The 57671-nt window shown below is 42.5% G+C and carries 59 protein-coding genes and 2 riboswitches (2 of these 61 only partly in view); of the genes, 14 read left to right on the top strand and 45 right to left on the bottom strand.

Annotated elements, in window-relative coordinates; all coding sequences use genetic code 11:
* The 13 genes from cydB to NSS92_RS15375 form a co-directional block, all read right to left on the bottom strand.
* A protein-coding gene (gene cydB, locus NSS92_RS15435) for a cytochrome d ubiquinol oxidase subunit II (RefSeq protein ID WP_340869067.1) crosses the window boundary here: on the bottom strand, positions 1-266 show its 5' portion. It extends 751 nt beyond the left edge of the window; only the first 266 of its 1017 coding nucleotides appear in the window; the start codon lies at positions 264-266; its stop codon lies off the left edge, out of view.
* Complete coding sequence (locus NSS92_RS15430; RefSeq protein WP_340869065.1) at positions 253-1668, bottom strand: cytochrome ubiquinol oxidase subunit I; 1416 nt, start codon at positions 1666-1668, stop codon at positions 253-255. Before NSS92_RS15430 ends, cydB begins: the two co-directional genes overlap by 14 nt.
* Before the next feature lie 323 nt (positions 1669-1991).
* Positions 1992-3107 carry a heme oxygenase gene (isdG, locus tag NSS92_RS15425; RefSeq protein ID WP_340870046.1) on the bottom strand — a complete coding sequence of 372 codons (1116 nt, stop codon included), beginning with the start codon at positions 3105-3107 and terminating at the stop codon, positions 1992-1994.
* 7 nt (positions 3108-3114) lie between these two features.
* Positions 3115-4128: a FecCD family ABC transporter permease gene (locus NSS92_RS15420; protein ID WP_340869063.1), complete on the bottom strand. Its 1014-nt coding sequence runs from the start codon at positions 4126-4128 to the stop codon at positions 3115-3117.
* On the bottom strand, positions 4125-5063 hold the full coding sequence (locus NSS92_RS15415; protein WP_340869061.1) for an ABC transporter substrate-binding protein: 939 nt from the start codon (positions 5061-5063) through the stop codon (positions 4125-4127). The genes NSS92_RS15420 and NSS92_RS15415 overlap by 4 nt, the downstream gene beginning before the upstream one ends.
* Positions 5064-5081: 18 nt before the next feature.
* Positions 5082-5831 (bottom strand): class B sortase, encoded by a 750-nt coding sequence (gene srtB, locus NSS92_RS15410; RefSeq protein WP_267586944.1) that lies wholly within the window; start codon positions 5829-5831, stop codon positions 5082-5084.
* Positions 5832-5857: 26 nt separating this feature from the next.
* Complete coding sequence (locus tag NSS92_RS15405) at positions 5858-6628, bottom strand: ABC transporter ATP-binding protein (RefSeq protein ID WP_340869058.1); 771 nt, start codon at positions 6626-6628, stop codon at positions 5858-5860.
* Positions 6615-7601, bottom strand: coding sequence for a FecCD family ABC transporter permease (locus tag NSS92_RS15400; protein WP_142946166.1), 987 nt, complete (start codon positions 7599-7601; stop codon positions 6615-6617). The genes NSS92_RS15405 and NSS92_RS15400 overlap by 14 nt, the downstream gene beginning before the upstream one ends.
* A 33-nt stretch (positions 7602-7634) precedes the next feature.
* On the bottom strand, positions 7635-8522 hold the full coding sequence (isdE, locus tag NSS92_RS15395) for a heme ABC transporter substrate-binding protein IsdE (protein WP_340869056.1): 888 nt from the start codon (positions 8520-8522) through the stop codon (positions 7635-7637).
* 75 nt (positions 8523-8597) lie between these two features.
* Positions 8598-10454, bottom strand: a complete 1857-nt coding sequence (locus NSS92_RS15390; protein WP_340869054.1) for an NEAT domain-containing protein — start codon at positions 10452-10454, stop codon at positions 8598-8600.
* Between the two features lie 19 nt (positions 10455-10473).
* Positions 10474-11127 carry a heme uptake protein IsdC gene (gene isdC / locus NSS92_RS15385; RefSeq protein ID WP_340869052.1) on the bottom strand — a complete coding sequence of 218 codons (654 nt, stop codon included), beginning with the start codon at positions 11125-11127 and terminating at the stop codon, positions 10474-10476.
* Between the two features lie 20 nt (positions 11128-11147).
* Positions 11148-11606 carry an NEAT domain-containing protein gene (locus NSS92_RS15380; protein ID WP_034281350.1) on the bottom strand — a complete coding sequence of 153 codons (459 nt, stop codon included), beginning with the start codon at positions 11604-11606 and terminating at the stop codon, positions 11148-11150.
* Positions 11607-11973: 367 nt separating this feature from the next.
* Positions 11974-12306 carry a winged helix-turn-helix transcriptional regulator gene (locus NSS92_RS15375; protein WP_087977956.1) on the bottom strand — a complete coding sequence of 111 codons (333 nt, stop codon included), beginning with the start codon at positions 12304-12306 and terminating at the stop codon, positions 11974-11976.
* Positions 12307-12485: 179 nt separating this feature from the next.
* On the opposite strand from NSS92_RS15375, the gene NSS92_RS15370 reads away from it, so the two are divergent.
* The 4 genes from NSS92_RS15370 to fosM are packed head-to-tail and all read left to right on the top strand — an operon-like array spanning position 12486 to position 15681.
* Positions 12486-13340 carry a VOC family protein gene (locus NSS92_RS15370; RefSeq protein WP_267586949.1) on the top strand — a complete coding sequence of 285 codons (855 nt, stop codon included), beginning with the start codon at positions 12486-12488 and terminating at the stop codon, positions 13338-13340.
* A gap of 16 nt (positions 13341-13356) precedes the next feature.
* Positions 13357-14118: a GTP cyclohydrolase II gene (locus NSS92_RS15365; protein ID WP_024427515.1), complete on the top strand. Its 762-nt coding sequence runs from the start codon at positions 13357-13359 to the stop codon at positions 14116-14118.
* Complete coding sequence (gene ribD, locus NSS92_RS15360; RefSeq protein ID WP_340869043.1) at positions 14105-15196, top strand: bifunctional diaminohydroxyphosphoribosylaminopyrimidine deaminase/5-amino-6-(5-phosphoribosylamino)uracil reductase RibD; 1092 nt, start codon at positions 14105-14107, stop codon at positions 15194-15196. The genes NSS92_RS15365 and ribD overlap by 14 nt, the downstream gene beginning before the upstream one ends.
* Before the next feature lie 59 nt (positions 15197-15255).
* Positions 15256-15681: a FosM family fosfomycin resistance protein gene (gene fosM / locus NSS92_RS15355; protein ID WP_267586951.1), complete on the top strand. Its 426-nt coding sequence runs from the start codon at positions 15256-15258 to the stop codon at positions 15679-15681.
* Between the two features lie 1002 nt (positions 15682-16683).
* On the opposite strand, the gene NSS92_RS15350 is transcribed toward fosM, so the two are convergent.
* The 6 genes from NSS92_RS15350 to NSS92_RS15325 all read right to left on the bottom strand — a co-directional run bounded on the left by NSS92_RS15350 (position 16684) and on the right by NSS92_RS15325 (position 23118).
* Positions 16684-17532 carry a polysaccharide deacetylase family protein gene (locus NSS92_RS15350; RefSeq protein WP_340869040.1) on the bottom strand — a complete coding sequence of 283 codons (849 nt, stop codon included), beginning with the start codon at positions 17530-17532 and terminating at the stop codon, positions 16684-16686.
* A gap of 65 nt (positions 17533-17597) precedes the next feature.
* On the bottom strand, positions 17598-17927 hold the full coding sequence (locus NSS92_RS15345; protein WP_340869038.1) for a PTS lactose/cellobiose transporter subunit IIA: 330 nt from the start codon (positions 17925-17927) through the stop codon (positions 17598-17600).
* Between the two features lie 19 nt (positions 17928-17946).
* The gene (locus tag NSS92_RS15340; protein ID WP_024423899.1) at positions 17947-18270 is read right to left on the bottom strand and encodes a PTS sugar transporter subunit IIB; all 324 of its coding nucleotides are present in this window, start codon (positions 18268-18270) and stop codon (positions 17947-17949) included.
* Between the two features lie 12 nt (positions 18271-18282).
* On the bottom strand, positions 18283-19716 hold the full coding sequence (locus tag NSS92_RS15335; protein ID WP_340869033.1) for a glycoside hydrolase family 1 protein: 1434 nt from the start codon (positions 19714-19716) through the stop codon (positions 18283-18285).
* 44 nt (positions 19717-19760) lie between these two features.
* Positions 19761-21071 carry a PTS sugar transporter subunit IIC gene (locus NSS92_RS15330; protein ID WP_142946157.1) on the bottom strand — a complete coding sequence of 437 codons (1311 nt, stop codon included), beginning with the start codon at positions 21069-21071 and terminating at the stop codon, positions 19761-19763.
* Positions 21072-21159: 88 nt separating this feature from the next.
* A complete protein-coding gene (locus tag NSS92_RS15325; RefSeq protein ID WP_340869029.1) occupies positions 21160-23118 on the bottom strand; it encodes a BglG family transcription antiterminator in 1959 nt (652 codons plus the stop codon).
* A 136-nt stretch (positions 23119-23254) separates the two neighbouring features.
* On the opposite strand from NSS92_RS15325, the gene NSS92_RS15320 reads away from it, so the two are divergent.
* A complete protein-coding gene (locus NSS92_RS15320) occupies positions 23255-23464 on the top strand; it encodes a hypothetical protein (RefSeq protein ID WP_267586956.1) in 210 nt (69 codons plus the stop codon).
* Positions 23465-23512: 48 nt separating this feature from the next.
* On the opposite strand, the gene NSS92_RS15315 is transcribed toward NSS92_RS15320, so the two are convergent.
* The 6 genes from NSS92_RS15315 to NSS92_RS15290 form a co-directional block, all read right to left on the bottom strand.
* Positions 23513-23938: a YwqH-like family protein gene (locus tag NSS92_RS15315; RefSeq protein WP_340869026.1), complete on the bottom strand. Its 426-nt coding sequence runs from the start codon at positions 23936-23938 to the stop codon at positions 23513-23515.
* A gap of 288 nt (positions 23939-24226) precedes the next feature.
* Positions 24227-24490 carry a YwqI/YxiC family protein gene (locus tag NSS92_RS15310; RefSeq protein WP_024423905.1) on the bottom strand — a complete coding sequence of 88 codons (264 nt, stop codon included), beginning with the start codon at positions 24488-24490 and terminating at the stop codon, positions 24227-24229.
* 35 nt (positions 24491-24525) lie between these two features.
* Positions 24526-24951, bottom strand: a complete 426-nt coding sequence (locus tag NSS92_RS15305; protein ID WP_267586958.1) for a YwqH-like family protein — start codon at positions 24949-24951, stop codon at positions 24526-24528.
* Between the two features lie 296 nt (positions 24952-25247).
* A complete protein-coding gene (gene nhaC / locus NSS92_RS15300) occupies positions 25248-26654 on the bottom strand; it encodes a Na+/H+ antiporter NhaC (protein ID WP_267586959.1) in 1407 nt (468 codons plus the stop codon).
* 144 nt (positions 26655-26798) lie between these two features.
* Positions 26799-28220, bottom strand: coding sequence for an aspartate ammonia-lyase (gene aspA / locus NSS92_RS15295; RefSeq protein WP_034624136.1), 1422 nt, complete (start codon positions 28218-28220; stop codon positions 26799-26801).
* A 28-nt stretch (positions 28221-28248) separates the two neighbouring features.
* Positions 28249-29238 (bottom strand): asparaginase, encoded by a 990-nt coding sequence (locus tag NSS92_RS15290; protein WP_024427527.1) that lies wholly within the window; start codon positions 29236-29238, stop codon positions 28249-28251.
* A gap of 205 nt (positions 29239-29443) precedes the next feature.
* Here NSS92_RS15290 and NSS92_RS15285 point away from each other — a divergent pair, with 205 nt between their 5' ends.
* Positions 29444-29791, top strand: coding sequence for a helix-turn-helix domain-containing protein (locus tag NSS92_RS15285; RefSeq protein ID WP_039182556.1), 348 nt, complete (start codon positions 29444-29446; stop codon positions 29789-29791).
* A gap of 63 nt (positions 29792-29854) precedes the next feature.
* On the opposite strand, the gene NSS92_RS15280 is transcribed toward NSS92_RS15285, so the two are convergent.
* The 5 genes from NSS92_RS15280 to NSS92_RS15260 all read right to left on the bottom strand — a co-directional run bounded on the left by NSS92_RS15280 (position 29855) and on the right by NSS92_RS15260 (position 33262).
* Positions 29855-30319: a helix-turn-helix domain-containing protein gene (locus NSS92_RS15280; protein WP_251219814.1), complete on the bottom strand. Its 465-nt coding sequence runs from the start codon at positions 30317-30319 to the stop codon at positions 29855-29857.
* A gap of 98 nt (positions 30320-30417) precedes the next feature.
* Complete coding sequence (locus NSS92_RS15275; protein ID WP_046312740.1) at positions 30418-30945, bottom strand: YfjD family protein; 528 nt, start codon at positions 30943-30945, stop codon at positions 30418-30420.
* 21 nt (positions 30946-30966) lie between these two features.
* Positions 30967-31725 carry a hypothetical protein gene (locus NSS92_RS15270; RefSeq protein WP_340869006.1) on the bottom strand — a complete coding sequence of 253 codons (759 nt, stop codon included), beginning with the start codon at positions 31723-31725 and terminating at the stop codon, positions 30967-30969.
* 12 nt (positions 31726-31737) lie between these two features.
* Entirely contained in the window at positions 31738-32934 is a 1197-nt protein-coding gene (locus NSS92_RS15265; protein ID WP_142946151.1) for a DUF6861 domain-containing protein, read from the bottom strand.
* Positions 32935-32938: 4 nt separating this feature from the next.
* A complete protein-coding gene (locus NSS92_RS15260; protein WP_034321782.1) occupies positions 32939-33262 on the bottom strand; it encodes a WXG100 family type VII secretion target in 324 nt (107 codons plus the stop codon).
* Between the two features lie 226 nt (positions 33263-33488).
* Between NSS92_RS15260 and pepT the strand changes: the two genes are divergently transcribed.
* Positions 33489-34721, top strand: a complete 1233-nt coding sequence (gene pepT / locus NSS92_RS15255) for a peptidase T (protein WP_267586962.1) — start codon at positions 33489-33491, stop codon at positions 34719-34721.
* A gap of 289 nt (positions 34722-35010) precedes the next feature.
* On the top strand, positions 35011-35190 hold the full coding sequence (locus NSS92_RS15250; RefSeq protein ID WP_008345664.1) for a hypothetical protein: 180 nt from the start codon (positions 35011-35013) through the stop codon (positions 35188-35190).
* An 84-nt stretch (positions 35191-35274) separates the two neighbouring features.
* Here NSS92_RS15250 and NSS92_RS15245 read toward each other — a convergent pair whose 3' ends face one another.
* Positions 35275-35952, bottom strand: a complete 678-nt coding sequence (locus NSS92_RS15245; protein ID WP_340869004.1) for a DUF3298 and DUF4163 domain-containing protein — start codon at positions 35950-35952, stop codon at positions 35275-35277.
* 161 nt (positions 35953-36113) lie between these two features.
* Here NSS92_RS15245 and NSS92_RS15240 point away from each other — a divergent pair, with 161 nt between their 5' ends.
* From NSS92_RS15240 to NSS92_RS15220, 5 genes are all read left to right on the top strand, one after another.
* The gene (locus NSS92_RS15240) at positions 36114-36971 is read left to right on the top strand and encodes a MurR/RpiR family transcriptional regulator (RefSeq protein WP_340869000.1); all 858 of its coding nucleotides are present in this window, start codon (positions 36114-36116) and stop codon (positions 36969-36971) included.
* A gap of 198 nt (positions 36972-37169) precedes the next feature.
* Positions 37170-38063: a 2-hydroxy-3-oxopropionate reductase gene (garR, locus tag NSS92_RS15235; RefSeq protein WP_340868998.1), complete on the top strand. Its 894-nt coding sequence runs from the start codon at positions 37170-37172 to the stop codon at positions 38061-38063.
* A gap of 7 nt (positions 38064-38070) precedes the next feature.
* Entirely contained in the window at positions 38071-39492 is a 1422-nt protein-coding gene (locus tag NSS92_RS15230) for a four-carbon acid sugar kinase family protein (RefSeq protein WP_340868996.1), read from the top strand.
* Positions 39493-39542: 50 nt separating this feature from the next.
* Positions 39543-40862, top strand: a complete 1320-nt coding sequence (locus NSS92_RS15225) for a gluconate:H+ symporter (RefSeq protein ID WP_024423918.1) — start codon at positions 39543-39545, stop codon at positions 40860-40862.
* An 82-nt stretch (positions 40863-40944) separates the two neighbouring features.
* Positions 40945-41057, top strand: a riboswitch (SAM riboswitch).
* Positions 41058-41145: 88 nt separating this feature from the next.
* Positions 41146-42270 carry a 5-methyltetrahydropteroyltriglutamate--homocysteine S-methyltransferase gene (locus tag NSS92_RS15220; protein WP_340868992.1) on the top strand — a complete coding sequence of 375 codons (1125 nt, stop codon included), beginning with the start codon at positions 41146-41148 and terminating at the stop codon, positions 42268-42270.
* A gap of 55 nt (positions 42271-42325) precedes the next feature.
* Here the strand turns inward: NSS92_RS15220 and NSS92_RS15215 are convergent, their stop codons facing one another.
* From NSS92_RS15215 to NSS92_RS15165, 11 genes are all read right to left on the bottom strand, one after another.
* On the bottom strand, positions 42326-43744 hold the full coding sequence (locus tag NSS92_RS15215) for a glycoside hydrolase family 1 protein (RefSeq protein WP_340868990.1): 1419 nt from the start codon (positions 43742-43744) through the stop codon (positions 42326-42328).
* Positions 43716-45623, bottom strand: a complete 1908-nt coding sequence (locus NSS92_RS15210) for a beta-glucoside-specific PTS transporter subunit IIABC (protein WP_340868988.1) — start codon at positions 45621-45623, stop codon at positions 43716-43718. The genes NSS92_RS15215 and NSS92_RS15210 overlap by 29 nt, the downstream gene beginning before the upstream one ends.
* A gap of 327 nt (positions 45624-45950) precedes the next feature.
* Positions 45951-46784, bottom strand: a complete 834-nt coding sequence (gene licT / locus NSS92_RS15205) for a BglG family transcription antiterminator LicT (RefSeq protein ID WP_340868986.1) — start codon at positions 46782-46784, stop codon at positions 45951-45953.
* A 235-nt stretch (positions 46785-47019) separates the two neighbouring features.
* The gene (locus NSS92_RS15200; RefSeq protein ID WP_340868984.1) at positions 47020-47835 is read right to left on the bottom strand and encodes a YwqG family protein; all 816 of its coding nucleotides are present in this window, start codon (positions 47833-47835) and stop codon (positions 47020-47022) included.
* Between the two features lie 166 nt (positions 47836-48001).
* A complete protein-coding gene (locus NSS92_RS19485; protein WP_404841210.1) occupies positions 48002-48457 on the bottom strand; it encodes a methyl-accepting chemotaxis protein in 456 nt (151 codons plus the stop codon).
* A gap of 534 nt (positions 48458-48991) precedes the next feature.
* Entirely contained in the window at positions 48992-49726 is a 735-nt protein-coding gene (locus NSS92_RS15190) for an energy-coupling factor transporter transmembrane component T family protein (protein WP_267586973.1), read from the bottom strand.
* The gene (locus tag NSS92_RS15185) at positions 49716-51314 is read right to left on the bottom strand and encodes an ABC transporter ATP-binding protein (RefSeq protein WP_340868980.1); all 1599 of its coding nucleotides are present in this window, start codon (positions 51312-51314) and stop codon (positions 49716-49718) included. The genes NSS92_RS15190 and NSS92_RS15185 overlap by 11 nt, the downstream gene beginning before the upstream one ends.
* Positions 51289-51888 carry an ECF transporter S component gene (locus NSS92_RS15180; protein WP_025093768.1) on the bottom strand — a complete coding sequence of 200 codons (600 nt, stop codon included), beginning with the start codon at positions 51886-51888 and terminating at the stop codon, positions 51289-51291. The genes NSS92_RS15185 and NSS92_RS15180 overlap by 26 nt, the downstream gene beginning before the upstream one ends.
* On the bottom strand, positions 51885-52571 hold the full coding sequence (gene tenA / locus NSS92_RS15175) for a thiaminase II (RefSeq protein WP_267586975.1): 687 nt from the start codon (positions 52569-52571) through the stop codon (positions 51885-51887). The genes NSS92_RS15180 and tenA overlap by 4 nt, the downstream gene beginning before the upstream one ends.
* Positions 52572-52658: 87 nt before the next feature.
* Positions 52659-52762, bottom strand: a riboswitch (TPP riboswitch).
* 56 nt (positions 52763-52818) lie between these two features.
* Entirely contained in the window at positions 52819-53946 is a 1128-nt protein-coding gene (locus NSS92_RS15170) for a hypothetical protein (protein ID WP_340868976.1), read from the bottom strand.
* 142 nt (positions 53947-54088) lie between these two features.
* The gene (locus NSS92_RS15165) at positions 54089-54745 is read right to left on the bottom strand and encodes a type 1 glutamine amidotransferase domain-containing protein (RefSeq protein WP_267586977.1); all 657 of its coding nucleotides are present in this window, start codon (positions 54743-54745) and stop codon (positions 54089-54091) included.
* Positions 54746-55000: 255 nt separating this feature from the next.
* Here NSS92_RS15165 and NSS92_RS15160 point away from each other — a divergent pair, with 255 nt between their 5' ends.
* Positions 55001-55165, top strand: coding sequence for a hypothetical protein (locus NSS92_RS15160; RefSeq protein WP_003214630.1), 165 nt, complete (start codon positions 55001-55003; stop codon positions 55163-55165).
* Between the two features lie 34 nt (positions 55166-55199).
* Here NSS92_RS15160 and NSS92_RS15155 read toward each other — a convergent pair whose 3' ends face one another.
* The 3 genes from NSS92_RS15155 to NSS92_RS15145 all read right to left on the bottom strand — a co-directional run.
* A complete protein-coding gene (locus NSS92_RS15155) occupies positions 55200-55571 on the bottom strand; it encodes a DUF1304 domain-containing protein (RefSeq protein WP_034281380.1) in 372 nt (123 codons plus the stop codon).
* Positions 55572-55576: 5 nt separating this feature from the next.
* The gene (locus NSS92_RS15150) at positions 55577-55831 is read right to left on the bottom strand and encodes a hypothetical protein (protein ID WP_267586978.1); all 255 of its coding nucleotides are present in this window, start codon (positions 55829-55831) and stop codon (positions 55577-55579) included.
* Positions 55832-56036: 205 nt separating this feature from the next.
* Positions 56037-57671: the 3' portion of an immune inhibitor A domain-containing protein gene (locus NSS92_RS15145; RefSeq protein ID WP_340868971.1), read on the bottom strand. 747 nt of this gene lie beyond the right edge of the window; the window shows 1635 of its 2382 coding nt (coding positions 748-2382); its start codon lies off the right edge, out of view; it ends in the stop codon at positions 56037-56039.

The raw sequence follows: 57671 nt of genomic DNA, 5'->3' as shown, positions 1-57671 counted from the left end.
ACCGCAAACGGAATATAGTATCCGCTGAACATCGTGGCATACCAGTGAGGAAATGCAGCGAAAATAGCGCCGCCGGCAGTAATCAGCCAGACCTCATTCGCATCCCAGAAAGGACCAATCGTATTGATTAAAATGCGGCGCTCGTGCGCATCCTTTCCAAGCAGCTGCATGGACATCCCGACACCAAAATCAAATCCTTCTAAGAAGAAAAATCCAACAAACAATACTGCGACAAGAATAAACCAAATCTCATTAAGATATGCCATGATATGCGCCTCCATCAAATGGATCTGTAGACAGGTCCGTTTCATCCTTTTGATCTGTATCCTCTTCAGAATGTGCACCTTTTTTAATTTCTCGAATGAATAAGTAGGCAAGCAAAACGGCAAGAATCAAATACATCGCCGTAAAGCTAATGACTGAGAATAACAGCATGCCATACGATACGTTCGGTGAAATCGATTGAGCCGTCGTCATCATACCAAAGACGGTCCACGGCTGACGCCCGATTTCAGTCATGATCCAGCCTGCTGAGTTCGCAATAAACGGGAACGCAATCATCCCTACCATGAAGCGTAAAAACCATTTGTTCGTTTCGAGTTTCTTTCTAAAGCTCAAGTACAAGCCAATCATACTAGCAAAAATCATCAGCATTCCGGCACCGACCATGATTCTAAAGCTCCAGAATGTTGTTTTCACTGGCGGAATATAGTCTCCAGGGCCAAACTTTGCTTCATATTCTTTTTGAAGTGTCAGCATGCCTGGAACATCTCCACTGAACTTCGAATATGCCAAATAACTTAAGGCAAACGGAATATTGATCTCCGCAGAGTTTTCTTTTTTATCTGTGTCAATGTTGGCAAATAGTGTCCAAGCTGCTGGATCTCCACTATCCTTCCAAAGGGCTTCACTTGCTGCCATCTTCATTGGCTGTGATTTCATTAAATGCTTCGCTTGATCATGTCCAGAGAACGCTACACCTAAGCCAGAAATTAAAGCGAGGACCATTGCAATCTGGAATGATTTTTTGAAAAAGGCGATTTCTTGTTTTTTGATCATTTTATAGGCACTAACTCCCGCAATAAAGAAAGCTCCTGTTGCCAGCGCACCAAACAGAACGTGCGGGAACTCAACCCAAAGCTGCGGGTTCGTCACAAGAGCGCCAAAATCATTCATTTCTGCACGGCCATTTTTAATGGCAAATCCAACTGGCTCCTGCATAAATGAGTTGGCGAGTAAAATCCAAAACGCCGAAAAGATCGTACCAAGGGAAACAAGCCAAATGCACAATAAATGAATCTTCTTCGGCAGACGATCCCAGCCGAATATCCAAAGTCCAATAAATGTAGATTCAAGGAAAAAGGCCAAAAGTGCTTCAATGGCAAGCGGTGCACCAAAGACATCACCGACAAACCTTGAATAATCTGACCAGTTCATCCCAAACTGGAATTCCTGCAGAATCCCTGTTACCACACCTACTGCAAAGTTAAGTAAGAACAGGTGACCCCAAAACTTCGCCATCTTTTTATAGATGTCTTTTTTCTTGACGACATAAAGGGTCTGCATCAATGCGACGATAAACACCAAACCTATTGACATAGGAACAAAAATAAAATGAAATAATGTCGTTGAAGCAAATTGAAATCTTGCTAAAAACAGCTCACTCACAGCCTTACATCCTCCCTTACTTTCACATGCCGAACGATTCATGCTCACCATTTCACAAAATATTCACTATTTGTTCAATGTTTCACAAATAAAAGTCCATTTGAAATGGTTCACTCGGTGAAATTTTACTCTTGATTTTCATTCGGTTAGTTATTTATACCTGTACTTTACACCCATACGCTTCAAAAATAAAGTAAATTTTACCTAAAAATTGGATGGTATTGTGTCAGTTGTTTGAATACTTTGTCAAAAATATGTGACGGAAAATAAAAAATCGCAAAAAAATAGCGCTGCATGTGGGCCGCAGCGCTGTGTTTCTTTTTTTAGGCTTTTTTCTGTAAAGCAGGTCTTGTCACTTGGACTTCATAGTACGTAATTTTGTTTTTTAATAGGCCTTCAGGTTTCGCTTTTCCGTGAGGGTGTGCATCTCCAAATGCCTGAGATTTTGTCCAGTTCACAAAGTCTTCTTTTCGATTCCAGCGGGTATGAATGGTCACCTCATCGTAATCGGTTGTCTGCTGTGTGACCCAGACTTCCATGCCTAAAAATCCTTCCATGAATTCTACTTGTCCCTGCTTGTTAAAACGCTTAACAAGGTGGTCTGCACTGCCTTTTTCTACTCTAACCTGGTTGTTTACAATGATCATGTTTGGTTCATCTCCCTTTTGTTGTTGGATCGAAGCGATTGGGATAATGAGCGGATGCTCTCCATCTAGGTGAACCTCTGCCTGAATCCCAAAGACCTCTTTGAAAAAGTTTTCTGTTAATACTTCGTTTGGTGTCCCTATTTGGTAAACCTGACCACGCTTCATTGCAATCAGGCGGTCACAATATTTTGCTGCCTGCTGCAGGTCATGGAGAACCATTAAAATGGTGATCCCATGCGTTTCATTCAGCTGTTTGAGCAGCTCTAGTAAATCAAGCTGGTGCGCAATATCTAAGTAAGTGGTAGGCTCATCCAGAATAATCGTCTCTGTCTTCTGAGCCAGTGCCATTGCAATATACGCTTTCTGCCTTTCTCCGCCTGACAATGTATGCAGCATCCTGTTTTCATTCACGCGGCTATTTGTCACATCAAGCGCCCACTCTATCGCTTCCTGATCTGTCTTCGAGCTCTTTTTCCAGATCGAACGATGCGGACTGCGTCCAAGAGCAACCAGCTCACGTACTGTCATCGATGGGATAGCAGTTCTCGTCTGCATCAGAACGGCGATTTCCTGTGCAATCTCCTGTGCTGTCATTTCTTTTTGCGGTATATCGTGAATATAAATCATGCCGCTTTCAATCGGCGTAAGACGTGCGGCCGCTTTAATAAACGTCGACTTCCCTGACCCATTCGGTCCAATAATTCCTGTTACACTTCCTTTAGGCACAGCTGCTGAAATAGACGACAGCCGAAAGCCTCCTTGACTGAGACTCACGTCATCCATCGCAATCACATCCAACTTAACCCCTCCCTTTCTTTTTTAATAAATAGAGGAAGAAAGGTGCACCGATACAGGCAAGCAGAATACCAACAGGCAGTTCAACCGGTGTAAACCATACCCGTGCTGCTGTATCAGCAAAGACCACAAGTACGCCGCCGCCAAGCATTGAGATCGGCAGCAGGTACCGGTAGTCATCTCCAATTAAAAGGCGGATAAAATGAGGGATGACAAGACCGACAAATCCAATTAAACCGCTCACGCTTACAGCTGCACCCGCTAAAAGCGCGGCCAGTGCAATTAAGAAAAATCGGGTTCGCTCGACTCTAAGTCCGAGCAGCTGCGCTGACTCATCACCAAGCAAAAGAAGATTTGCCGGCTTGATCGCAAAAAAACAAAGACACAATCCAGCAAGCGCATAGGGTGACACAAAGCTCAGGTGATGCCAGCTTCGTCCATTTAATCCTCCTGATAAAAAAGGCAGAACAGCCTGCACACGCTCACTATAAAGCACCATAAACCCATTCATGACTGCACCAAGCAGGGCATTGACTGCCACACCCGCCAGAATCAATTTCAGTGGTGAAACCCCTTGGTCAAACGACAAAATATACACAACAAGTGCCGCTAATAAAGCGCCAAGGAAGGCAGCTGCTGGAAGCAGATATGTGAATTGTGGAAACACAATCATGCTGAGTACAGCGGCTAACCCGCCGCCGGCAGTCACACCGATGATCCCGGGGTCAGCGAGTGGATTTCGGACAACTCCTTGTAAAATTGCCCCTGATGCTGCGAGACAGGCCCCAACGATGAAACCTATGAGAACGCGCGGCAGGCGTAAATCCATGACGATTTTTTCATGGACAGGCTGGCCAGATCCCGTCAAAGCAGCGATCAAATCTGGCAGCGATAATTGAACAGAACCTAATGCAAGCCCTAGACATATGCCCACACCTAGCGAGAAAAGCAGTCCCGGTATAAGCCATCTTCGTCTCGACTGTCTTTTTTGAAAATCTAACTCTGCATTCATGTTCATGATGACAATCGCTTCAATCTCTTCTCTAGTTCATCAATCGCCTTTATCACGTCTGCGCCTGGATTCGTCCCGAATAAATCACTAGGCAGAATCTCCACACGGCCATTTTTGACAGCTGATACATCGTGCCATGCTGCATTCTGTTTCATTTCACTCATAAAGCCCGCTTTCACATCTTCAGGATTGCTGTGTGTCATGAGTAGAATGAGATCGGGATCGGCTTCGATCACCTTTTCTGCATTGATTTGGGCGTATTGAGGAAATTTTTCGAGTGCCGGTTCATTCTCAGCGATGTTTGCACCCCCAGCGATATGCAGTAAATCTCCGCTTAAGGATTGAGGAAGCGCCGCCATATATGTCCCGGGTGCACCGTACACAACGAGTGTTTTCACTTTTTTCTTAGGCTGCTTGACCTGCTTTTTCCGCTCATCAATTTGATCATTGAGTGCTTTAGCCTTTTGCTGCTTCCCAAGCAACTCCCCAAATAACGAGATTTGACGCTGGATGTCCTTCACTGAATTGGCGCTTGTCAAAAGAAGCTGTGAACCAATTCCTTCTATTGTAGAGATGTCCTTGCTGTTTAATTGTTCATTTCCAAGCACCACATCAGGCTTTAAGCTTGTGATCAGCTCTACATCAAATTGATGCGTTGTGCCAATCGTTTGTACGGACTTTGCCTTTTGTAAGCTGTCTGGTAACTCGGCAGTTGGCCGGCCAACCGCCTCACCGCCTAAAGCATACACAATACTCATGTCCCCGGACGACAAAGCGATGATACGCTGAGGGGATTCATCAAACGACAGCGTTCTTCCGGTAAAATCTTTTATCTTCAGTGCTCCTTGCCCGCTCCCTTTCTCTACAGGTGCTGCCTGACTGCATCCGCCGAGGAGAAGCATCAAGACGAGTCCCGCCAAGATCACATGTGAAAATTTCAACCGCCTGTCTCTCCTTTTCTAGTAAACTTTCTTTAGCTTTGCCTGTACCACGAGACGCCCGTTTTTAGGTGCAAGCACATGATCACAGGTCGATAAGGTGAGGATGAGGTCATCTGTGGACACGTCTGTCTTCGTTTGATAGATTGATTTCTTCCGCACAGCTTGCAAGTAGTGCGCATATTCGCCAAGATCTTGAAAATCGGTTTGAATATAGTCGAAGTCCACCGTCGTTTCATACACAGCAAAAATCTCCGCTTCATAGCTTTGATACAGCGTATCGTACTGAAATGTCCGGTGCTCTTGGAAGAAATCTTTTTTTAGATAGTTTGTGAGTCCAGCGAACATGGATCCATCCCTCATCCGATGGCCGTACACCACTGTATTTGGGCTTTCATGCAGGACATCATTACGATAATCCATAAAGATACTGCCTGCCCGGGTGTCGTTTTTCAAATAATTGCGAGTTAAGTAGAACGCATTATCGCGAGATTGAACGATCGGATACTGAATCATCGTGTCCTTCATATTGATCCAGCCGACAATGTCCTCATTCACCTTCCGCAGCTCATCGAATGACGAACGGATCTTTCCCGGCTCCCGTTTTTCATTCATTTCTTCATGTCCATACATCGTCTGGGCCTTTGCAAGCACCTGGCGATTTTGATAATAACCGAAAAGTTCGAAGCCGATGGCTGTACCGCTATAAATAAACACTCCTAAACAAACAATCGTCAGCATCCGCTGCCAGAGCCGTTTTCCTCGTTTCACACTGTCTCACCTGCTTTTTGCACAGCTTATATACCAACAGGCACGATGTACATCCCTGTTTCTGCATCCTGTCTAATCGTGACAGACACATCATAAATGTGCCGCACGTTTTCCTCTGTTAACACATCGTTTGGCTGTCCTTCACTGATAATCTGTCCATCCTTCATCGCTATGATGATATCGCTGTAGCGGACAGCCTGATTCATGTCGTGCAGCACCATGACAATGGTTAATCCATGCATGGCATTCAGCTCACGGATCAGCTCAAGAATGTCAAATTGATAGTAAATATCCAAATAAGTTGTCGGTTCATCTAAGAAAAGGATTGGTGTTTTTTGCGCAAGTGCCATCGCAATCCATACACGCTGCCGCTCTCCACCTGACAGTGAGGCGAGCGGCACCTTTCGTTTTTCCGTTAGCTTTGTACTGGACAGCGCCCACTCTATTGCTCTCTCATCCTCTTCCTTGTCTCCTCCGCGCATCGTCTGGTACGGCGTTCTGCCGAATGCCACGACCCGTTCGATCGTTAAATCAAGCGGCGCTTCATTTTGCTGATGGACGACAGCGAGCTTTTTTGCCAGCTCCTTTGGCTTGAACGCATTCAGCGCTTGCCCGTCTAAGTGAATCTGCCCTTTATTTGGACAATGATTATTCGCCATTAAGGAAAGCAGTGTGGATTTTCCCGAGCCATTTGGACCGATAATGGTTGTGATTTTCCCCTTTTCAATCTGTGTAGTGACCGATTGAACGATGTCCTTCTGCTGGTCATATGAGAATGACACCTCACGAATGTCCATGGAGACGGTCCCCCCTTCTTAATAAAAAGATCAGAAACGGCCCGCCAATCACGGCCATGATCGTAGAAGCAGGAATCTCATTTGGCGCCACAAGCGTCCTGCCAAGCGTATCAGCCGTCAAAATAAGCAAAGCCCCGCTTAACGCAGAAAATGGAATCAGTACCCGGTGATCCGAGCCGACAAGCCTTCTTGAAATGTGCGGAATGAGCAAGCCGACAAAGGCTATCACGCCCGCTACTGCAGCTGTCACCGCCGCAAGTAAAACGGCTGTGATGGAAATCAAAAGGCGCATTCTGGTCACACGCAATCCTAAATTTTTCGCTGTCTTGTCCTGAAGAGCCAGAAGGTTGCACCACCTGCTGAAGAAGAGTGCAACGACAAGGCCGGCGACACCATAGACACCGATTAAACGGACATCTCCCCACGTTTTCATCGTAAGATTCGATTGTCCTGACTGATTAATCGTGATATTGAAATAGCTGCAAATGGTCACAAATGCTTCAGCCATCCCAGTAAACATGGCATTGATGGCGATCCCAACCAAGATCATGCGGATCGGGCTTAAACCACCCTTCCAAGACAGGACGTACACGAGGAAACACGCAATAGCCCCGCCTAATACCGAAAATAAAGGAGAGTAGAAATAAAATTGAGGAAGCGCTGTAATCGCCATTAATGAAAAGAAGCTGGCTCCTGATGAAATGCCAATGACGCCGGCATCAGCTAACGGATTCCTCATGACCGACTGCAGCAGTACACCGGAGACAGATAAGGCGGCCCCTGTAAACATCGCGATAAGCATGCGGGGAATTCTCAAATCTTTAATGATTTCTACCTGTGCATGTTGACCGGTGATGAGCCCTTCCAGTAATTCGATTGGGGTGACATGAATGCTCCCAGTAATAGCAGAATAAACAAACACGCAGATCAGTAATAGACTGACTACCAGAAATAAAATCCCTGTTTTTTTCATCTTGAACGTCCTTTTATCATTAAGATTCGCCGCTTATGACGGATACAACATACGAGTCAATTCATCTAATGCTTCTGCTGCCTTTAAATTGCCTGTTGTGCCGAATAAGCTTTCTTCGAGGTCATACACCCGGTCTTGTTTGACCGCATTGAAATGTTTCCAGATGTCATTTGTTTTGAATTCTTCATCAAACATGCGGACGACTTCGTCTGGCATCCCATGTGCGGCCCGAAGAATGATATCTGGATTGGCTTTTTGTAAATACTCCGTATTGGATGCCAAATACTCCATTTTCTCACCTCTCACAATGTTCTTTCCTCCTGCGATACGTACAAGATCACCAATATATGAATTCTCTGTCGCCACCAAATAACTGCCTGGCACACCAAGTAAAATTAGAACGGACGGCTTGCGTTTTCCTTTCGTCCTCTCTTGTATATCTTTCTTTTTTTGCTCAAAGTCAGACACAATGCGCTTGGCTTGTTTCTTTCTGTCATACTGTTCTCCGAGCTTCGTGATAGCCTTCTCCATGTTAGCCATGCTCTCGAGATTTAGGTATGTGGCAGGGACACCTGCTTGCTGAAAGGGTGTCTCTAAATCATATTGAAGGGTTGTGACAGACAGGACATCTGTCGGTTGAAGTGATTGGATGATTTCCATGTCCGGGCTCATTGGGTTGCCGACTTCCGGCAGTCCTTTGTAACGAGCTGGCAAGGATTTTTGACTTGTTGGCACCCCGACAAGATCCACCTCTAAAGCATCCATGATCTCCGCAGCAGCTACAGTCGTGGCTACAATGCGCTCACTTGATTCAGCGCTTTTTTTGCCTTTTGCTGAGCTTTCAGCTGACTGTGAGCAGCCCGATAAGATCATGCATACACTGAAGGCAGCGATCAAGGTACATAACATTCGATGCTTCAAAAACAGAAGCCTCCTTTCGAAAAAAGAGAGTGGATGCGCCGACATAAATGGCGCATCTCACTTAAAATAAACAGTCTATCTTGTCCGTGTTTGATATTTTCTGACGAGTACGAATAACGACCCGCCGAACAAAAGAATATACATCCAAAGAAGAGAGGTATCTCCCGTTTTCGGATTCAGCTGTCCAGACTCAGATTTGGTTTGATCATCTGATGGCGTAAATGTCATCTGCTCCGCACCCGTTTCCTCAGGTGCTGCATTCTCAAGTTGATTTGTTTGTGAATCTTGCTCATTTGGATTTTTGACAAAGCCGATATTCTCGTCGTCTCCAATGACTGTTGAAATTCCGCTTCCCTCACCGAGAGCGATTCCTTTTGTGTCATAGACAAGTTTGACATCGTACTGCTCATGATAATTCGCAGCTGGAATATCAATTTTTACGCGTGCAGCCTGAGCTCCGCTTAAACTTTTTGCTTCATATTGAATGACGCGTGTATCTGCTTTTTGATCTGTCTTCGCGACAAGTGTCTCTTCAAACTTTCCGCCTGTTCCTACTTGGAATGACGTGATCGCTGAGCTGTTCTTCACTGTATATGAAACGAAATGGCAGCCATTTTTCACAACCAGTGTCGCAGGACTCACGACGTAATCGTTCATGCGAGAAAGCTCATCCTTGTCTGCTTTCTTCATTAAGAAAGGAAGTTTGTATACACCATCTTTTAGCTGAGCCGTCTCTTGATCTGCTCCGCTGTTGTTTGTTTCTGGTGATGGTGTGTTTGGTTTTGGTGTTTCTGGTGCTGCTGGTTTTTCTTCCTCTACCACCTGCCCGTCCTTCACTGGAGAAATACTCTTTGGATCAAATTGAAAACGAATATCGTAGGTTTGATCATAGTTAGCGGCTGCTACTACAATGTGTACTTTTCCTTTGACCACTTTTTTCAAATCATCTACATCAAATGAAACCACTCTTGTGTTCTTTGCTTCATCCTTGCTGACTGTTTTGGCTTCTTGATAAGAACCGTCTTTCTCTGTTTTCAAAGAAGCGACAGACTTATGGTCCTTCACCGTAAAGGAAATGGTTTGCTTTCCATTTTTGACAGTTAAGGATGCAGGATGTGAGAAGTAATCACTCATTCGAGATGACTCATCCGTATCCCCTTTTAGCACACTGTAATTGATACGATATACGCCATCTTTTAGTTGATTTTGCGCGGAATCATCTGGTTTTGTGCCATTGTTATTGCCTGGTGTTGTCGGTTGATCGTCTGGCTTTGTACCATTTTGATCATCTGGTTTTGTTTCGTTATCGTCTGGCTTTGTACCATTTTGATCATCTGGTTTTGTTTCGTTATCGTCTGGCTTTGTACCATTTTGATCATCCGGCTTTGTTTCGTTATCGTCGGGCTTTGTACCGTTTTGATCATCTGGTTTTGTTTCGTTATCGTCTGGCTTTGCAGGTGTAACGAGTGTTAAGCTGCTTTGATCGAATGCAAACTGTACGTCATATGCTTCGTCATAAATAAAGCCGCCTAAATCCCAGTAAATTTTCACCCAGCCGTTTAATTTGTCTGATAAGTCGGCGACATCAAATTTGATCACACGTGTATTGGCTGTTTCGTCCTCACTGACCGTTTCAGTGGTAACGAGAGCACCATTTTGTTCGACCTTGAAATCTGTTATTTCTTTGCTTTGCTTCAGTGTGACATAGGCTGTTTTCTTGCCATTTTCCACAATCAGCTTAGCTGGCTTTTCTGTATAGGTATCCATCATGGACGCTTCTGTGCTGCCATTTTTTAAAATGGTGAATCCGACTGTGTATTCACCATCAACGAATGATGCCGCTTGAGCTGTTCCTTGAGGAATCTGAAACGCAGTCAACAAACTGAATAAAACGAGCAGAATGGCTGCCTTTAGATGAAAAAGACGTTTCAAATGGTGACACTTCCTTCCGTTAATGCTTGATGATCCACTTTCTTGCTAAAAACCCGCCTGAACATAAGACAAGCACAAGGAGCCACCCTGTCTGGCTTGTATCACCAGTTTGGGGATTTTCTTCTTGTTTCTTCGTGGATGAATCAGCTTTGTTCGTTGATTCTTTTGATGGCTGCTGACTTTCTGCTGCACCCGCTGATTGATCTGCACTGTTAGACAAAAGTGACTTGATGCTGCTTTCATCGAATTTCAGCTGAATGGTGTAATCATGATCATAATCAGCTGATTTGACAGTGACGTGAATTTTGGACTTGATTGGTTTAGACAAGCTTTGAGCTTGGAACTGAACGAGCCTTGTATTGGCTTTTTTATTTGTTGAGAGAACGGTTGTATCGACATAGCCGCCATTTCCCGGTACTTTAAATTCCGTTACCCAGCTGCTATTTTTAATTGTCATTTGTATTGTCAGGTTCCCATTTTCCGCTATCACTTTTGCTGGTTTTAGCCAGTAATCATTTGCCATTGAGACCGCATTTCCTTCAGCTTTTAGCACTGTATAATTGACGGAGTATGTACCATCCTTTAATGCGGCAGCCTGTGCGTTTGAAAAAGGCAGCATAAGTGCCAGTAAAAAAACGGCCATGAAGACTGACAGCCTCATCCTTTTTTTCATCAAGCGAATTTCCTCCCTTTCTATTGAACAGATGCCGCATCAAACTTGAGGCGAATATCGTAATTGCCTGTATATCCGATGGCCGGTACAGTCACACTCACTTTTGCTGGTACGGCCTCAGTCAGGCTGTTCACATTGAATTCGACTGTTCTCTTATTCGCAGCTGTATTTGTACTGATTACCTTGGCATCTTTGTAGACACCTTGATCGAGCGTTTTAAAGCTTGTGATCCAAGAGCTATTCGTTAACGTAACTTGCGCTTTGATTTTTCCATCCTTTACGACAAGCTTGGCTGGTTTTTCAAAATACGTATTCGCTGTTGAAGTCGAATCGCTATCAGCCTTCCAAACCACATATTGCGCTGAATATTGACCATCTGCTAAGCCAGCTGCTGAGGCTGAGCTAACAGGAGCTAGAGCAAATAATAGAACAAAACTAAGGAATAATAATACGGGTGATGTTGAACGAATGACTTTCATGTGAACCCTCCTAAATGATATTGATAATTATTCTCAATAGATAATAAAAAAAATAACCTTCATAAGTGTTGGAACACACTTATAGATGATTATGATAATCATTATCAATTGGGTCGAAAAAATAAATCTTTGCTTCCAAAAAGTCAAAGATGTCTGTTTCTAAATGATGGATTGATACATGTTTTAGGCAATCTGTCCCATTCATAATACCATGGCATAACCTCCATTCCATTACAGGGAAAAGAACCCTCTTCTCCTTGATATTATATAATGCATGAAATGATTGTCAACATTTTTCATACTATTGTCTTAGTTTTCTGGAAAATCACACAAAAAAATTTCGATCAGACACACTGATCGAAATGGATTAAGAAGGAACATGTTCCCCTATTTTGCTGTTTTTACGATCTAAAGACCAAGCATACATTTCACGAATAATCGGTTCAATTTTCTTCCCTTGCACTGTTAATTCGTATTCAATCCGCACTGGAATGTCAGGGTATACCTTTTTCTCAACAAGTCCCTCAGCTTCTAAATCCTTCAGCCTTTCTGATAGTAATCTTCCGCTGATGTTCATTTCATTTTCAAGCTGACAAAAACGCTTAGGTCCTGTCAGAAGCTGATTGATGATGAGAATGACCCACTTCTTGCCTAGAATCTCCATGGCATCTGTAATTGGGCAGCCATCTACTTGAGCCATATCTTACTCCCTCCTGCTATTTTTCTCTTTTTTTCATTATAACACAATTAATTACTTGAAATAAGTCACTAACTATTATATAGTTTAGTTACTAAAAGTAACAAGGTATTCATTTTTATCAATTTTCAATAAACCATTGAACATGCAGATGCATATAACATGAAGGAGATGACCGAGCTTTGAATACAATCGAGCAGGTAAGATTAGGTGTAACAGAATTACATGTGTCCAGCTTTGAGCGTTCTTTGCCTTTTTATACAGACATTTTAGGTTTTACTTTATTAGAACAGACGGATTCTACTGTCACGCTTGGCAGCAACGCAAAGGAACCAATCCTTGTGCTAAAAGAAGATGTGCAGCTGAAAGAGAAGCCTGATCATGAGCCAGGACTTTATCATTTTGCGGTTTTATTACCTACCAGAAAAAACCTGGGCACATGGCTGGCGCATGTGATCAAAAAAGGCTATCCTTTAATTGGAGCAAGCGATCACTTTTTCAGTGAAGCCATTTATTTAAGTGATCCTGACGGCATTGGCGTAGAAATTTATGCTGATCGCCCTGAGGACATTTGGGTAGGTGAGCATGGAGAACTGAAAGGTGGCGGAAATGCACCGCTTGATGGAGATGGTCTCCTGCAAGAAGCCGCTGATACCACATGGGAAGGACTCCCGGCTGGTACAGTCATGGGACACTTGCATTTCCATCTCAACCCAGAAGAAGCCGATTCCTTTTATGTGAACACGCTCGGTTTTCATATCCGAATGGCTCCCACAGCAAGCTTATTCATTGCTGGTGGCGTGTATCATCACCACCTTGCCTTTAATGCATGGGGACGCGGACGAAAAGGAGCCATTGATCCACGTTTTTCAGGAATTAGAAGCTATACACTGGTTTTCCCAGAAGAAGCAGACAGACAATCCGTCATCGAACGTCTGACAAAAGCAGGCACTCAAGTCAACACGACAGGAAAAAGCAGCGAATTTGTTGATCCATTTGGCGTTCTCGTTCGTTTACAGATTGAAGAAACAGACTAAAAAGAAGGTGCAGAATATGGACAAACACACAGAGCTTAAAACAGCCATATTAAAAGATAAAATCAAACGAGTACAGCAAGAAGACGGGTATATATATATCACTGGACCCATTAAACTGCCAGTGAATTTAGACGGCAGAACCGTCATGTTCAACTGGTATTCATGGTTAAAAGACGATGGAAAAGAGCCATTGTCAGATGAAGCTTTAATTGAAAGCCTCTCGTCCCGCCAGCTTGCTGATCATCAGCAGTCAAGCGTTCTTGTATATGGGGATTTTGAGCACGCTGACGAAGCCCTTATCCGCATGCATTCCATTTGCCACACTGGCGATATTTTCGGAAGCAAGCGCTGCGACTGCGGATTCCAATTGAAGCAGTCTATGCGAATGATTGAGGACAATGGAGCAGGAGCCCTGTTTTACTTAGCCAATCATGAAGGCCGCGGCATTGGTCTTTTCAGTAAAGCCATGGCTTATATTCTTCAAGAAAACGGCTACGATACAGTAGAAGCGAACGAAGCACTTGGTTTTGAAGATGACACACGTCAATACGAAGAAGCCATTGCCGTTCTTCAAACACTTCGTACAAAGCCGGTCAGACTCATTACCAATAACCCGAAAAAGACAGATGCGATCAGCCATGCAGGTTTATCTCTTTCTGGACGCATTCCGCTTTGGGGAGATGTCTCTGAATTTAACGAAAAATACTTGCAGACAAAAATCAACCGCTCAGGTCACATGAAGGCGGAGCAAGAGGTGCGTACGATTGCCACATCATGAGCGATATATGAAGCTAGCCCTTGATAATGCACGGGCAATGAAAGGTCAAACATCTCCGAATCCGCTCGTCGGGGCTGTGATTGTGCGAGAGAATGAAATTGTTGGAGTCGGTGCTCATATGAAAGCCGGTGAACCGCATGCTGAAATTCATGCACTCAACATGGCTGGAGACAAGGCAAAAGGAGCCACCATTTATGTGACCCTCGAGCCTTGTTCCCACCATGGCCGCACAGGCCCTTGTGCGGAAGCACTTGTGAAAGCCGGCGTCGAAACTGTTGTCGTGGCGGCACTTGATCCGAATCCGCTTGTCGCTGGCCGCGGGATTGCCATTTTACAAGACGCAGGCATACAAGTCATCACAGGCGTACTCGAACAGGAATCCATTCTGATGAATGAAGTATTTAATCACTTTATTACGAAAAAAACACCTTTCGTGACGCTCAAAGCGGGCATTACCTTAGATGGGAAAATCGCCTCTGCCACGTCTGACAGCAAGTGGATTACATCTGAGACATCCCGTTATGATGCTCACCATATCCGCAGTATCAATGATGCAATTTTGGTCGGTGCTCAAACCGTCATTCACGACGATCCTTCATTAACTGCACGGATTCCAAATGGAAACAATCCGATTCGAATTATCTTAGACTCAAAGCTGTCAACACCACTGACAGCAAAGATCGTCACCGATCAGATGGCACCTACATGGATCTTTACAACAAAGCAAGCCGATGAGGAAAAACGAGCGGCTTTAGAAGAAGCTGGCGTCCGTGTCTTTATGACAGACAGCGACACGCGGGTGCCACTGCAAGAAGTGCTTCAAGTGCTGGGAGAAAAAAATATCTCCTCTCTCATGATTGAAGGCGGCGGCCAGATTAACGCCTCGTTCTTAGAACAGCAGCTTGTAGATAAATTGATCATCTATATGGCGCCTAAGCTCATAGGCGGACGACTTTCTCCTTCCTTTTTCGGAGGCGAAGGCATACGCCTCATGAGTGATGCCATTGAACTGGATCAACTCACCGTGGAACCAATCGGAAAAGATATCAAAATGACGGGATATCCCGTTTATCAATAAAAAGCTTGTAGATCGGATCTGCAAGCTTTTTTCTCATCATTTATAATGGGGTGATTGATTTGAAAATAAAAGGAATAAACCATCTGTTATTTTCTGTTTCTGATTTAGAGGCATCTATTGATTTTTACACAAAGGTCTTTGACGCCACATTGTTAGCAAAGGGCCGAACGACAGCTTACTTCGATTTGAATGGGCTATGGCTTGCCCTCAATGTAGAAAAGGATATTCCTCGCCAAGATATCCATCACTCATACACACACATCGCTTTTTCAATTGATGAAGAGGATATAGATCACATGTACAACAAATTAAAAAATTTGAACGTCAACATCTTACCAAGCCGGCCGAGAGATAAAAAGGATCGTCAGTCCATCTACTTTACGGACCCTGATGGACATAAATTCGAGTTTCATACAGGAACCTTAAAAGACCGAATGGATTATTACAAGGAAGAAAAAGCTCATATGGAGTTTTTTGATAAATGATGAAAACGAAGAGGAAACAACAAAGCGCCATTCGTCATTTAATAGAAAGGATGGTAAAATATACATAGAAACGTGTAGCAAGCGATAGTCCCCCCCTTCTATACTAAAGGTGTTTTTATGCCGAGAACGGAGGGGTCAGTTTGAGAACAAAACTTGTGCGTTCACGCGTTGAGAGACGCAAGAACAAAAAGAAAGAAGCTTGTACCTGCAAGTACAAGCTTTGGCTACTTATCTTAAATTCAATCCGAACTCTAGTCCAGTTCATAGCATGGATGTTAGATAAGAGACCGTTCTGAATTAACCCTTAAAATGATAATGAAAAATAAAGTGGCACCTTCATTACCCCTAGTCAAGGTAATGCTGGTTCTATCTCGTTTCTGTTTTTTGGAGGGCTGCTTTATTTTTTCTATATTACTTCAGTATATTCATCACATGATAAATTTATACATAGAAAAAGCACACGGTAGTCAGCCGAGTGCTCAAATTAAATTTCTTTTCAGTTATATGGTGACGTTCAAGAAATTCACCTTGAAGCTCTCGTGCTTCAGTTTGAAAACTAGTTCAACTTAGTCCGAGTTGAACAAAAAACTTGTGCAATTACATGTTACCATAAGTATCAATTTGTTACCATAGATAAGCATACTTTTTTAACCTTCATGTGTAAAAAACTATAAGAGCTTTAGTTACAGTAATTTTAAATTAGAGTGAGCTAAATTTATTTTTTTATTCCTGCACAATGTTTAAAATAAATGATACAGCTTTTTTTGTTGTTCAATTGATCAAATAAACTGAACAACAATCTATATAACTTAAAAATCTGATGTACTTTATGCCCTCCTACTTTCTATTGGCAACTGTATGACCTTGTTTAGCTAAATAAAAAAGAATCAGTATATTAAAAAACTGATTCCTTATATTGCATGAATCTATCTAAATCCTAAACAAGTTTTATTCATGTCCCGCGAAACTTGTCGTAAAATGTTTCATGTGAAACATTGATCGTTACTTCCCTTCTACCAGCCTGCCAAAGCTTTCGGGTGAAAGTCCCGTTGAAATACGCAGGCGGTGTAAGGACATCATGCCTTGTTCCTTCTTCGCATGTCCTGGTTCAGTGGTGACAGCCATTTCATATCCGGCTTCCTTCGCCAGCTTTAGCGTGTCCTCATTGTAGCGTCCGACCGGATAACTGACCATGATCGTTTGCTGAGAAAACCGCTGATCAAAGAATGCCTTCGATCCTTTTAGTTCTTCTTCCTGCTGCTTCTGTGATAGACGATTGAGCTCTAAATGATGAATTGTGTGACTCTCTATTGAAATACCATTCGCCAACATATCATCCATTTGAGCGTCGGTTAAGTGATGCGGACGGCCAATGGATTGCTCAATCATGAAAATCGTCGCTTTCATTCCATATTGCTTTAAAATCGGAAATGCCTTCGTATAGTTATCGGTATATCCGTCATCAAATGTGATGAGAACACACTTTTCACTTGGTATCGAATTGGTCGTGAGAACTTGATATGCCTCTTTTGGCGACAGTGTGACATAGTCGTTGTCCTTCAGCCATTTCATATGAGATGCAAATTCGCTCTTTGGCACACGTAACGAGTTGCCGCTTGAGATACTGTGATACATCAAAATCGGAAGCTCGACCGGCTCCTTTTGCTTCATCCAGTTTTGTGTCTCTATCACTGCTGGTTCTTTTTTCTGCTGAATGTCTTTTGTTTGTAATGGACCCTTTTCCTCTTTGACGGCTTGCTGGCTTCCTTCCGCCTGCTCCTTCATTCCCATACAGCCCGAAATGAGCAGCATGACTAGACCAACTGCAAACCATATACATGTTTTCTTCATTCACCAATCCTGCTTTCTCTTTATCTACCGAATGATTATAACAGAAATTGGTTATTCATTGACATCTATTTTGACAGGGTATTCATTTTTTTACACATTTCGATCATTTCGATGGCGAGCAGATGAATGGTCTCTGTTGTGAGCATTTGATCTTCTGCGTGTATCAGCAGTAAAGAAAAAGGAAGCTGTTCACCTACTGCTTCTTTTTGAATCAGCGACAGATGCAGGTTGTGGATGCTTCGAAACGCTTCCTCCCCTTTTTCGATCAACTGCTGCGCTTTTTCAAAATCATCAGCTCTTGCTAGACGAATCGCTTCTACATAATGACTTCTTGCCTCGCCTGCATGGGCAATGATTTGAAAGGCTGCTCCCTGCATTTCCTCTAATACCGTCATCTGCTTCTCCTCCAATTATTCAAGATTCATTTGCTAGTTTCAGTGCATGCTCTAGAATTTTTTCTCCGTTTGCTGTTCCGTATAATCTTACATTGACGACATCGACAGGTATTTGATAGGGTGCCGCCGTTTTTTCAGCTGCTTTTTTCATAAAGCTTACTTGCGGTCCAAGTAAAATCGCCTGTACATCCTCTCCATGCTCTTCTAGTTCATCTGCAATGGCTCCTTCTGGTATAGCATAAATATAGTAATCCAGCCCTTTAGCTTCTGCGGCAGCCTTCATTTTCGACACCACAATGGACGTCGACATTCCTGCTGCACAAGCGAGAATGATTCGTTTCATTTCCCATCACTCCTATTGATAGATGACTTCTGTTTCAACCTTCAGTTCCCTTGTTTTGATTAATGTCTGATACCAATACGCAGATGCTTTCAACTGACGATTCCGTTCGTTCTCCAGCTGAATTTCCACTAATCCGTAGCGGTTTTTAAAGGCATTCATCGGCGAGACATTGTCCGTAAATGCCCAAAGCATATAGCCTGTGCAATTTGATCCTTCTGCTTTTGCTTGAAGTGCCCGCTTCAAATGCTGGCTGATAAATGAAATACGATACTGATCATCAATGATGCCGTCTTCTTTTTTAAACCGTTCTTCCTTTTCGACACCCATGCCGTTTTCGGCCACAAACCACTCAATATTTCCGTATTCTTCTTTTATCCTCATCCCCATATCATAGACAATCTTCGGGTAGATTTCCCAGCCTCTGAAAGGATTCATTTTTCTCCCTGGAAGCTCAAACATATCGTAATAATAGGATGGATGAAAAGGCGTCCCTTCGTTCCAAGCCTTACTCGGCGCCTTGACACGATGCGGATAGTACAAGTTGAGCCCGACGACATCCACCGTATGATTCTTGATGATCTGAAGCTCTTCCTCTGTGGCATCGAAAAGAATATCATGCTTTTTCAACACATCGATCAGTTCCTCTGGATACTTCCCTTTGATGGAGGGATCTAAGAACACTCGATTAAAAAACAAGTCATACATACGTGCTGCTTCTCGGTCATGCGGGGCAGACGATCTTGCATACGTCACTTCTGGATTGAGAATCACGCCGATTTTGGCTCCTGCCGATTCCTTCAAACCCATCTCCTGAAACAGCTTCACCACTTTTGCTGTTGCCAGTGCTTTATGATAGTTCCACTGCATCCATTTCTTCGTATTTTGCTCAAACGGATATCGGATGGCATCTAGATAAACACGTGTTTGGACAACAATCGGTTCATTAAAACTAAACCAATGCTTGACCCGGTCCCCGTAGCGCTCAAACACCTTTTCCGCATAGAGAACAAACAGCTCGACGACATGCTTTGATGACCATCCGCCATACTTCTCAAGCAAAACGGCAGGAAGCTCATAATGCTCTAAGCAAAACATTGGTTCTACACCTGCTGCGATTAATTCATTGATCAGATCATCAATGTAACGAGCATAGGCCTCATCCACTATCCCATTCTCGTAATCTATGAGAAATCTCGACCAATTGATTGATGTCCTGTAATGTGTCAGCCCAATCTCTTTCATTAAGGCTACATCTTCAGGATAGCGCTCGTAAAAATTTGTCGCACCAGCCGGACCATAGCCTTCGTGCCACACGTCATATCCTTCCTTATACCATAAGTCGATGTAAGAGTCCTGATGCGCCCGCTTTCCCTTCCATCCTTCCGTCTGCCAAGCAGAAGCCGCAGCACCTAGGATAAAATCACTTGGAATCTCGATTCTGTTCATGTCGCCGCCTCCCTTTTCTTCGTCTGTATGTGAAGCCCCTCCTTTTATTCTGAATCTGGTGCCGCTTCTGGCTTGCGGTTAGACAAGAGTACAAAGGGTAAATAGATGAACACAGCAACCACAATACAGATAAGCTGTGTGATGACAGCTCCCATACTGCCAGCGGTGGACAGCCATGCATTCACAAGCGGCGGTGTCGTCCACGGCACCATCACGACCGCTTTTCCAGCGAATCCTGTAGCCGTCGCAATATACCCAATCGTACCTGTCACAAGCGGTGTGACGATAAATGGGATCGCCATCACAGGGTTTAGCATCACAGGTAATCCAAAAATAACGGGTTCATTGATGTTGAACAGTCCGGGTCCAGATGAGAGTTTGGCAATGCTTCGCATCTCTTCCCTTCTCCCAGCAATAAAAATCGCAATCAAAAGACCAATGGTCACACCTGAACCACCGATGCTCATATACACATCCCAAAACGGCATCGTGATGATATTCGGGATCTCTTTTCCCTCTTGAAATGCTGTCATATTCACTGCAATCGATCCTAATAAGAGCGGCTCCCGGATCGGCTTAATCATCTGGTTGCCATGGATGCCGATCACCCAGAAAAATTGCGCCACAAACATTAACGTTAAAATACCAGGCAGCCCCTGTACGACACTTTCTAACGGGCGCTGCACCACGTTATACACTGCTTCGTGCAAATAAATGCCTGTCAAACGATGAAATGCAAAGCCGAATGAACTAATGATCGTAATTGTAATGATCGAGGGGAAAAGTGATGAAAAAGATGTCGCCACATTCGACGGAACCGAATCCGGCATCTTGATTTGAAGCCATTTCACCTTGGTCAGCTTACAAAAAATCTCCACTGATACGATCGCAATGATCATCCCTAAAAATAAGCTTTTTGGATCGGAAAATTGTCTTGCCAACACGTCTACAACCTCACGCATCGATCCATCGACTTCAAGAAGAAGTGTCGTTGGAATAACAGATATAAATGAAATCAATGCCATCAACCCTGGGAACAGAGATTTGTGCCCGTTGATTTTCCCAAGCTCAATCCCAATGAGGAACACAGCCCCAATGGTTAAAAAGTTCAGCGTGGCATAATTGATTGCCTTCATAATAGGCTGAAGCTCTGCTAAAAACCTGAATATCTCAAAATGAGCAAGCCCTGTTTCCGGGCTCATGATCATATTCGCCACCAGTACAGCAAAAGCTCCTGTAATGATAATCGGCATCAGTGTGACAAATGCCTGTTTAATCGCCATAATATATTTCTGGTTGGTGATGCGATAAGCCACATGCCCCATGACATCTGCCGCTTTCTCCTTGAAGCTCATATCCGTCTCCCCCTTTGCAAAAACTCGTGATCATCCTCCTTTTTGATGTTATTTTAAAAGCGCTTTCATTAACATCTAATCTTTTTCCTCACAGATGCGGAAATGGGTGACGCGTTTTTTCATTTGGCTGCTCCAATACTTGAAGCGCAGCCGTCAGTTCTTCAAATGAAGCGGCCTTGATAAGTTGTTCCACCACTTCCTTCCGTTCTGTCAGCCGCACAAGAAATTGATAAAGCGACTGTAATTCTTTTTGATACGTCTTCTGGATGCTTAACAAGCATACGACTTGTACTCGATCTTCTCCCCACAGCACCGGTTTTTTCAACGTGCAGATCGCACAAAACGTGTCATCTGTTGCCGGTTTAATTGGATGAGGAATCGCAACCAAATGACCGAAAGATGTGGGTGACACTTGCTCTCTTTCTAGCAATAATTGTTCAAACTCGTCTGGGATTCGATGCTGCTCCTTTAGCACGTTTACGAAAAATTGAAGAACCTCTTCCCTTGATTGGAGATCTTTCTGAAAAAATGTCAACGCCGGAGTCACATACCGCAAAACCCCTGTATCCTGTGAATTCTGCACAAATCGTTTCAGCCGCACAATATCATCGTCAGTTAGAATCGTATGTACATCAATCACTGGCACCGTCAATGTATTCTGAAGCGGAATGGTACTAATAATAAAATCAATGCTTCTCAAATCATACGAAGGAAGTTCCCCGACACTTGCAGTTCCAGCGATCTCCAGCCTTCCGCTAAAAGCCGCTGTGAGTTTATGAAGAAGAAGCTGACTGCTGGCAACACCCGTCGCACACACAATAAGACATGTCTTTCTCACATGCTGTGATTTTGTCCGCTCGATTGCAGCCCCAATATGGAGCGCCAAATATCCGATCTCATCCTCAGGGATCTCGACACCCTCTTTTTCCTTCAGCCATCTCCCCATATAGATACCCGCCTCAAACGCAATGGGATAATGCCTTTTAATGTCTGGTAAATAAGGATTTCGGATGTTCATATCGTATCTAAAACGATGAATGGCGGAACGCAAATGAAGACTTAATCCAACGATCAGCTCCTTATCAAACTGAATATCAAGTGACATGTGCTCCTCTACATAAGCAAGCAATTGGTGAGTGAAACGAAAATGATCTTCGTCCAGCAGATGAAATAACGTATGACCAGCCTCTCCATATGCCATCATCTTTGCCCCCATTAAGTGAATCGCGATGTACGCCATTTCAGATAACGGAAAATCAATCGCTAATACACGGCGAATATCTTCTGACATTTGTTGAGCTATCTGGAAAACTGGCTGCACTTGAATTTCTTTCAATTCCGCTTCTGGCATCTGAACCAGCTTTTTTTCTTCAATTCGTTTGCATGCAATGGCAATGTGGGTCACTAAATTACTTAAACCGATTTCTGATAGATGAAGTCCGGTGGCTTTTGTACGTGAACGCACGATGTCCTGAATCAACTGATATGTTTCTTCGGGTAACAGTGCAGAGGTCGCGTGCTCCTGCTGAAATACATGCTCGGCCATACAATATCTTAATTTCATTTCATCACCTGTCAGACGCAGGCCATATTTAGGCCGGTGCGATATAGAAAGTCCATGCAATGAAAACAAGTGCCTGACAGCTTTCAAATCATTTTTCACTGTAGATTCACTCACAAATAATTCCTCTGCCAATCCATCTAATTTAATATAGTCTTCTGACAGAAGCAGTCTTTTCAATAGATAAGCCACGCGATCCTCAGGCTGATTAGGAATGAACTGTTCCTTTTTCTCATTTCTCACTCTCAGTGACTTTTTCAAAAATGTACGGAATGCCCCATAATCTTCAACGCTCAATGTATACCCTGCCCCGCGTTTAATATGCAGTGCGGCACCATGTTCTTCTAAGATCATTTTAAGCGCTTTCATATCTGTTCGGATGGTGCGTGATGTGACTCCGATCACACGGGCAATTTCTTCACTTGTCAGTTCCTGCTCCGCTTGCATCAATCGTTTCAGAAGCTCCTCCTGACGTAGAGATAGCATGGGCTCTCCTCCCTTGACATTTACTTTTGCCTATCATCATAAACGAAAATAGAACTCTTTGCCCAGTTTTTCTTTCAAATCGGGAACCTTGATATGGCTCATTCGTATGAATATGAAACTAGAGGAGGGATGCATTATGGGTACTTTTATGTTTGTTGTCATATTAGTTTTTTTAGGAGCCATCATTGCCAACCTGTTCACATCAAAGGATAAACGTGCATCTGCTAAGCGTTCTGCACATCATAGTTCAACGACAAGTACTTATACTGATTCGTATACCCATCACGCTTCTGATGCCTCCTGCGGGAGTGATTCAGGTGATAGCGGCGGTGGTGGATGTGACTAAACAAAAAAACAGCCGCCCTTTTATGAGACGGCTGTTTCATTTATGGTTTTAAAGAGCTTTCCAGCCCCGTTCAATCAAATGTTTAACATCCTTTGCAAAATCCTCGCCCTTTTCCATCACGTCCTGAGCTCTTCCTGCAAAATTACTGGCAACGGCCAGCTCCATTTTTTTCAATTCAAAGTGCAAGATTTTTTGATCAATCTCTGTTATATATTTTTCATATTCATTGTTGATGATGTCGTGCATCACACTATAAGCGTCTTTCCGGTGGCGATGAAAGTCGGTTCCTCTCTCACCTTTCCATGACGAATCTAGAGCAGGCTTCTTGATCTCTTTGATATCTGACTGGGCAAGATCTTGTTCTGTTCGAATATTGCTTTTGGCTGTCTTTAACCGAGAGATCATTTCGTCAAATTCTGCACGTTTGTTCTCAATTCCCATATGCAGATGGTGCAGCATCTCGGATAAACTCATGTCATCCACCTCTATCTGACCTCATACGAAAGCACGGCGTGAGCGCCTTTGGAAACTATCGACTCACTTGATTTTTCCAATCCTGACATTTCTATCGTTCTGCTTTCATTAAGTATAGTATAAGGCGAAAAGCCTCAGCCTTAAATAGGGAAAAGGTGTCCTTTTAGTGACGCGTTTGGAAGAAAAACGGAATAATACAAGGTCTTACAACCCTAATTTTATATGAGTCTTTGAGACTATATTTTACATCATGTTAATGGTACCCATAAATAAAAGCGATTGTGCTGATTATTTTGCAGCAATCGCTTCGTCTTGTTCTTTTAATGTTTTCACGTTAGAGCGTGTATCCTGAACATTTTTAATTAAAGCTTCTTTAAAGCTTGAGACCATTTCGCTCACCTCTGCTTCACGTGCCGTCCACTTGGTCACAAATTCAAGGCTGTTTTCACCCGCTTTATCTGCTGCTTTTTTCATCGCTAAAGCTTCGACTGCTTGGGAGACTTCATCTAGTTTATCCATGACTGTTTGGTAGTTTAACTTAATTTGTCCCATTGATATCCTCCAGATTTGTTCAGCATGAAGCTCTCTTACAAGCTGCTCCATGCTTTTGAGATCAAGCGTTTTGCGTCCTCTACTGCGTCTTCTCCTTTTTCAGCAAGACGTGCGGCGTCTCCAGCTAAGGAACTGGCAAAGGATAACGCAGCTTGTTCAGCTTCTAATGTACTGATTTTGAATTCGATGCGGCTCACGTAGCGTGGGTATTTATCATTCACGATCGTTTGCAGCGCATCATGTGCTTCATTTCGGTCTGTTTTGAAATCCTGGCTTCGCTCACCTTTCCAAGAGGTCCCAAGCTTTGGCTTCTTGATTTGCTTTAAATCCGTTTCTGCCGCATCTTGTTCACGTTCAACCTTGCTTTTCGCCTTTTTGAGTCGAGCGATTTTCTCTTCAATTTCTGCTTTTTTATTTGAAATGCCACCGTTAAGGGCAGACAGCATATCCGATAAGCTCATATGGGTTCCTCCTCCTGTCAAAAAATAAAAACGCTGCTTAGAGTCTCTCTAAACGAGCGTAAGGTGAAATAGCACTTTTTCCAATATTGTTATTATAAGGTTCAAAGACTCATGTTTAAATAGGGATTTGTGCCCTTTTTATGGGATAAATATGCTTTCATTCTGCTTCACACTACCCCTTTAGACCTCTTTTATAGGAGGTCTAAATTCCTTTTCATTCGCTATATGTGACATATAGTCTCTCGGTCCTAGGACAAACAAAGCCGCCCCGTTCAGGAGCGGCTTTTGCAAACGGCTTATGAGGCCGATTCTTCTCTTTCTTGTTGATCTTTCACGTACCAAATGAATTTACCCGTATATCCGTAAATGATTGCAAGACCAATGGCGACAAAGCTCAACCACATAAATGGTAAATAAGAGAATGTCGATACGCCGAGGATTCCTGCCATGTAAATTCCGTTATCTGACCATGGAACCATACCAGACGTAAGCGTACCACCGACCTCAGAGTTTCTGGATAAAACTCGTCTGTCTAACTTTAATTTATCGTAGCTCTTTTCCATAATTTTTGGTGTAAGGATAATTGATACATACATTGCACATCCAAAAATGTTAGCAAAGAATGCAACAAGAATAGTGGAAAGAGTAACATTTCCCGCATTGTGCAGTTTTTTCTCAAAGGTTGAGACAATGACTTTCAATACACCCAGATGTTCCAATACTCCCCCGAAACCAAGCCCGAGGATAATCACTACCAAAGAGCCAAGCATGTTGACCATTCCACCACGATTGAGAAGCTGGTTTAGAAAGTCTACATCTGATTGAATTGAAAATCCATTGTATGCTGCACCAATTGCATCACTAGGATTCGCACCTTGAAACGCAAAGGCCCAGATCGCCCCAAACAAAGCACCGATTGCAATAACCGGCAGAGCAGGCTTTTTCATGACAAGTAAAACCACGACAATTAGAGCTGGAATGAGCATCCATACATTAATATTGAATGTATCGAGCAACGCATTCTTTAAGTATTCAACCTTTTCTTGATCAATATTACGTCCTCCATAGATAAAACCAGTGACCGTAAACATGATAGCTGTAATAACAAAGGCAGGTATGGATAAGACCATCATCGCTCTTACATGCGCCAGAACTTCAACCTTTGATAAGGACGAGGCGAGAACTGTACTATCTGACAGTGGAGAAAGCTTGTCTCCAAAATAAGCACCTGACAAGACGGCACCTGCAACGATTGGGAGAGGAATCCCTAAACCTTCACCAATGGCAATCATGGCAATCCCAGCTGTACCAACTGTTCCCCAAGACGTCCCTGTAGCGACAGACATAATGGCACAAATAATGAGTGTTGCTAGTAAGAAGATATTTGGATGAATAAATTCAAGACCATAATAGATCAGTGTCGGTACGACTCCGCCAGCGATCCAAGTTCCAATTAAAGCACCTACAGCAAGTAAAATCAAAACAGCATCTAATCCATTTGATATCCCTTTTGTAATAGCACCCTGTAAATCCTTGTAAGCGTGTCCTAAATGAAGACCAAGCCCAATTGCTAGAAACCAAGAAATAAATAAAGCCAGTTGAATATCTAAGTCAAAATAAATAGTAAATGATAAGACAATCGCCAAAAATAAACCTAGCACGGCGATGATCTCCACCATAGATGGCAAGCGAACCGATTTCAATGTTGTTTCCTCCCTTTGTGCGTGCGTTAAGCGTTTTCAAATTAATGTGAAAAAAGTGTGTCAATTCGAAAGAAAGTGAATTGCCTGTTTTTCTCTTTTTCACAGGCAATTCCACATATTAATAAAATAAAATTTTTGATATTATTATCGCTCTAGGAGCTCTGCACCCGCAATGCCAGGCTTTGTCATCTCGTATGGATTTAAGATAATATCAAGTTCTTCTTCCGTTAAAACATCGTACTGCAAGCAAAGATCTCTGATCGATTGTCCTGTTAAAATGGCTTCTCTTGCAATTCTAGCGGCTGCTTCATAGCCTAAGTGAGGGTTCACGGCAGTGATCACGCCTGCACTTTTTTCTACATATTCTTTCAAACGTATTTCATTTGCTTCAATGTCCGCTAAGCAATGATCTGTGAATGAGCGGAATCCGTTATTCATTATACTAATAGACTGGAGCAAGTTAAAGACCAAAACAGGCTCCATCACATTTAACTCAAGCTGGCCTGCTTCAGAGGCAAGACAGATCGTGTGGTCGTTCCCAATGACCTGGAATGCGATTTGGTTAATGAGCTCTGCCATGACTGGATTGACTTTCCCAGGCATAATGGATGATCCAGGCTGGCGGGCTGGCAATGCGATTTCAGCAAGACCTGCGCGCGGACCAGATGCCATTAAGCGAAGGTCATTGGCAATCTTAGACATGTTCATCATACATACTTTTAAAGCGGCGGATACTTCTGTGTAAGCATCTGTATTTTGCGTTGCATCCACGAGATGCTCTGCGCCTACAAGAGGAAGACCAGAAATATCAGCGAGCTTTTTCACCACGATCTCAATATAGCGGGGATCTGCGTTTAAGCCTGTCCCAACAGCTGTTGCACCCATATTGACTTCATATAAATGCTGCTTTGATTGGTTGATCCGTTTAATATCACGGCTCAGCACACGGCTGTAAGCTTCAAATTCCTGTCCCAAACGGATTGGAACAGCATCCTGCAGGTGCGTACGACCCATTTTGATCACATGATCGAATTCTTTCGCTTTCTTTTGAAAGACGTCCTGCATGACTTGCATCGTTTCAAGAAGAATGTCTAACTGCTTGAGCACAGCAATATGGATCGCCGTTGGGAATGAATCATTCGTTGATTGCGACATGTTCACATGTGTGTTTGGGCTTAAATGAATGTATTCACCCTTTTGATGTCCCATGATTTCTAGCGCTCTGTTTCCAATCACTTCATTGGCATTCATATTCATAGACGTTCCTGCGCCGCCTTGAATTGGATCGACAATAAAGTACTCGTGCAATTTGCCTTCAATGACTTCATCAGACGCTTGAACGATGGCATTTCCAATTCCCTCATATAAACGTCCAACTTCCATATTGGCTTGAGCTGCTGCTTTTTTCACGATGGCAAAGGCTCTAATTAGTTCCTCGTGCATCCGATATCCTGTAATCGGGAAATTCTCTTTTGCACGAAGGGTTTGAACCCCATAATACACGTCTGCTGGAATTTCTTTTTCACCAAGAAAATCCTTCTCATAGCGATAAGTTGCTTGAACCATCTCTTATGACCTGCTTTCTATAGAATAGTTAAATCACTAAATCTTCTGCGATTGGCGTTTCCATAATCTTTTTGACTTCTCTTGGATCTGTTGTTTTGCCTAGTGCCCACATCAGTTTCGGCACGATAGCTTCTGTATTCATATTTCTTGAACGTGCCACCAATTCTTGATTGATCTTGCGTCCTACCTCATACACACTCATGTCTTCTCCTTCTTCAAGACACTGAGTGGTGATGACAACAGAAATGCCTTCTTCCAGCAGTTCGTTAATCTTTTCTAAAAGGTTTCTTCCTTCGAAAGGAATCCCGCCGCTGCCGTAGCTTTCAATGACGACGCCTTTGTACATGCTTTTGACTGCATCTAAAAACTCAGGCTTCAGGCCTGGGTGCAATTTTAACAGACACACATCTGTGTTCAAGGATGCATCTAATTTAAGCGGTTTCATTGGTGTTCTTTTTACTTTGCTATTGTATTCAATTTGATGGTTTTCAATTGATGCAATATATGGGTAGTTAATGCTTTCAAATGCATCGTAGCTTTTCGTTCTTAGTTTGATCGCACGTGTTCCTTGAATGACCCTGCCATCAAACACGACATACACGCCGCCAACACCGTCACATGCAAAGCGAATCGCATCTGTGATGTTTTTCTTCGCATCTGTTTTCTTAAAAGTAATCGGAATTTGTGAACCTGTAATCACGATCGGCTTATCAGGATTTTGCAGCATATAAGACAGCGCTGCTGATGTATAGGCCATTGTATCGGTTCCGTGAGTAACGACAAACCCGTCATACTGATCATAATTCTCATAAATGGCTGTTGCGATATCAACCCAGTATTCAGGCTGCATATTTGTACTATCTATACTCATTAGGGACTTTGTGTCCATTGTATATTCTGCATTAATTTCGTTTAAATAGCTCAAAAGATCCTCAGCTTTAACACCTGGAGCTAAACCATTTTCACTCTCTACAGATGCAATCGTCCCACCAGTCGTTAAAAGCAATAATTTCTTCAACAGGTCCACCTCTTTCGTAAAATTACTTCGTTTGTCACACATATTATAAGCTAGCTTGTGCTATTCTATAATATACGCTTTACGCGTACCTTCATTGCCATTATAGTCACATAACGCGAATTAATCAAGAAATTGTTACGCATAACGCGTACATTCTATGTCAAAATATGATATACTGTTGTTGTAAATAAAGGAGCGTTCATGTATGATACTCGATCGTTTAACCACCCTTAGAAAAAAGAAAAAATGGTCTCTCCAGCATACGGCAGATCGCCTAGGTATCGCCAAAAGCACCTATGCCGGTTACGAATCTGGGTACCGACGACCTTCGCTTGAAGCAGTGAAGCTGCTGGCTGATTTGTATGATACGTCCATTGATTTTTTACTTGGTAGAACGGACGAGCCAGAGATACAACGCAAAATCTCTGATATCAAAATTGAACTGACGGAAGCAAAAGAAGGAACCATTCATGTAGACGGCGTTCCCCTAAATGATGAAGAAATCAAACAGCTTGTTGCCTTTATTCGGGCGAAAAACACTCTAAAAGTATAAACACAGAAAAGAGAGGCACCTTATAAACAAGTGCCTCTCTTTCCTTTTCCAATCAGCTTTTGATCAATATGGAGAAGACAGCCGGCTTAATTCCTCTAGCCGCCGCTTCGCTTCTTCTTTATTAAACGAACTATAATAGCGATAATTCTCCTCATCTAAGATGCGGTAATGCTGACTAAGTACATTTTGCTGAAGGCGAAATGTGCCTTTTTTGACAGACGTCCTCCACCAAACCTTTCCGCCAATCGTACGCTCAACTGATAGATGTAATTCATCATGTGCCACAACTTCCAGAATCTCAAGCGGGTCATCCCCTAGTGTCCCTTTCAGAATATCACTATCTCTGAATAATGCACATACGGCTGCGGATTGCGTCCAATTGAGACGCAGCCTGTTCTTTTCAACCTGCTGTAAATGCCGTTTCGATAGACCAAGTACCTCCGCCATGCGATCCTGCGTATAATTCTTTTCTTTTCGAATCCGTGCCATTTGTTCTGTGACGAGGTCGATTACCATCTCTTTATCCATCTCTCATCACCTCTCCGAGTGTTCAGTCTTTACTGACATCATACACGATTTTTTCGAAAAAGTGGCACCTCACCCTATAGAATTCTGACAAAAACAGCTTAGTCGGTCTTCTCTTCTCCCTGGCCATGCTGCTGTCTCCAATTTTCTTGGGCTGTCTGATGTAAATATGGATAGATCTCCTGTTTGACAGTTTGCTCAAATACTTCTTCATCTAAAATGCTGTACGCCGGAATTTTGATCAATTTCCCATCTACTTTCCGAATAAGCACATCCATGAAAAGAAATCCTCTTATACTGTAACGATGCCTGCGCATGTCAATTGATTGAATATCTTGAAAAGGGATCGTTCGCTCCCGATGCAGCACAGCGCCATTCTCCCCGCGCTGAATGCGAAAAATCACATTTCCCCTCTTCGTAAAAGCCGGCAAAATCATCAAAAAGGAGATCCAGCCATAGACAATACCTAATAGCCCGCCTAAAAATAAAAACAATGTATAGTTCGATTCAAATGTAAGGGCTTCTGAAAATAACCAAATACCGATGATACCGAAGCCGCCCGTTGCTAAGAATGCCCATACTCTTAAAAAAGGTCTGCTCCTTACTTCTATTACTTCACTTGGATTCAAGCGTCATTCTCCTTTTCTCCATTAGAATATAGAACGTAACCCGTCTCGATGAGCCGTCTCAATGCGAAATCGATTTTCTTTTAATCCTGATACAAGCCACGATTGGTTCTCACCTGGAATCACAAATATCATGGACTCCACATCCGGCGTATTATTTTTGTCATAGACGACCTTCATGAGGGAATCCATCTTTCCTTTTCTCGTCTGTATATCAGACACAAATGCCTTCACGAGCTCTTGATTCTCTGCTTCATTCAGGAAGGATGGCCATTCATTTTTCGCTTTGCTTGCTTGCTCTAACAGCATTTCAAATTCCTCTGCCTGCAGGCTGATGACAGGTTCAGGGTGATCATTCATCTGTATGTTGAAAAAGGCTGTCACTTGCTCCTCTGCCTGCTGATCCCCGCTCAGTTTGCGAATCTGATGCACTTGTTGATCATAAAGCGTATGATGCGCATATACACCCGCCTGTGTTGTGTGAAAAGAGGTGCTGACTTCTTCATCTGTGTCTCCAAATTTAGATGCCTTGATCGTGTGAGAGGCATCATTCATCGCCTGGATGAAATGACGGTATTCCGCTTTATAACGGTATTGTCTGTTTCGAAATTCCAGTACACCTTTTGCAAGCAAAGAGCGGCACGCAATTTCAAATAAAAACCCCAAGCGCTCGTCCTCTACTTCAGGATAATAGGCCTCCTTTAAGGACATACCTTGTTCAAAATAGCCTTCACTGTAAAAACTAAAGATGAGTTCCTCAATACTTAGACTTAGCTGATCCAACTTGATCTCTCCTTATCCAAAAGAAAATGCACCCTTAAAGAAATCGCCTGCACCCTTTATGAGCGAATCTGCGGTTTCTTTTGTTTTTTCTATCCCTTTATGTATCACCTGATTTGCCTGATCAATGGTATCATTGACTGCTTTCACACCTTGACCCGCCAGTTCGAATGCTTTTTTCCCTTTATCCACGACCGCATGAATCGGGTCCTTTAATTTCACTGCAACCTGTTCAGCAAAACCGGATGTCAGCTTGGCGACTTTTTCTCCAATAAATCCACCTACTGCTGAACCAATGGCTCCGCCAACAACAGTTCCAATCGGACCTGCAAAACTTCCAAGAGCGCCCCCGACAACGGCACCTGCGACAGAACCGCCAGCGATAAAGACCGTATTGTTCACTGCATTTCCAACAGCCTTTGCATTTTCACGCTTAAGGACTTCTGGCTGATCACCGAATTCTGCATAGTTCTCGGCAATTTTCAATCCACAGCCTACCGTTTCTGTTGCACCAGTGACAACCGTTGCAATGATGGCATTTCCTTTTGCAAATCTTGCACCATTTTTCAGAACAGACTTAATAGCAGCCGTGTCCTTCCAATTAATACTTCCTTTTGTAAAATCACGGACACTGTTTGTGAACGCAACTGTATCGTCAGGATAAAATTTTGTGAATTTCTTATGGACCAAGTCAGCCATCGGCCAGTTCGATCGTTTTAATAATTCTTTTTTACTCAGCCAAATCCTTGCTAACCGGTCAAATCTCGTTCCTTCTACCCGGCTGGTCAGATCAAGCAGCAGCTTTGAATGCTGCGCTGCATATCGGCCATTCTCTTTAATGAAGGTTGTCATCCCAAGCCCGTAATATTTCGCCTGCATCATCACGATACCAGCTAAACTCGTGAGTGTACCATATTGATCATAGATGCTGTACATTTTCCGCAATATATCATCTGCTTCAACCATTTTATCCGTTGCATGACGAATCGCAATATCATCACTGCTCAATTTGCTGATTAATGCTTGTCCTGCTCCCCATGCATCCCCGACACCAGAAAAACAGCTTCTATACCGAGGATCGCAGCCTAAAATCAGACCGTCCAGTTCACTATGTAAATCGCGGTGCTTCGTTTCAATGGCTGACAGCTCGCCTACAAAATCATTCGCCAGCCCTGTCAGCTGATCTGGATCAACCACAATGTCACGTGCCATCACATCATCTCCCTTCTCGGTTTCTTTCTCTCCGTTCTTCTCGTCTCTTTCGCTCAAGCTCTTCCATTCTGGCAATTTCAGCTTTACGCTCTTCAATTTTGACCGCTGCATCCCGCAGTTCCTGACTTGTTTCAAGCAAATCCTTTTCAAATTGATCATAGCGTGCCGTTGTTTCTTCAAAGCTTTGATCAAATTTATTCCTTGCTTCTCCCTGCCAGCCTGATCCTACTGCCTTCAGCCGATTTTCCAGCAGCTGCTTGGACTGCCGAATCTCATCGGCCGCTTCCTGAAACTTTTGAGCGAGTGCCAGCGTTTGACTAGAATCCAACTTTCGCACCCCTTTCTCCCAATTTAACGTACAAATGGATGATTTTATATGTCCTCATTATAAATAAAAAGACACCCAAAAAAATCACCCTAAAGAACCATTCAACACATTACCTAATGAAAGTAGGCCTTTTTCCTCTCTAATTGCCAGAGAAAGCCTTTCTTGTTATGAAGCGCATTCAAGACGTGATAAAATGGACGTATTCTACAAAAGGAGTGACGTATAGATGAAAGAGGAAATGATTCAGCGTTTCACAAGTTATGTGAAGGTAGATACGCAGTCGGATGCAGAAAAGGAAAGCTGCCCATCTACTGAAGGACAATTGAACCTAGCGAGACAGCTTGTTGAAGAGATGAAATCCATTGGGATTCAAGAAGTGACTATGGATGAAAACGGCTATGTCATGGGAACAATCCCGTCTAACACAGACAAAGACGTGCCGACCATCGGCTTCCTGGCTCATATTGACACAGCCACTGACTTCACCGGCAAAAATGTAAAACCGCAGCTTCATGAGAACTATCAAGGCGGCAACATTACCTTAAATGAAGATCTACATATCGTTTTATCTCCACAACAGTTTCCAAATTTACAAAAGTACCAAGGACATACGCTGATCACAACAGATGGCACAACCCTGCTTGGTGCAGATAACAAAGCAGGTATCGCAGAAATTATGACAGCTATGCATTACCTCATCGAACACCCAGACATCAAGCATGGAAAAATCCGCGTCGCTTTTACGCCAGATGAAGAGATTGGCAGAGGGCCGCACAAGTTTGATGTTGATGCCTTTGGTGCTTCCTATGCGTACACAATTGACGGCGGACCGCTTGGCGAGCTGCAATATGAAAGCTTCAACGCAGCGGGCGCGAAAGTATCTATTAAAGGAAACAACGTCCACCCAGGAACAGCAAAGGACAAAATGGTCAGCGCTGCGAAAATTGGGATGCTCTTTCACAACAAACTGCCTTCTGACGAATCTCCAGAATATACAGAAGGCTACGAAGGCTTTTTCCACCTGACGAAATTTGTAGGGGAAGTAGAAGAGGCTGAGCTGCAATATATTATCCGTGATTTTGATAAAGAGAAATTCAACAATCGCAAGGCACTGTTTGAAAAAATAGCAAATGACTTAAAAGCCACCTACGGAGAAAACAGCATCACCCTTAGCATTCAGGATCAGTATTATAATATGAGAGAAAAAATTGAGCCGGTAAAACATATTGTAGACATTGCTCATGAAGCTATGGAAAACCGCTCAGTAACACCTGTCATTGAACCAATCCGCGGCGGCACAGACGGCTCCCAGCTTTCATATAAAGGTCTCCCAACGCCAAACATCTTTACTGGAGGAGAAAACTTCCACGGTAAATATGAATTTATTTCCGTTGAAAACATGGTAAAAGCAACCGAAGTCATCGTTGAAATTGCCCGTTTATTTGAAGAAAAAGCATAGACATGTTTACAACCGTTCCTGTTCGGGAACGGTTTTTTAATAAAAGTTTACAATTTTCTGAAACTTTTATGACACTTATTCGTACTAATAGAGACAACCCCAGAAAAAATTCTTCTTGACGAGTGAAATAACTGGAAATATAATAGTTAAAAACAACCAGTATTTTAGACCCAAAATAGCAGATAGAATGAACCTTAAGAACTAAACTGATTCTGCTGCTTATTTTCAGTTATAAACATCACTCACCCTGTCTACACTTAAAGAATAGGATGAATTGGAGGAATGTCATATGATGATTTTATTGATTATCGCTTCACTTTGCTGCTACTTACTATTCTCTTTCAAAAAAGATAACCGCACCCAAAAAAGAAAAAGCGCAGAGCTTTCGGAGTTTGAAATCTTTCGTATGCGCCGCCACTACAACGGAAAACGCCGTCACCCACTAAACGATGCACCTAAACAAGTATAAATCCAAATAAAAGAGCCTCATGAGGGGCTCTTTTTGTTTGAATAAACAACAAAAAACGACCAGAATCGGTGGTCGTTTTTCTTTTTATTTATATACCTTCGCAGGAACTTGAATCATAGGAATTCCTACATAGTAAGGTGAAATTTCATATGGCTGGAAGACAACAGCGATTCCCTTTTTCGTGAAGTAATACTGCGTGTTGTAGTTGATTTCAATGTCACTTTTTTTCAGGTTCGCATAGAATTTGCTTTTATGTTTCTTTGTGTAGTTATAAATATAATCTCTTACTTTCGTACGCTTTTTCTTTGTTTTCACAACATCTGTCAAGAACAGCTGCTTTGTTTTTTTCTTTGTTAACACATAGTTCATGCTGGAAACCATCGTGTCTCCGTGCATTCCACCATCATTCATGTAATCATAGTTTAAAATACTTAATTTCTTCCCATTGTTAAATTTCGTTTTAAACGATCTCTCGTACGTGATCTTCCCAAAGCCTTCTTTTTTCGCTTCGTCCTTTAAGAACAAGTAAGTAGAATAGGAGAAGGCGATATCTTCTTTTAAATCACGATTGATGGTTTTCATATGCGCCTTGCTTAGGTTCTTCACCTGTGCATATTTGAACGTTTTTTTCTTTTTATAATAGTGTGTACTTACTTTTGCTTTTTTTGCTTGTTTGGCATCCGCAGATCCAATTGGCGCAAACAAGGAAACAATCAGTGAGAAAATGAGCAGGCTGATCGTTAGGCCTTTTTTCATTGTCATAGTAAAAACCCCCATTTTTGTCTATTACCAAATGAGTATACCATGACAAAAGAACCAAAAGAAGTGTTTTTTCCATATTATTCTTCCTTTTTCCACCTCGGGTTTGTTTACCGTTTTCATAAGTTCCTGTATGCTTAATGTAGAATGCTAGATGAAGTGTGGTGTTTATCATAGAAGAGAATATTTTTAGTCACATTCGGACGACGTTTCATAGTTTGTCCCCAACCCAGAAAAAGATTGCCAATTACATTTTACAAAACCCTCAGAAAGTTGTGCTTCATTCTATAAGTGCACTCGCTGCTGAATGCAGCACAAGTGAAACGACGATCTTTCGGTTTCTAAGGAAAATTGGCTATGAATCGTATCAAGTGTTTCGTGTCCATGTCGCACAGGATATCGCGACCAATACCCCTCAATCCATATACGGCGAGATCGAGGCAACCGATAGTGTAGCTGACATTAAACATAAGGTCATAGAGTTAACAACAAACTCTATTCAAGATATGAAGCATATTTTAGAGGATCATGCCGTCACACAATTCATTGAACACATGAAACAGGCACATAAAACCGTCTTTTTTGGAGCAGGTGCGTCCAGCTTTATTGCTGGAGATGCTTATCATAAGTTCCTGCAGCTTGGTTTTGAAGTGAGCTTATGCAGTGATCCGCATATGATGAATATGATTGCAACACACGCCACGGAATACGATTTTATCGTCGCAATCTCCCATTCAGGAGAGAGCAGAGAAATTCTTGACGCCGTACAGTTTGCAAAAGAAAAAGGGGCAAAGGTTGCTTCTATCACCAGCTATCCGAAATCTGAGCTCGCAAAGCAGTCTGACTTTCATCTGCTTAGCTCTTCCAGAGAGACAACCTATCGATCGGACTCCATGATCTCCCGTATCAACCAGCTTGTGATCATTGATGTACTATACGTCGCTGCTGTTTTAGAGCTAGGATCAAATGCCATTGAAAACGTGAAACAATCTCGATTAGCTGTAGCTAAAAATAAAACATAAACGCAAAAGACCGGAGCTGATTCCGGTCTTTTTTTGTGACTTTTATCATATTTTCCGTTGACACGTTCCTATCACGTCATGTACATTAAATGAGCGATAGTTTATTTCCTACTATTATATTTGATAGATAGTATATATACTAACAAACAAAAAAGAAAGCGCTTTTTGTAAGGGTTTTCTATATAGGAGGCGGACAATGTGACAAAGAAGATTGGATTCATTGGACTAGGTATTATGGGAAAACCTATGGCAATCAATCTATTAAAAGCCGGTCATACTTTAACGGTTTTTGACCTAAATGAGGAAGCGATTCGATCGTTACAAGAAGCCGGAGCAAAAGGTGCTGCTTCAGCAGCTGAGGCAGCTTCTGAAAGCGATATCATCATCACAATGCTTCCTAAAGGAGAGCATGTAGAGGCAGTCGTTTCAGGTGATCATGGCATTTTAACTACAGCCGCACCTGGCACTGTCATCGTAGATATGAGCTCAATTTCTCCTGTAACCTCCAGGGCTTTAGCTGCTCTTGCCAAACAGCATCAGGTGGAATTTATCGATGCACCTGTCAGCGGCGGAGAACCGAAGGCAATAGATGGAACACTTGCCATCATGGCTGGCGGCGAAGAATCCATCTTTGAGCAAGTGAAGGATGCCCTTCTTGCGATGGGCACTGAGGTCGTATTAGTTGGGGCAAATGGAAGCGGGACAACAGCGAAGCTAGCCAATCAAATCATCGTCAACTTAAATATTGCCGCCATGTCTGAGGCGCTCGTTCTAGCCGCTAAATCAGGCATTGCCATTGATAAAATGTATGAAGCGATCCGCGGCGGGCTGGCAGGGAGCGCCGTTCTCGATGCAAAGGTCCCTCTCATCTTAGAACGAAATTTTGAACCTGGCGGACGCATCGACATCAACTTGAAGGATTTAACCAACGTCATGGAAACGGCTCATGATATCGGTGTTCCTCTCCCACTTTCTAGTCAGCTGCTTGAAATCTTCCACGCCCTCAAAGCGGACGGAAAATCCGGGCTTGATCATGGCGGCATCGTTCAATATTACGAAAAAATGGCTCATGTCGAAGTAAAGAAAGGATGAGATGGTCATGAAACAAAGCACTGACATACTGAATGCCATTCCGAAAGCAGATTCAAAGGCCATTCAATCAGCATACGAACAAGCACTGAGCAGCTTTCAGCATAAAGTTATTGTATTAGACGATGATCCAACAGGGATTCAAACCGTACATGGCGTCTCTGTTTTCACCGATTGGTCAGAAGAAAGCATGGAAGCTGGTTTTCTTGAAGACAGCCGCATGTTCTTTATTTTGACCAATTCTCGCAGTATGACTGAGAAAGAAACTGCCGCTGCGCACGAAACAATCGCTGCAACCATTGTAAAGGTGGCTGAACGGCTTAATCAGGACTTCATCATTGTCAGCCGAGGGGATTCTACTCTTCGCGGACACTTTCCGCTTGAAACTGAAGTACTCAAAAAGACCATTGAACATCAAAGCTCCCGCCAGTTCGATGGTGAAATCCTTCTTCCTTTTTTCCAAGAAGGTGGACGCTTTACGATCGACAATATTCATTACGTACAGGAAGGACACGAATTAGTTCCTGCTGGTGACACAGAATTTGCAAGAGACCGTACATTCGGCTTTCAATCATCTCATCTTGGAGAATGGATTGAAGAAAAGTCAGAAGGAATGTTCACAAAAAAGAACACTACCTACATTTCGTTAGCTGATCTGCGGGCTTTACGCATTGATCAAATAAAACATCAGCTCATGGGTGTGAAGGATTTCAAAAAAGTGGTTGTAAACGCGGTGGACTATGATGATGTCAAAGTCTTTGTCACCGCTCTTATTGAAGCCATTCGAGCAGGACAGCAGCTGATGTTCAGAAGTGCAGCGGCGCTCACAAAAGTACTTGGCGGTATAGGGAATCAAGCCTTATTAACAAGAGATGACTTGATACAAGAAGAAAGCCCGCATGGTGGTCTCATTATGATCGGTTCTCATGTGAAAAAAACAACAGAACAATTAAAAGCGCTGCAACAAAATAAAGAGATGGCTTTTATTGAATTTAATACCCACCTCGTGTTAGAGCCTGAAGCCTTTCTCGAAGAAATTGACCGCGTCATTCAGCAAACTGAAGCAATGTTGGCAGCAGGTCAATCTGTGGCTGTTTATACAAGAAGAGAACGGCTTGATCTTGGGGATGATCGTCAAGAGGAAGAATTAAAGCTCTCTGTACAGATTAGTGATGCTGTGACAAGTATTGTCCAGCGCCTCACCATTCGTCCTAAGTATCTCATTGCCAAAGGTGGAATTACCTCCAGCGATATTGGGACAAGAGGACTTAGCGTGAAACGTGCGACCGTGGCAGGTCAAATCAAACCAGGTATCCCCGTTTGGCAAACAGGAGAAGAAAGTAAATTCCCTTTCATGTCTTATGTGATTTTCCCGGGAAATGTTGGGTCAAAGGATACGTTAAAAGAAGCTGTAGACATACTTGAAGGATAAGGCATAGGGGGTGTTTGCGCCCCCTTATGCATCACAAAGGAGGAAAGATCATGTCGTTAGTGTTTATTGGACTTGGCGTTTTGTTATTGCTTTTACTCATGGTTGTCTTTAAGTTAAACGCTTTCATTTCTTTGATTATTGTCTCTTTAATTGTTGCTGTTTTAGAAGGGATGACACCACTAGAAGCGATTGCTTCCGTCGAAAAAGGACTGGGCAGTACGCTCGGACACCTGGCACTCGTTCTCGGTTTTGGAGCGATGCTTGGTAAATTGATGGCTGATTCTGGTGGTGCTCAGCGTATTGCGATGACACTCATTGACCGATTTGGCATCGGAAAAATCCAATGGGCGACGATGCTGACTGGATTTGTGATTGGAATTGCTCTATTTTATGAAACCGGATTCATTATCTTAATTCCATTAGTCTTTACGATCGCTCAAGCTGCAAGACTTCCTGTGCTGTATGTGGGTATGCCGCTCGTCGCTGCACTCATCACCACACATGGCTTCCTCCCTCCTCACCCAGGGCCGACTGCCATTGCGAATGTCTTTCAAGCAAACATGGGACAAACCTTATTGGTTGGGATTATTTTAGCGATTCCTGCTGTTTTAGTTGGCGGACTTCTGTTTACGAAACTATTTAAAAAAGATCAGTTGCACGCACATATCCCAAAGAACTTATTTAATCCAAAGGAATTCACAGAAGAAGAAATGCCTAGCTTCGGCATTAGCATTTTCACCGCTGTTTTGCCTGTATTACTTATGACATTCAGAGCATTTCTAGAAATTTTCTTCCCATCCTCCCCATTGCTGCCAACCGCTGAGTTTTTAGGCGAACCGGCGATTGCACTATTAATCTCAGTGCTGCTTGCCATCTACACGTTTGGGCTTGGAAGAGGAAAGAGCATGCAGGATGTGATGAAGTCCATCACGGATTCTATCGGCTCTATTGCTATGATTCTATTAATTATTGCAGGCGGCGGCGCCTTTAAACAAGTGCTCATTGATAGCGGCGTCGATCAATACATTGCAGGGATCATGCAAGGAAGCACACTTTCTCCCCTGCTTCTGACTTGGCTCATTGCTGCTGTCCTTCGGGTCTCTTTAGGATCAGCCACTGTCGCCGGTCTCACGGCGGCTGGCATTTCTGCACCACTGATTGGCCTAACGGGTGTCAGCCCTGAATTAATGGTGATCGCAACAGGTGCCGGCAGTATTACATTCTCTCATGTGAATGATGCGGGTTTCTGGATTTATAAAGAATACTTTAACCTGTCGATGGCTCAAACCTTTAAAACGTGGACATTGATGGTCACCGTGCTTTCACTTGTCGGACTAGCTGGTGTTCTTGTTGCTGATTTGTTCATGTAAGAAATTAAATTGTAAAAACCATTGACTTTTCCCTCAAAAGGTTGAATAATTGTGTTTATTAAGAAAATTGAATCAAAAGGTAACCTTATTAAGAGTGGTGGAGGGACTGGCCCTGTGAAACCCGGCAACCGCTGTTCCTAGGAACAGAATGGTGCTAATTCCTTAAGCAAGCAGATGCTTGTTTGAAGATAAGGCAGAGTTCTCACAGTATATGATGCTCTTCCTTATCCAAGGAAGAGCTTTTTTATTTGATTTTTTAACCTGAAGAAAGAAGGGATTCAGCATGACACAAGTACAAACCATTGGAAAGAAAACAACGAAACCGCCATTCCGCGCAGATCAAGTAGGAAGTTTACTTCGTTCAGAGCGCATCAAGGAAGCACGCAAGAAAAAAGCAGACGGTACGCTGACAGCAGAGCAGCTCCGACAAATTGAAAACGAAGAAATTACACGTATTGTAGAGAAACAAAAAGAAATTGGGTTAGAGGTTGTCACAGATGGCGAATTCAGACGTGCATGGTGGCATTTTGACTTTCTTGAAGGACTCGATGGGGTTGAAGGATTTGAAGCAGATCAGGGCATTCAATTTCATAATACGACGACAAAAGCTAGAGGTATCAAGGTAACAGGCAAGATCGATTTTACAGATCATCCAATGCTGGAGGATTACCGTTTCCTTCACAGCATCGCTGGTGATCATACGGCTAAAATGACGATTCCAAGTCCGAATATGCTCTTTTTCCGTGGAAAGCTTGAAGAAGGGGTGTATGACAGCTTAGAGGAATTCCACCATGATGTGGCACAGGCGTATAAGAAAGCCATCCGTGCTTTTTATGATGTAGGCTGCCGCTACTTGCAGCTGGACGATACAGCATGGGCGGTGTTCTTTTCTGAAAAAGGCCACGAACAAATCAAAGCCTTTGGCCGTGAAGAAGATGAACTTCGTGAATCGTTTGCGAAGACAATCAATGAAGCTGTTGTCGACCGCCCAGAGGATTTGGTGATCACCATGCATATTTGCCGAGGTAACTTTAAATCGACATGGGCAGCTGAAGGTGGTTACGAAGCAGCGGCAGAAACAATTTTTGCCGGTTTAGATCTTGATGGTCTCTTTTTAGAGTTTGACGACGATCGTTCTGGCGGATTTGAGCCCCTTCGATATGTGAAGAACCCAAATCTTCAAATCGTACTAGGCCTTGTCACTTCAAAATACGGAGAGCTTGAGCCGGTTGAACAGATTAAAAAACGCATTGAGGAAGCAGCTCAATATGTGGACATTAACCAAATTTGTTTGAGTCCACAATGCGGCTTCGCCTCAACAGAGGAAGGCAACCTGTTAACAGAAGAGCAGCAATGGGAAAAGCTGCGTCATGTGATTGAGATTGCAGATCAAGTGTGGACTTCGTAGTCCCCCAGAGACGAAAAAAAGACAAACCGCAGTATGAGCGGTTTGTCTTTTTCTTTTATGCATCCAAATGTTCACCATTCGTCGCAATCACTTGTTTATACCAATCGAAGCTTTTCTTTTTCTTTCTATCTAATGTACCGTTTCCTTCATTATCACGGTCAACATAAATGAAGCCGTAGCGTTTTTTCATTTCAGCCGTTGATGCGCTGACAAGGTCAATTGGGCCCCAGCTTGTATAACCGATTAGGTCTACTCCGTCTGCGATGGCTTCTCTCGCCTCTAGCAAATGGCTTCTGAGGTAATCAATTCGGTAATCGTCTTGAATTGATCCGTCTTCTTCTACTTGATCGACAGCACCCAATCCATTTTCTACGATAAATAATGGCTTTTGGTAGCGGTCATACAGCTGATTCAGTGTCGTACGAAGCCCTTTCGGATCAATTTGCCAGCCCCAATCACTTGCTTCTAGATAAGGGTTTTTCACGCCTTCAAATAAGTTACCACCAGTCACTTGTCCAAGAATCTCTGGATCTGTACTTGTCACAAAGCTCATATAATAACTGAAGCCAATATAGTCAACTGTATGGTTTCTTAAAATGTCTTCGTCCCCGTCTTGGAACTCAATGTTGATGTCATTTTCAAGGAAATAACGTTTCATGTAACCTGGGTAATAACCTCTTGCCTGTACATCTGAGAAGAACAATGTTTTACGGTCTTGCTCAATTGCAGCAAACATATCTTCTGGTCTTGAGCTGTACGGATAAGTTGTCATCGCTGCAATCATACAGCCGATTTTCGCATCAGGAATGATTTCGTGTCCTGCTTTGACAGCTAAAGCACTTGCAACAAATTGGTGATGCGCTGCTTGATATTGAATGCTTTTCTCGTCATCACCCTCTTCAAATACAAGTCCGCCGCCAGTGAAAGGCGCATGTAATACAACGTTGATTTCATTAAAGGTCATCCAATATTTCACTTTATCTTTAAAGCGAGTGAACAATGTTTTCGCGTATGTTTCATAAAGATCCACAAGCTTACGGTTTCTCCATCCGCCGTAGTTTTTCACAAGTGCGAGCGGCATTTCATAGTGAGAGATTGTGACAACTGGCTCAATTCCGTGCTTATGCAGTTCATCAAATACTTTTTCATAAAAAGCGAGGCCTGCTTCATTCGGTTCCGCATCGTCGCCATTTGGGAAAATACGCGGCCAAGAAATGGATAGTCTGAAGCACTTGAATCCCATTTCTGCAAAGAGTGCAATATCTTCTTTATAGCGATGGTAGAAATCGATTGCATCATGATATAAGTTAAGGTCTTTCATTGATTCATCGAATGGGTGCATAATACCATTTGGCGATACATCAGCTGTCGATAAGCCTTTTCCATCTTTATTATATGCGCCTTCAACTTGGTTGGCTGCAACAGCGCCGCCCCATAAGAAACCTTTAGGAAATGTTTTTTCTAACTTGTTCATGTTGAATACCCTCCTCTTTTTCTTCTACACTGACTGTAAGCAGTGTCTCTTTCACTGTAATCGCTCCATCTGTTTTCGCATCAACTTGTGCAAAATCGTTTGTGTTGGTAACAATAACAGGTGTGGTCACATCATAGCCTTCTTGCTGGATACCCTTGATATCAAATTCAACGAGCACATCTCCTGCTTTAACAAGATCACCAGACTGCACATGACTTGTAAAATACTTTCCGTCAAGTTTTACCGTGTCAATCCCGACATGAATGAGAAGTTCTGTACCTTGTTCACTCTTCAAACCAATGGCATGTTTTGTGTGGAAAATGGTTTCAACCTTGCCGTTGAACGGTGCTACAACACGCCCAACTGTTGGTACAATGGCTGCACCTTTTCCCATGATTTCATTAGAGAATGTTGCATCATTTACTTGATTGAGCGGCTTTAGTTGACCTTCAAGCGGGCTTTGTACCACTTCATTTTGAAGTGCTGCTGTGTCTTTCTTATCTTCTGGTTTGTCTGCTTTTGTATCATCTTTCACTGGTACATCTTTGAATCCTAGAACAAGTGTCATGATCGTTGCTACGACAAAGGCGATCACTAAACCGATGATTGAGTAGACAAATGTTGGTCCAATGAATGTTGGGAGACCTGGGAGGCCTGCTGATCCAGATATCACATATGATTTTACTTTAAAGATTGACATGAACACGCCGCCTGCTGCTGCACCAATGAGGGCTGCAAGGAACGGTTTTTTCAATCGCATGTTCACACCATACATAGCAGGTTCAGTAATACCCATTAAGGCTGTGATACTTGTAGACATCGCCAATGATTTGAATGTTTTGTTTTTTGATCTTAAGAAGACACCGAATGCTGCGCCTGCTTGTGCCATATTCGCTACAAACATCATTGGAAGAATGTAGTCAAAACCGTTTAACGTAATGTTGTTGATCATGATTGGAAGTAGTGCATAGTGCATGCCCGTAATGATCAATGGTGACATGAATCCGCCGATCAAGAGTCCTGCCAAAATACCTGCATGTTTAAACAATAAATCAATTCCACCTGAAAGGCCATTTCCGATAATCCCGCCAAGCGGTCCAACCGCGATGAGCATAATTGGTACAACGACAAGAAGTGTGACCGTTGGAACAAGGATGATCTTTAATGATTTCGGACTATATTTTTCTGCGAATCTTTCAACATATGAGCCGAGCCAGATGGTGAGTAGAATTGGAATCACCGATGAAGAGTACACAACGGCAACCACTGGCAAGCCTAGAAATTCTGTATTTCCTGCGCCCAGTAAAGCGGTTAACTGCGGGTGCAGTGCTGCTGCTGCAATGGCAGCCGCGATATACTGATTTGTGCCAATTTTTTTGGCTACGCTTACAGCTAGTAGAATCGGTAAGAAGTAAAAGGCTCCGTCTCCGATAGCTGTTAAAATGGCATACGTGCTGCTTTTATCTGATATCCACTGGAACGTGAGCATCAGTGCCAAAATTCCTTTGATCATACCGGCTCCAGCGATTGCCGGAAGAATCGGTGTGAAGACACCAGAGATAAAATCGAAAAGCTTTGATATCACATTTTGTTTTGACGCTTCTTCTGTACCGCTTGACTTTACATCAGTTGATAGACCTGAGTCAGCAATCATCTCTTGATAGACATTTGAGACATCATTGCCGATAATGACATGATATTGACCTCCGCTTTGATTCACGCCCATGACGCCGTCTGTTGATTGCAGCTTCTCTTTATCTGCCTTGCTTTCATCGTATAAGTTGAAGCGAAGTCTTGTCATACAATGCGTGACGTGCTTAACATTCTTTTCACCGCCGACAAGTTCTAGCACTTCTTTTGCTGTTTGTTTGTGGTTCATTGTATTACCCTCCAATCGTTGATTTAATCTTGATATAGAAAAAACCTAAACATCCATTAATGTCCGAGATATAGCAATTCAGACATTAATCGATATTTAGGTTTTGCCTGCTTAACCAGTAACAATCCTTCATAGCGATTGATCGTTATTTAATTTTTATAAGTCTTTAGATATAAAAAAACCTAAATCATGCCTTATCAAAGATAGGGACAATGATTTAGGTTTTGCCTGCTTGACCAGTAACAATCCTAAAAGATTGTGGGTTATTTAGTTTATAGTTATAAATTATCATGTTAATTTTGTGATGTCAACGCTTTCTTTTTAAATTTATTTTCTTTTTATTACTCTGTCTATATGCAAAGTTAAATATAGCATTTCATCTTCTATGAGACTTCGGTTGTATTCTTTTTGAACATAATTGTTAATTTTTTCTGCGCACTGAAAAGCTGCGGTGTTTTTCTCTTTTACCACTTCATACAGAAATTCATTTTGATTTTCCATTTGTGTTTCGTTAAACAGACGCTGCCCGAAAAACTTCAAATGCGTAACAAAACGGAAATAATTTAATGATTCCTCGTCCAAATCAATTTGAAAGTGATACTTAACGATGTTTAAAATGTCTTGAATGAGTTTGGTGATTTGAATAACGTTTGGCATTTCTTCATTGAGCTCTGCATTGACAATATGCATGGCAATAAAGCCGGCTTCATCCTCAGGAAGATGGATGTTGAGATTGTTCTCAATGATCCGAATAGCTTCTAAACCGCATCTGAACTCATCTTTATACAGCCGTTTGATTTCCCAGAGCAAGGCATTTTTGATGTCCATTCCTTTTTGATGACGTTCAATGGCAAAGGTGATATGATCCGTCAGCGTCACATAGATGCTGTCATTTAAATTTTTGTTAAGGGTTGTTCTCGCATGCTCAATAATCGCCTCACACACTTGCATATACTCAATTGGAATATCATAAAGCAGGGTTTTGAATTTTTCTGATATATCTTTATTTTGAATAGAAAATACTTTTTCGATACGTTCTTCGTCAATCGGGTCTCCACTTTTCTTTTGAAACGCGATCCCTCTGCCCATAATGACCAGCTCATGCTGCTCGTCATCATATGCACTGACAACATTATTATTAATTACTTTCGAAATAATCAATTGATACCCCCCAGTACATTCCGCTTTTTCGAGCATTTTATCGTTGATTGATATGTCATGTTATTATTATTTTCAAAAAAGAGGACTTTAAGATGATTTTACATTTTTTTTTGATACGGTCAACTAGAAAGAATGACATATTACCTCTCAAAAATGACGAAATAGGGGCAAAAATGTCTAAAAACATATACAAAAACACTCTATATAGAGTGTTTAAAGTGTGTTTTTTACAAAATCAGGAGCAGTCCCAATTATAGACGACATTCTCGAAATTTTTTCGTTTAAGGTCTTCTGGTTTGATAAAAAAGTTGGCAATACCGCAATCTCCCCACATCAGATCTACTTCATCATCTGAGTCAATTTGTAATAACAGAACGGTATGTTCTTGATCTACATAGGTACGCGGATCTTCTTGTGTAAACCCTGGATACCCGCCCAATTTGTGACCAAAGCCACTCGCTGTTTCATAAAACTCATCCAGCAGGGCATCTGCTTCATCGCCATTAACACCATCTGCATCTTCGAATAGGTCCCAGCTGTTCTTTCCTGTGACTTTTTCAAAACGGAAATCTTCTACACTGATCGTTTCGCTTGCTAATTCACCTGTAATCGCGCCTTCCTTCGTAACAGGAAAATAAAAATCATCTGGAATTTTCACAAAAGAAAAATCAGTCATTAACTCTTCTTCTGCCAAGAAAGGTTCCTCAATAAATTTGATGCGAAAATCTTTTTGCTCTGTTTTATGGTCAATATTCATCCCATAAAGATCATCATGCACAGAAATAAAAACTTGCAAAAGTCCTGTTTCTGGATAATCCTTCAGCTTGGGAAGCTGGCCGAAATTAATTTGTGCCAAAAGTTTCATAGGATGTCCTTCGCCGTCAACTGGATATTCGTCGTTTTTGGGGAAGTAAGGATCACCAGCTATTTTGCTGTCGTATGGTCCTGTTTTTCCTTGTTTCATCTGCAATTGAATCATTGGTTTTTCAGTTTCATCTAACAACTGACGGTAGGGTGCAAGTATTTCCTGCAGCTTTGCTGATTGTGTCACGATGATCTTCCTCCTTGAATAGGTCTAATGACAAAACTTGTATCTCTTTTTCAATCATACAGAAGTGTACCCTGCCTGTCAGTGATAAATCGGTCAAAATCCTAACAAGTTTCTCTTCTTAACATGTAAAAAAACCTCCGATTCAGCTGGAGATTTTGTCGTTCTTTTATTTCACTTGATAGTTTACTAAGTCGTTTGCTAATGCTTTCATCGTTTCGTTTGTTTCGTGAAGACCTTCAATAATTTTTGTAAAAGTGCCTACTAGCTCTGCCTGATGCTCAGAAGAAGCGACAATTTGCGCAATTTCTTCTTCCATTCCTTTGATCGATCCCTGCACATCTTTTAGGGCTGTTTCAATATCAGTCGTCGCCTGTTTCGCGTGAGTTGACAGCTTTCTCACTTCTGTTGCGACCACTCCAAAGCCTGCTCCTGCTTCCCCTACTCTTGCAGCTTCTATTGATGCGTTGAGTCCAAGTAAGTTTGTTTGATCAGAGATACCTTTGATGAGATTGGACACTTGATTGATTTTAGAGGAATTTTCGACAGTGGTTTTCGTATTTTGTAGAATTTGTTCACTTGTCGCTTGTAGTTCCTCTGAATGTGCGGCAACCTGCTGTACCATTGCGACTAGTTTTTCGGAAGCTTCGTTGCTTTCCGTCATGATGTGATCTAATCGTTGTTGATTCGTTTGGTCATAGGCCACACAGAAGGCAGCAACCACTTGACCTGATTCATCAGTAATTGGAACGGCTACGATATCCATTGGAATCCCGTATACTTCTTTCGGAATTTGGATAAACGATGGTTCTCTCCCATTTTTCAGCATCGCAAAGTTTTGGAATCCAGCATCTACTGTATCACCAGCTTTAAATCCTAAATTAATATTCCCATGCTGCTGATAATAAAGAACCTTCTCTTTCCCTAAAACAGAAAAGGTTAGCTGCTCTCTCATAGCGAGTCCAATGATTGGTAAAGCATCTATTATGTTATCGATTCTCTGTGACATTCGCTTACGTCCACCCTCTCTTTTTCTCAGTACACCTTCTTTATCGGTTCGTTATATGATCTATTACAGCCTGTAATGTGCACTAATATCAATCAAATGACCTAAGACATATAAAAAGCCCACATTCTATCAAGAGAATGTGGGTGTTTTTTAAACAAAGGAAATGCACATAAAGACACTGATACCAATGAGAAAAAGATACATATAGTCAATCCATGAGGTGCTGATGATATGATAATACGTTCGCTCTCTCGTCCCTGTGAAGCCCCTCGCTTCCATTGCAATCGCTAAGCGTTCTGATTTTCGTACGCCTTGCGTAAAAAGGGGCAATGCATAACGCATAAAGGCTTTCCAGCTGTTTTTTTGCTTGTAGCCTCTGATTTTATGTGCAGCCTTCATTTGTTTTAATTCACTTTGAAATAACGGAATAAACCGGAAGCCGGCAAGCATTCCATACGCCCATTTTGGGGACATTCGGCATTGGTGAATCAGACTCATCATAAATGCCGTCAAATCTGTTGTGGACGTAAAAAGGAGACCAAATGTCACAAATCCAAGCATTCTGAAAGCGATGGTGAGCCCATTTCTTAAACTCTCCTCTGTGATATGAAACCACGCCCACTTCCAAACGGTATGATCCCCCTTGCCGAAGGCCGCCATCATCCAGAACACGAGAATAAAAAAGAGCAGATAAGGGACAAGCCTTGTAACGAGATACTTCATATTCCACCCACCTAAAACAACTCCAATGCCAAGAGCAAACAGCCAAATGATAAAGGTTGTTTTAGGGTCGGAAATCGCCATAAGACAGCACATCGCAAGCAGGTGAGCGAGTAATTTCATGACTGGATTCACAGTGGAGAGAAAGGAGTGATTACTTTGCAATCGTCAGCACGTCCTTTCTTTCAGCCGCATAGCGATAATGTAAAGGTGCTCTCAGCTGATAAGCATCGACAAGTTCTTGATTTGAAAATAAATCATAAGGGGTGCCATCATACACATGCTTCCCTTGATGAAAAAGAAGCACTTGATCGGCACACTCATCCACAAGCTCCATATCATGTGTGACCATCACAATGGTAGTGCCTTGGCGCTGACGCTCTTTTAAACGCCTCATTAATTCCTTCGCCGTTTTTTCATCCTGCCCGAAAGTCGGTTCATCTAACAGCAATACATCTTGATCAAAGAGGAGCATCGTGGCAACACTCAATCTTCTTTTTTGCCCTAAACTTAAGGTGAAGGGATGTGCTTTTGCATGCTTCTCTAAACCGAACTCTTTCAGCAGCTGTACCGTTTTTTCTTGTACGACTGATTCTGGCCAGTTTCGTTGTCTGCCGCCAAAGGCAATTTCATCGAATACTGTGTCTTGTATAAATTGAAGCTCCGGATTTTGAAATACAAAGCCTGCTTTTTCATAGAGTAGTCGGTCAGACCATTTTTTAAGGTCTGTTTCTTTTAAGAAAATATGACCTTTTTTAGCTGGCTCTAAGCGGATCAAATGTTTGAGACATGTACTTTTACCGCTCCCATTTTCTCCAATAATCGCCACCCAATCTCCTGCTTTGATATCCAGCTGAAGGTGACTCATAATCCTCTTTTTCCCGTAGCTTAATTGAAGATCGTCTGTACGAATCATGGTCTTTCGGCTGATTGACGGCATTTCTGCATGCTGCTCTTTTCTTGCTTCAAAGGTTTGCATAAGGGTTTGACTCAGTGGATGAAATGGATCTTGAACAATCGTGGACCATTTCTCGGGAAATAATTTTGGCCGCCAAATCCCTGCCTCTTTCATTTCTTCCTCATATGCCGTGAGCACATCTTTTGGAGCTCCATCTGCTAAAATGCTGCCTTGATTATCTAATAAAATCACCCGGTCCATCCATTCGATGACACCATCAAGCACATGCTCTACAAAAATCATGGTCTGCTGCTGATCGGCAGCAAGCTGCTGCAGCAGTTGAAATATATCCATTCTACCTGCCGGGTCAAGCTGTGCGGTTGGTTCATCAAAGAATAGAACATCCGGCTGTAATGCCAGTAAACAAGCAAGTGCCAATCGCTGCTTCATGCCGCCAGATAAAGTGTGAATCTCTGTATGCGGATCGACATCCAGTTGGACTTTTTGCATGAGCTGCTGAATAATGTCATCCATCTCTTCACGAGGGACGGAACGGTTCTCTAAGCTAAAGGCAATTTCTTCATTGACGCGGTGCATGCAAAACTGAGAGTCTGGATCTTGAAACATGACGCCTGTATGTCTTTGTAACACCACTTCGCCCTGCATGTCTGCTTCCACATGCTCTGGAATGATTCCAGCCAGAACCGAAATGAGCGTGGATTTCCCGCTTCCGCTCGGTCCTAAAATAAGCACCTTTTCCCCTTTTTGAATCGTAAGGGAGATTTGATGCAAAACTGGCTTAGGCTGTTCATAAAAACGGACAGTCAGATCATTGCACGCGAGAAATGAATTCATGCTGTTCACCTTTGTTTCGTTTTTCTTTCATGATGGCATATTGATTCAATACACCAGTTTTGGATAGTGCGTCTACCACCACTTTCGCAAGGCATCCGCCAAGTATCATTCCACTAATGATTTGAGTCACAAGCGTCATAAGTAAAACTTGAGGCGTGTAATATCCAAAGCCATTTGCCACTAGACTGTATGCCATCGCTCCGATAGCGGCAAAGGCACCAGACAGCATCAATGTCCACATGCGATACCGTTTATAACCAAAAAGAGCGAAGGCGATTTCTGCCCCAAGCCCTTGGCATACACCAATCAGCAGAGCCGAAAGTCCAAAGTGGCTGCCTGTCAATAATTCCACAGCCGCGGCGGCTGTTTCCGCAATCAGGGCAGCCCCCGGCTTTTGAATGATATACGCAACGATTGGACTGGCAATGACCCATATTCCAAACATGATGTTTCCTCCTGCTGGGCCAACAAGTGCTGTAATCGGTAAGTAAAGCGTGGACCATCCTAAATAGATCACACCGCACGCAACGGATAAAATCACCGCAAGGACGACTTCTTTCATCTTCCACGTCATGATGAATGCACCTCCAGCTGAACTGGCCACTCTTCAACAGTGAAGGCCATTTCCCAAAACTTGTACTCGAGCTGGCAGCTTAAGATAAAGTGCTGTTTCATTTTTTCCTTTTCCTTCTCACTTGCTGCTTCCGCCAATTGATCAAGCCGCTTGCAAAGCTCACCTGTGACAGAATCAGTTAATCCTCCATAAAACGTGATCCACTCATAAAACGGATGTGACGGGTCTGGCTGCACATCAGTGAGCATTCGTTTCCCTATTTCCCAATATGTCCAAGGACATGGAAGCAGGACAGCGATGATTTCACCAAGCGTGCCTTCTTGCGCAACTTGCAGCATGTGATGAATATAGTGATGAGCACTCGGAGCCAAAGAAGCACCTTGGAGCTCATCATATGCTACTCCTGCCACTCGGCAAAGGTTTTGATGAGGGTGTGTCTCACTATCAAGGACAAAAGCCATTTGTTGATGGAAAAAGGTAATGTCCTCTCTGTCTGTACATCTGCTAACGGCTGCCGCATAAATTTTAATAAAGGCATTTAAATATTCTGCATCCTGTTTGACATAATGAATGATCTGTTCCTTTTCGAGTTCTCCTGCTGCAAGTCCTCTCACAAACGGATGCTGATAAATCGCTTCAAATAATGGTTCTGCTTCTTGTCTTAATTGAGTTGAAAATGTCATAAAAAAAGCCTCCTCTTCTTCAGTTGAATAAATGAAAAAGCCACCCCAAATGGAGCGGCCTTCTTATCAATTCATTCATGAATAAGACAAGGTCCAGCTCCACTTCCCTCCGCTAGTACGAACTAGATCAGGTTCAAAGGGTCCAAGATTTTCTCTTGTCTCAGTCATACATGACTCCCCTAGTGGACTTTTGTCATTTAATTATCTTTACTCTACACATGTGGCGATTTGATGTCAACCGCCTTTCTTAATTCAACGTTCTGATTGTTGGCAGCTTCTCGATCCCAGCTGCATAGTAGAAATTCAACACACTGAAGAAATCAATCGGCTTTCCTGTTTTTAAATCTACAGCTAAAATATGATCACCGTAATTTGTCAAATCATCAATATCTAAACGCCTTGGCGTTGTCTTTCCGAGAGTATCAACAAAGCTACTATGGTAGTACTGCCCGCTAGCAAACGATGATTCATGATACATAAATAAAGTCTCCACATCTAAGTAGACGAGAATGGCCTCTGAGGAACTTGCGTATGGAGCAGAGTACGACACTGGTGCCGAAATACTTTTCACTTTCACACTGTCAACAGAATGAGTTCTCTGGTCATATTTTCCATCATATGAGAAGTAAAACACACGCTCCCATTTATAATCGGCGGTCTTAGATTGTTTGTTATACACTTTTGTACCATTTGCGAAAACATCCCCATTGGCATACGCAGCGACAAAGTATTGCAATGTTGATGACAGGGATTCAGCACCTGTGAAATTTGGTGGGTTTTTTGCATTCACCTGTAATGTATATGAGTCTCCAAAGTCTCCACCGCTGGTAATACCAAACGCATAATCACCCGCTGGTAAATTGCTTAACGCAAGCAGACTGCCTGCCGGTTGAATAAGATCCGTTGGATAGGCTTGTCCTGCTTCAAAATCAATAACAAATAATTGAACAAAATAATCAGCATTTGGAGAGGTAATCCTACTGATAAGTGCCTGAGGGGACGATGTGCTTAAGAACCATAAATCAACTGGATCTTCCTCGTTTAAAACTGCCGATTGATTAATAGCCAGCCCATCAATAGAGCGAACGGCAGACGTCCGCATCTTTCCATCTGCAGCCGCTTTTCGTTTAATACTTATTCCCTTTTTCTTATCTACTTTAAATGATTTTTTTACTTGCTTCTGTTGAACCGCAGTCCCTTTATCCTGCTTTTCAAACGACTCTTGCACTTGCTGAATCGCTTTTTCCGTCAGTAGTGATTGTTTTCCATTTGATTTCGGTGCTTCTTCTGCTTTTAATGCTGGTGAAAACAAACCTGTTGCGACGAGTAAAACGGACAGTAAAGCGGCGGTGATTTTGACATAAAATACTCTCACAGGAACATCCCCTTTTTCCTCATTTGGGTTTTTTACCCTGTGATTATTTTACCATTATTCTAATCATTGTTTTGGTCTTTTTTAGGACATTTTTATAACAAAAAAAACCAGCCGCATGAGTAACGGCTGGTTTTTGATCGTTTTATGCAATAGTTTTGACAAACAAGCGTGCTGTTTCTGCACTTGATCCTGGGTTTTGTCCAGTAATGATTTGACCGTCAACTACAGCAAATGGCGCAAAGGCATCTCCTTTTTCAAACGTTGCCCCCTGCTCACGAAGTTTTGTTTCCAATAAAAATGGAACCTTTGATGTCAGCTGCACGGCTTCCTCTTCTTCGTTTGTGAAGCCTGTGATTTTTTTACCTTCGATAAATGATTTGCCATCTTGGTCCTTCACATCAACGAATGCTGAAACGCCATGACAAACGGCTCCGATCGCACCATTTTTATCTGAAACCGCTAAGATCGCATCCGCTACCAGTTGATTAGACGCAAAGTCGATCATAGGGCCGTGTCCTCCAGCAAAGAAAATGCCATCATAATCAGCTGGATTCACATCTGTAAGCGCCTTTGTGTCTTGAAGTAATTCATACACATCTTGATATTGCGCTGGGACACCTTCAGGAATTGAATTTTTGTCAATTGGTACAGTGCCACCTTGAATAGAGACAATTTGTACTTCTAGTTCATTTTCTTTAAAAATATGAAATGGCTCTGCCAACTCTTCTAGCCATAAGCCTGTTGGATGTCCATTCATTTCCGGGCTGCTTGTCGATACTAATAACACTTTCTTACTCATCTTGATCATCCTTTCGATTTATCATGTGGCTATTTTATATTTTGCACAATTAAATATCAAGCAATATGACTTCGGGTCAGCTCTTTATGTTATACCCGATTTTCTAAAAAATATGGTATAACTCCAAATCTAATCCATAAGTCACATTCTATCGGTAGGGAATTTCATGTAAAATTGTCATTGAGTGATATGATATGAGGAAAGATTGACATATCTCTCGTCACATGAGGGGATTTTTAAAGGAGTGGAAAACAGATGAAAACCTATTCGATTGTGATGATCATCATCACGCTCTGTATAATATTGGCCGTCTTTTTGATGAACCTAACGGGGGTCATGTACGGAAAAATTATTTTGGCCGTTGCCGTTGCCCTTTGTCTAACATCCATTATTCGTTTGATGGGTCTTCGAAAAAGATAAAAGCCGCCCTCACTAGGGGCGGCTTTATTTAAGATTAGATCGCCAGCATCAGTGCAATGAGTGCAAGCAGCGCTGGTACTCCTTGTTTGATGATAATTGATTTATTGGATGTTACACCGCCAAATACTGCTGCGATGATCACACAAAGAATGAAAAACAGCTGAATCATATATCCAACGGTATTCGATCCAAGAATGAGCCCCCAAATGAGTCCTGCCGCTAAAAACCCATTATAAAGCCCCTGATTGGCAAACATTACTTTGACATTTGGATCTTTTTGCAAGTGTTCTGGCAGCTTAAAAGATCTCTTCGCCATCTTTGATTCCATAAAAAACATTTCTAATAACATGATGACAATGTGTTCTAATGCGACAATTCCTACTAAGATCATTGCTAAAATATTCAATTTAGTTAATTCCTTTCTGATAGACGTTCACGAATCTCTATTTTGTCCGTGTATAAATCAAAGTCTTGTATTAATTCTAGCACTTCTGTAAAGCGACTTTGTGGAATGTCTTTCATTTTTCTCACGCCGAATTCCTTTTTAATAAAAGCCATGATGGTATTGATATGAAGCTTACCGTGGCCATCATACTCCAAATGGCTGCAAAAAGTCTGCATCGTTCCTCGAATCACCTTTAATTGCTTGGCAGTGACACAACTCATTGGTAACGCTCATCCTTTCCTTTGTTTTAACAGCTAAAAAGAATCATGGTTGAAAGAAAAACCTTCCAGTGTCTATTATATAATGGTTTCATTCGGATATCAAAATAAAAAAGAACAGACATTCGATAAAAAACCAATCGTGCCCTCACAATCCTTTTCTCACATATCAAAAAGCCGGATTCAATGATAGAATCCGGCTTTCTATTTAGTTACTTTTCGAAATTAATACCTTTCCAACAGAACGATCCTTACTTTGTCCAACGACTTTAAAAGATAACCCATATGTCGGTACATCGCGTCCTGCATCTGGGTTGTTTGGATTGACATAGTTCTTTTTATCACTAAATGTACGAGCCGGGCGAATGTAGCGATCTTGCAAAGTTAAGCCCGTTGTTGCTGTATAATCTATATTCAGCTTCGTACTTGGATTCAGAGAGAATGCTGCATCATGTACTTGGAACCCTGTGGCGGCAATGGAACCGTCACTCCATTTTAATACTTGCTGGTCTGCATCTACTACGCCAAGGAAGCCGTTCCCCGGATGCTTTCCAACCCAGTTATCACTGTATGATTGATCGACATACCACACGACCAAACCGTTATTATAGCTCATCAGACTTGCACCGCGTTTAATATGCTTTAAGCCTTTATCGACATCAGCATAAGAGCGCCACTCTAGTAAATAGTATTGTGCTGCATATTGTTTTCCATTAGATTTTGAGAATCCATTAAAGGTAAAAGTAGATGTACCCTCGGCATCATCTGACCATACTTTCGTTCCATCTGCTGTGACGTTCAGATCATCTACGAATAAGCCTGGAAGTGAATAGCCTGCATCAGTTGTGTAACGGAATTGCAGGTCGATTTTCTTCCCTGCATAAGCAGACAGGTCAAAGGATGCATCTACCCAGCCTTCTGATTTTCCGTCGATGCCATTGCCTTCGTTTGCACCTGCTTCATTTCGATCATTCGTGATGTTACCCGCGATGGTCTTCCATTGATCAGTCCCCGTTTCACGCACTTCTACATACGCATAATCATAATCTTCTTCAATATCGTACCATGCTTTAAATGTCAGCTCTGCTTTGCTTCCCTTCGACAAATCAATACCTGTTGTCGTCATGGTTGCATTCAAATTGTCACCCGTTCCGCTGAAGTATGAATATTTCCCTTGAGCAGGTGTCGTGACGACAATCTCTTTATCTGGTAAATCGACTCGAACGGCATCATGGTTCGTTCCTTTTGTTGCTGCTTCATCAATTAATACTGTTTTGCTTTTCTTTAATGTTTTACCATCGATGGTTTGTCCAGAAAGCCAGTTGCCCCCATGCAGATTTTGAAGCATTTCTTTCGCATATGGGCTAAAGCCTGTTGGTTCCGTACCAGGAACTTTACCTGCCCAGCTTCCGCTTGACATGATCGACCAGTAAGAAACGGGCTCTCCTGTGCCTGTGTACTGTGTATCGTACTCGTCAGGAAGACCAAGATCATGTCCGAATTCATGTGTGAATACACCTGCTGCGCCATCTTCAGGCTCAATGGTGTAATCCAATGCGCCTAATTTCCCGCCTTGTCCGACTTCAGATTCAGTGTCCGGAATTTCAAATACATCACCAAGTGACCAGCGGTGTGACCAAATCGCATCAGCGCCGAGTTGTCCGCCGCCTGCTTCTTCACCTACACCGGCGTGAACGACCATCAGATGGTCAATGATGCCGTCTGGTTCGTTATAAACACCGTCGCCATCAATATCATAGCGGTCCCATTGATCATACTCGCCGAGATCAACATTCGGATCTTTTGCTGCTGCTTCGAGTGCTTCTTTCACCAATTCGCGCGG

Origin of the sequence: Bacillus sp. FSL M8-0166 (assembly GCF_038008825.1) — a bacterium.
Taxonomy (GTDB): Bacteria; Bacillota; Bacilli; order Bacillales; family Bacillaceae; genus Bacillus; species Bacillus safensis.
The sequence above is the reverse complement of the archived record's forward strand: the minus strand, read 5'-3'. Positions and strand labels throughout refer to the sequence as shown.

Excerpts from the sequence above, each read along its gene's own strand:
- NSS92_RS15420 (WP_340869063.1), bottom strand. The coding sequence starts at position 4,128 with ATGAACATGAATGCAGAGTTAGATTTTCAAAAAAGACAGTCGAGACGA.
- NSS92_RS15405 (WP_340869058.1), bottom strand. The coding sequence starts at position 6,628 with ATGGACATTCGTGAGGTGTCATTCTCATATGACCAGCAGAAGGACATC.
- NSS92_RS15400 (WP_142946166.1), bottom strand. The coding sequence starts at position 7,601 with ATGAAAAAAACAGGGATTTTATTTCTGGTAGTCAGTCTATTACTGATC.
- isdC (WP_340869052.1), bottom strand. The coding sequence starts at position 11,127 with ATGAAAAAAAGGATGAGGCTGTCAGTCTTCATGGCCGTTTTTTTACTG.
- NSS92_RS15380 (WP_034281350.1), bottom strand. The coding sequence starts at position 11,606 with ATGAAAGTCATTCGTTCAACATCACCCGTATTATTATTCCTTAGTTTT.
- NSS92_RS15375 (WP_087977956.1), bottom strand. The coding sequence starts at position 12,306 with ATGGCTCAAGTAGATGGCTGCCCAATTACAGATGCCATGGAGATTCTA.
- NSS92_RS15365 (WP_024427515.1), top strand. The coding sequence starts at position 13,357 with ATGGACAAACACACAGAGCTTAAAACAGCCATATTAAAAGATAAAATC.
- NSS92_RS15350 (WP_340869040.1), bottom strand. The coding sequence starts at position 17,532 with ATGAAGAAAACATGTATATGGTTTGCAGTTGGTCTAGTCATGCTGCTC.
- NSS92_RS15345 (WP_340869038.1), bottom strand. The coding sequence starts at position 17,927 with ATGACGGTATTAGAGGAAATGCAGGGAGCAGCCTTTCAAATCATTGCC.
- NSS92_RS15340 (WP_024423899.1), bottom strand. The coding sequence starts at position 18,270 with ATGAAACGAATCATTCTCGCTTGTGCAGCAGGAATGTCGACGTCCATT.
- NSS92_RS15335 (WP_340869033.1), bottom strand. The coding sequence starts at position 19,716 with ATGAACAGAATCGAGATTCCAAGTGATTTTATCCTAGGTGCTGCGGCT.
- NSS92_RS15330 (WP_142946157.1), bottom strand. The coding sequence starts at position 21,071 with ATGAGCTTCAAGGAGAAAGCGGCAGATGTCATGGGGCATGTGGCTTAT.
- NSS92_RS15325 (WP_340869029.1), bottom strand. The coding sequence starts at position 23,118 with ATGCTATCTCTACGTCAGGAGGAGCTTCTGAAACGATTGATGCAAGCG.
- NSS92_RS15320 (WP_267586956.1), top strand. The coding sequence starts at position 23,255 with ATGGGTACTTTTATGTTTGTTGTCATATTAGTTTTTTTAGGAGCCATC.
- NSS92_RS15315 (WP_340869026.1), bottom strand. The coding sequence starts at position 23,938 with ATGAGTTTATCCGAGATGCTGCACCATCTGCATATGGGAATTGAGAAC.
- NSS92_RS15310 (WP_024423905.1), bottom strand. The coding sequence starts at position 24,490 with ATGGGACAAATTAAGTTAAACTACCAAACAGTCATGGATAAACTAGAT.
- NSS92_RS15305 (WP_267586958.1), bottom strand. The coding sequence starts at position 24,951 with ATGAGCTTATCGGATATGCTGTCTGCCCTTAACGGTGGCATTTCAAAT.
- aspA (WP_034624136.1), bottom strand. The coding sequence starts at position 28,220 with ATGGTTCAAGCAACTTATCGCTATGAGAAGGATTTTCTTGGTGAAAAA.
- NSS92_RS15285 (WP_039182556.1), top strand. The coding sequence starts at position 29,444 with ATGATACTCGATCGTTTAACCACCCTTAGAAAAAAGAAAAAATGGTCT.
- NSS92_RS15280 (WP_251219814.1), bottom strand. The coding sequence starts at position 30,319 with ATGGATAAAGAGATGGTAATCGACCTCGTCACAGAACAAATGGCACGG.
- NSS92_RS15265 (WP_142946151.1), bottom strand. The coding sequence starts at position 32,934 with ATGGCACGTGACATTGTGGTTGATCCAGATCAGCTGACAGGGCTGGCG.
- pepT (WP_267586962.1), top strand. The coding sequence starts at position 33,489 with ATGAAAGAGGAAATGATTCAGCGTTTCACAAGTTATGTGAAGGTAGAT.
- NSS92_RS15250 (WP_008345664.1), top strand. The coding sequence starts at position 35,011 with ATGATGATTTTATTGATTATCGCTTCACTTTGCTGCTACTTACTATTC.
- NSS92_RS15245 (WP_340869004.1), bottom strand. The coding sequence starts at position 35,952 with ATGACAATGAAAAAAGGCCTAACGATCAGCCTGCTCATTTTCTCACTG.
- NSS92_RS15230 (WP_340868996.1), top strand. The coding sequence starts at position 38,071 with ATGAAACAAAGCACTGACATACTGAATGCCATTCCGAAAGCAGATTCA.
- NSS92_RS15225 (WP_024423918.1), top strand. The coding sequence starts at position 39,543 with ATGTCGTTAGTGTTTATTGGACTTGGCGTTTTGTTATTGCTTTTACTC.
- NSS92_RS15220 (WP_340868992.1), top strand. The coding sequence starts at position 41,146 with ATGACACAAGTACAAACCATTGGAAAGAAAACAACGAAACCGCCATTC.
- NSS92_RS15215 (WP_340868990.1), bottom strand. The coding sequence starts at position 43,744 with ATGAACAAGTTAGAAAAAACATTTCCTAAAGGTTTCTTATGGGGCGGC.
- NSS92_RS15210 (WP_340868988.1), bottom strand. The coding sequence starts at position 45,623 with ATGAACCACAAACAAACAGCAAAAGAAGTGCTAGAACTTGTCGGCGGT.
- NSS92_RS19485 (WP_404841210.1), bottom strand. The coding sequence starts at position 48,457 with ATGGTACAGCAGGTTGCCGCACATTCAGAGGAACTACAAGCGACAAGT.
- NSS92_RS15185 (WP_340868980.1), bottom strand. The coding sequence starts at position 51,314 with ATGAATTCATTTCTCGCGTGCAATGATCTGACTGTCCGTTTTTATGAA.
- NSS92_RS15180 (WP_025093768.1), bottom strand. The coding sequence starts at position 51,888 with ATGACGTGGAAGATGAAAGAAGTCGTCCTTGCGGTGATTTTATCCGTT.
- tenA (WP_267586975.1), bottom strand. The coding sequence starts at position 52,571 with ATGACATTTTCAACTCAATTAAGACAAGAAGCAGAACCATTATTTGAA.
- NSS92_RS15165 (WP_267586977.1), bottom strand. The coding sequence starts at position 54,745 with ATGAGTAAGAAAGTGTTATTAGTATCGACAAGCAGCCCGGAAATGAAT.
- NSS92_RS15160 (WP_003214630.1), top strand. The coding sequence starts at position 55,001 with ATGAAAACCTATTCGATTGTGATGATCATCATCACGCTCTGTATAATA.
- NSS92_RS15150 (WP_267586978.1), bottom strand. The coding sequence starts at position 55,831 with ATGAGTTGTGTCACTGCCAAGCAATTAAAGGTGATTCGAGGAACGATG.